This window comes from Mesorhizobium sp. M1B.F.Ca.ET.045.04.1.1 (assembly GCF_003952465.1).
Taxonomy (GTDB): Bacteria; Pseudomonadota; Alphaproteobacteria; order Rhizobiales; family Rhizobiaceae; genus Mesorhizobium; species Mesorhizobium shonense.
The window spans coordinates 7,433,365-7,491,035 of sequence record NZ_CP034448.1 but is presented as its reverse complement, the minus strand read 5'-3'; the positions used below and the strand labels follow the sequence as shown (position 1 = coordinate 7,491,035).

General features: G+C 60.5%; 37 protein-coding genes and 1 pseudogene. 24 read left to right on the top strand and 14 right to left on the bottom strand.

Annotated features, from left to right (window positions below; all coding sequences use genetic code 11):
- Positions 1-19: 19 nt before the first annotated feature.
- Positions 20-193 (top strand): hypothetical protein, encoded by a 174-nt coding sequence (locus EJ071_RS38930; protein ID WP_189521363.1) that lies wholly within the window; start codon positions 20-22, stop codon positions 191-193.
- 67 nt (positions 194-260) lie between these two features.
- On the opposite strand, the gene EJ071_RS38925 is transcribed toward EJ071_RS38930, so the two are convergent.
- Positions 261-476, bottom strand: coding sequence for a hypothetical protein (locus tag EJ071_RS38925; RefSeq protein ID WP_189521362.1), 216 nt, complete (start codon positions 474-476; stop codon positions 261-263).
- 1,459 nt (positions 477-1,935) lie between these two features.
- Here EJ071_RS38925 and EJ071_RS36805 point away from each other — a divergent pair.
- The 4 genes from EJ071_RS36805 to EJ071_RS36790 are packed head-to-tail and all read left to right on the top strand — an operon-like array spanning position 1,936 to position 5,481.
- A complete protein-coding gene (locus tag EJ071_RS36805) occupies positions 1,936-2,697 on the top strand; it encodes a ParA family protein (RefSeq protein ID WP_126102215.1) in 762 nt (253 codons plus the stop codon).
- Positions 2,681-3,103 (top strand): hypothetical protein, encoded by a 423-nt coding sequence (locus EJ071_RS36800; RefSeq protein ID WP_126102214.1) that lies wholly within the window; start codon positions 2,681-2,683, stop codon positions 3,101-3,103. Before EJ071_RS36805 ends, EJ071_RS36800 begins: the two co-directional genes overlap by 17 nt.
- A 4-nt stretch (positions 3,104-3,107) precedes the next feature.
- Entirely contained in the window at positions 3,108-3,503 is a 396-nt protein-coding gene (locus EJ071_RS36795) for a hypothetical protein (protein ID WP_126102213.1), read from the top strand.
- Positions 3,469-5,481: a hypothetical protein gene (locus EJ071_RS36790; RefSeq protein ID WP_126102212.1), complete on the top strand. Its 2,013-nt coding sequence runs from the start codon at positions 3,469-3,471 to the stop codon at positions 5,479-5,481. Before EJ071_RS36795 ends, EJ071_RS36790 begins: the two co-directional genes overlap by 35 nt.
- A gap of 1,099 nt (positions 5,482-6,580) precedes the next feature.
- Here EJ071_RS36790 and EJ071_RS36785 read toward each other — a convergent pair.
- Positions 6,581-7,201: pseudogene (locus EJ071_RS36785) on the bottom strand (plasmid pRiA4b ORF-3 family protein); the annotation flags it as partial.
- A gap of 287 nt (positions 7,202-7,488) precedes the next feature.
- Between EJ071_RS36785 and EJ071_RS36780 the strand changes: the two are divergent.
- Complete coding sequence (locus EJ071_RS36780; protein ID WP_126102211.1) at positions 7,489-7,692, top strand: hypothetical protein; 204 nt, start codon at positions 7,489-7,491, stop codon at positions 7,690-7,692.
- Between the two features lie 497 nt (positions 7,693-8,189).
- Positions 8,190-8,651, top strand: coding sequence for a phasin (locus EJ071_RS36775; protein ID WP_126102210.1), 462 nt, complete (start codon positions 8,190-8,192; stop codon positions 8,649-8,651).
- A gap of 466 nt (positions 8,652-9,117) precedes the next feature.
- Here the strand turns inward: EJ071_RS36775 and EJ071_RS40165 are convergent, their stop codons facing one another.
- Both EJ071_RS40165 and EJ071_RS40160 read right to left on the bottom strand, forming a co-directional pair.
- Positions 9,118-9,606 (bottom strand): CHAD domain-containing protein, encoded by a 489-nt coding sequence (locus tag EJ071_RS40165; protein WP_281058889.1) that lies wholly within the window; start codon positions 9,604-9,606, stop codon positions 9,118-9,120.
- A gap of 131 nt (positions 9,607-9,737) precedes the next feature.
- Complete coding sequence (locus tag EJ071_RS40160) at positions 9,738-10,589, bottom strand: CYTH domain-containing protein (RefSeq protein ID WP_281058888.1); 852 nt, start codon at positions 10,587-10,589, stop codon at positions 9,738-9,740.
- A 401-nt stretch (positions 10,590-10,990) separates the two neighbouring features.
- Here EJ071_RS40160 and EJ071_RS36765 point away from each other — a divergent pair, with 401 nt between their 5' ends.
- The 4 genes from EJ071_RS36765 to EJ071_RS36750 are packed head-to-tail and all read left to right on the top strand — an operon-like array spanning position 10,991 to position 14,227.
- Positions 10,991-11,278 carry a gamma-butyrobetaine hydroxylase-like domain-containing protein gene (locus EJ071_RS36765; RefSeq protein WP_126102209.1) on the top strand — a complete coding sequence of 96 codons (288 nt, stop codon included), beginning with the start codon at positions 10,991-10,993 and terminating at the stop codon, positions 11,276-11,278.
- A gap of 8 nt (positions 11,279-11,286) precedes the next feature.
- The gene (locus EJ071_RS36760; protein WP_126102208.1) at positions 11,287-13,023 is read left to right on the top strand and encodes a fumarate reductase/succinate dehydrogenase flavoprotein subunit; all 1,737 of its coding nucleotides are present in this window, start codon (positions 11,287-11,289) and stop codon (positions 13,021-13,023) included.
- A 12-nt stretch (positions 13,024-13,035) separates the two neighbouring features.
- Positions 13,036-13,269 carry a ferredoxin family protein gene (locus EJ071_RS36755; protein WP_126102207.1) on the top strand — a complete coding sequence of 78 codons (234 nt, stop codon included), beginning with the start codon at positions 13,036-13,038 and terminating at the stop codon, positions 13,267-13,269.
- A 1-nt stretch (position 13,270) separates the two neighbouring features.
- The gene (locus EJ071_RS36750; RefSeq protein ID WP_126102206.1) at positions 13,271-14,227 is read left to right on the top strand and encodes a HEAT repeat domain-containing protein; all 957 of its coding nucleotides are present in this window, start codon (positions 13,271-13,273) and stop codon (positions 14,225-14,227) included.
- On the opposite strand, the gene EJ071_RS36745 is transcribed toward EJ071_RS36750, so the two are convergent.
- On the bottom strand, positions 14,141-15,043 hold the full coding sequence (locus tag EJ071_RS36745; RefSeq protein WP_126102878.1) for a Crp/Fnr family transcriptional regulator: 903 nt from the start codon (positions 15,041-15,043) through the stop codon (positions 14,141-14,143). The two genes, EJ071_RS36750 and EJ071_RS36745, sit on opposite strands and share 87 nt — an antisense overlap.
- Positions 15,044-15,404: 361 nt before the next feature.
- Here EJ071_RS36745 and EJ071_RS36740 point away from each other — a divergent pair, with 361 nt between their 5' ends.
- Genes EJ071_RS36740 through EJ071_RS36730 form a run of 3 tightly spaced genes read left to right on the top strand, consistent with a single transcriptional unit; the run spans position 15,405 to position 18,435 of the window.
- On the top strand, positions 15,405-16,829 hold the full coding sequence (locus tag EJ071_RS36740; protein WP_126102205.1) for an ABC transporter substrate-binding protein: 1,425 nt from the start codon (positions 15,405-15,407) through the stop codon (positions 16,827-16,829).
- Positions 16,826-17,611 (top strand): ABC transporter permease, encoded by a 786-nt coding sequence (locus EJ071_RS36735; protein ID WP_126102204.1) that lies wholly within the window; start codon positions 16,826-16,828, stop codon positions 17,609-17,611. Before EJ071_RS36740 ends, EJ071_RS36735 begins: the two co-directional genes overlap by 4 nt.
- Complete coding sequence (locus EJ071_RS36730) at positions 17,608-18,435, top strand: ABC transporter ATP-binding protein (RefSeq protein ID WP_126102203.1); 828 nt, start codon at positions 17,608-17,610, stop codon at positions 18,433-18,435. The genes EJ071_RS36735 and EJ071_RS36730 overlap by 4 nt, the downstream gene beginning before the upstream one ends.
- A gap of 306 nt (positions 18,436-18,741) precedes the next feature.
- On the opposite strand, the gene EJ071_RS36725 is transcribed toward EJ071_RS36730, so the two are convergent.
- The 6 genes from EJ071_RS36725 to msuE all read right to left on the bottom strand — a co-directional run bounded on the left by EJ071_RS36725 (position 18,742) and on the right by msuE (position 24,621).
- Complete coding sequence (locus tag EJ071_RS36725; RefSeq protein ID WP_126102202.1) at positions 18,742-19,809, bottom strand: LLM class flavin-dependent oxidoreductase; 1,068 nt, start codon at positions 19,807-19,809, stop codon at positions 18,742-18,744.
- 99 nt (positions 19,810-19,908) lie between these two features.
- Positions 19,909-21,285 carry an LLM class flavin-dependent oxidoreductase gene (locus tag EJ071_RS36720; RefSeq protein WP_126102201.1) on the bottom strand — a complete coding sequence of 459 codons (1,377 nt, stop codon included), beginning with the start codon at positions 21,283-21,285 and terminating at the stop codon, positions 19,909-19,911.
- Positions 21,282-22,052: an ABC transporter ATP-binding protein gene (locus EJ071_RS36715; protein ID WP_126102200.1), complete on the bottom strand. Its 771-nt coding sequence runs from the start codon at positions 22,050-22,052 to the stop codon at positions 21,282-21,284. Before EJ071_RS36715 ends, EJ071_RS36720 begins: the two co-directional genes overlap by 4 nt.
- Positions 22,028-22,915 (bottom strand): ABC transporter permease, encoded by an 888-nt coding sequence (locus tag EJ071_RS36710; protein ID WP_126102199.1) that lies wholly within the window; start codon positions 22,913-22,915, stop codon positions 22,028-22,030. Before EJ071_RS36710 ends, EJ071_RS36715 begins: the two co-directional genes overlap by 25 nt.
- Positions 22,916-22,938: 23 nt before the next feature.
- Positions 22,939-23,964 carry an ABC transporter substrate-binding protein gene (locus EJ071_RS36705; RefSeq protein WP_126102198.1) on the bottom strand — a complete coding sequence of 342 codons (1,026 nt, stop codon included), beginning with the start codon at positions 23,962-23,964 and terminating at the stop codon, positions 22,939-22,941.
- Between the two features lie 93 nt (positions 23,965-24,057).
- On the bottom strand, positions 24,058-24,621 hold the full coding sequence (gene msuE, locus EJ071_RS36700; RefSeq protein ID WP_126102197.1) for an FMN reductase: 564 nt from the start codon (positions 24,619-24,621) through the stop codon (positions 24,058-24,060).
- A 1,392-nt stretch (positions 24,622-26,013) separates the two neighbouring features.
- Here msuE and EJ071_RS36695 point away from each other — a divergent pair.
- The 3 genes from EJ071_RS36695 (at position 26,014) to EJ071_RS36685 (ending at position 28,481) form a co-directional block, all read left to right on the top strand.
- Positions 26,014-26,466 (top strand): DUF4440 domain-containing protein, encoded by a 453-nt coding sequence (locus EJ071_RS36695; RefSeq protein WP_126102196.1) that lies wholly within the window; start codon positions 26,014-26,016, stop codon positions 26,464-26,466.
- Between the two features lie 164 nt (positions 26,467-26,630).
- On the top strand, positions 26,631-27,248 hold the full coding sequence (locus EJ071_RS36690) for a DsbA family protein (protein WP_126102195.1): 618 nt from the start codon (positions 26,631-26,633) through the stop codon (positions 27,246-27,248).
- A 174-nt stretch (positions 27,249-27,422) separates the two neighbouring features.
- On the top strand, positions 27,423-28,481 hold the full coding sequence (locus EJ071_RS36685; protein ID WP_348628169.1) for an MFS transporter: 1,059 nt from the start codon (positions 27,423-27,425) through the stop codon (positions 28,479-28,481).
- A gap of 104 nt (positions 28,482-28,585) precedes the next feature.
- Here the strand turns inward: EJ071_RS36685 and EJ071_RS36680 are convergent, their stop codons facing one another.
- Positions 28,586-30,499: an ABC transporter ATP-binding protein gene (locus tag EJ071_RS36680; protein WP_126102194.1), complete on the bottom strand. Its 1,914-nt coding sequence runs from the start codon at positions 30,497-30,499 to the stop codon at positions 28,586-28,588.
- A complete protein-coding gene (locus EJ071_RS36675) occupies positions 30,499-32,358 on the bottom strand; it encodes an ABC transporter ATP-binding protein (RefSeq protein WP_126102193.1) in 1,860 nt (619 codons plus the stop codon). Before EJ071_RS36675 ends, EJ071_RS36680 begins: the two co-directional genes overlap by 1 nt.
- Before the next feature lie 642 nt (positions 32,359-33,000).
- Here EJ071_RS36675 and EJ071_RS36670 point away from each other — a divergent pair.
- Positions 33,001-34,098, top strand: a complete 1,098-nt coding sequence (locus EJ071_RS36670; protein WP_126102192.1) for a helix-turn-helix transcriptional regulator — start codon at positions 33,001-33,003, stop codon at positions 34,096-34,098.
- A 408-nt stretch (positions 34,099-34,506) separates the two neighbouring features.
- On the opposite strand, the gene EJ071_RS36665 is transcribed toward EJ071_RS36670, so the two are convergent.
- Positions 34,507-35,619, bottom strand: coding sequence for a helix-turn-helix transcriptional regulator (locus tag EJ071_RS36665; protein ID WP_126102191.1), 1,113 nt, complete (start codon positions 35,617-35,619; stop codon positions 34,507-34,509).
- A 473-nt stretch (positions 35,620-36,092) separates the two neighbouring features.
- Between EJ071_RS36665 and EJ071_RS36660 the strand changes: the two genes are divergently transcribed.
- The 6 genes from EJ071_RS36660 to EJ071_RS36635 all read left to right on the top strand — a co-directional run bounded on the left by EJ071_RS36660 (position 36,093) and on the right by EJ071_RS36635 (position 57,238).
- Complete coding sequence (locus EJ071_RS36660; protein ID WP_189521360.1) at positions 36,093-50,831, top strand: VCBS domain-containing protein; 14,739 nt, start codon at positions 36,093-36,095, stop codon at positions 50,829-50,831.
- Positions 50,777-51,805 (top strand): hypothetical protein, encoded by a 1,029-nt coding sequence (locus tag EJ071_RS36655; RefSeq protein WP_126102189.1) that lies wholly within the window; start codon positions 50,777-50,779, stop codon positions 51,803-51,805. The genes EJ071_RS36660 and EJ071_RS36655 overlap by 55 nt, the downstream gene beginning before the upstream one ends.
- Positions 51,806-51,954: 149 nt before the next feature.
- Positions 51,955-52,941 carry a hypothetical protein gene (locus EJ071_RS36650; RefSeq protein WP_126102188.1) on the top strand — a complete coding sequence of 329 codons (987 nt, stop codon included), beginning with the start codon at positions 51,955-51,957 and terminating at the stop codon, positions 52,939-52,941.
- Positions 52,887-53,669 (top strand): hypothetical protein, encoded by a 783-nt coding sequence (locus EJ071_RS36645; protein WP_126102187.1) that lies wholly within the window; start codon positions 52,887-52,889, stop codon positions 53,667-53,669. Before EJ071_RS36650 ends, EJ071_RS36645 begins: the two co-directional genes overlap by 55 nt.
- Positions 53,670-53,697: 28 nt before the next feature.
- Complete coding sequence (locus EJ071_RS36640) at positions 53,698-55,845, top strand: type I secretion system permease/ATPase (RefSeq protein WP_126102186.1); 2,148 nt, start codon at positions 53,698-53,700, stop codon at positions 55,843-55,845.
- Entirely contained in the window at positions 55,832-57,238 is a 1,407-nt protein-coding gene (locus tag EJ071_RS36635) for an HlyD family type I secretion periplasmic adaptor subunit (RefSeq protein WP_126102185.1), read from the top strand. Before EJ071_RS36640 ends, EJ071_RS36635 begins: the two co-directional genes overlap by 14 nt.
- Positions 57,239-57,671: the final 433 nt, after the last annotated feature.

Here is a 57,671-nt window from a genome sequence, read left to right as displayed (position 1 = left end):
TCAAAAGGAGACGATCAACATGACCACTCTCGATCAAATTAACGAATTGCGTGCCGAGCTTCAAAGCTGCTTCTTCACCAAAGCCGAACGTGCCAGTGCTGAAGCCGAGCTTGCCAGCCTCCTCGCACAGGCCCAATCCGAGAAAGAGCAGTTCGAGCGACACCTCGGAGAAATCCTTGCCGATCTAGAATGAGGTCGGCGATGAACAGAGAGGGTTAACCCTCTCTGTTCTCTCATTTTGGCGAGTTTTCGGTTGACTGTCAGGATAACGGGCGGAGCTTCGGAGCTGCTATTTCACCAAGGAAGAACGCGCCGCGGCCGAAGCCGCGCAGGCGGCCCTGATTGCGCAGGAGCAAGCTGCGGCCGAGCAGTTCGCGCGTGACATCCAAGCCTTCGCCGCTGATCTCGAATGAGGTCGGCGACGAATCGAGAGGGCTTAGCCCTCTCGATTTTCCGCCCACTGAGCGACTTTTCATTTGACTGTCAGGATAACGCGTGAGCTTGCCGGCTGCATCCTCTCGCCCAGCGAACGCGAGGCAGCTCAAGCCGAGCTCGCAAAGCTTGTCGCAGAGCAGGCCGCGATTGATCGCCAGTTCGACTCAGTGATCGCCGAAGGAGCCGCCCGAATGAGGGCCGCTTAATTCTCTCAGCAGGACACTTGACTAAGACCTAAGAGCCGGCTTTCAGCACGGAGCCAGGGGTGCTGATCCGGGAACTGGAGCGTCGAAGCGAGATCGCTCGAAGTTCCCAGACGTACATCGCCTGTGGGATGCTCTGGCCGAAGCCAGGCAAGCCGGCTTGGCCAATCCTATGGCCATCGCATCCTGAAAGCGCGACAACGCGATCCTCGCAAATCGGACATCGTCAAGAAAGAGGGTGCTGGCTGACTTGTTGCCTGCCCCGGTTTTTGACGAGCTGGCCGATTGCCTCGGGGCATCGAGCCTCTCGGCGCTCGTGGGGGAAGAGACTTCCGCCTCCCCCCCACGCCCCTCTCTCCCAGTTGCCGGCTTTCGCCGCCGGCCTTTCGGGCCGGTAGAAGGACGCTGCCGCGACTTCGAAAACGAAACGGAGAGCGAGCCGAGTCTTCACTCCGTTCTCATCCTTCGGACTGCGTTTCGACAGCTCTTGCTCTCCTGCGGTGTGCTCGCCGTCTCATCCTTCGCGCATTCTCGTGTCTCTTCCCTCCGGTCCGAGATACATCGCATGCACTCAGGAAGACGCCTCTAGCCTATCCTGCCATCTTTTGGACCACGCGATACGACCACCGTGCTGATCCTGCGCCCCGGATCACATTCAATGTGATCGCTCTTGCTGCGTCGAGACTTGCAACAGCATCGGGAGCTTGGGCACGTTATCCGTATCGCGTGGTCCAAAAGATGGCAGGATAGGCTAGAGGTATACCCCTAGCCGTTTCGCCCGAGGGGCGATCGCCGCTTCGCTCAACGTAGGGTAGTGGTGAAAGGTCTTTTGCCCCCCGGCAGATGGGGCCTCCGGCCTCTCCGCGTCGCTCGCTCGCGCTTCGCTATGTGGAAAGCTCCGCGCCAGCGCCCGTCGAGCGCCAGCGGCTTCTTGCACAGCGCATGCTTGCCAGCTTCACCCCCAGAAGGGCGCAACTCACGCTGCAAACTTCAAAATTGGGCAAGGTCAAGATAGACGTTTGGGCGCTTCGCACGCGACATCAATGGCGGAAGCTGGGCACCGGTTCTGCGTTAATACGCGGATGAGCGAATCGGCGACTAGGTAGATCAAAAAGTCACCGAAACGCACAAATGATGACGAAACACTGAAACCCCGAATTTAGGCGCAAAGGCGACTGAGCGAACTCCGATTTCAGCGAATGAGTGTTTTGGGAATTGCTTGGTTGGCCGAATAACCTATTATATAAATAGGCAAATGGGTGGGCCGCTCGATCGTTTTGACCGAAGGAACCAAATCATGGCTGCCAAACCGCTCTCTCTCGCAATATCAACTTTCAAGGGCGGCGCCGGGAAATCCACTCTTAACGTCAATCTCGCAGCGGAATTTGCGCAACAGGGCCATAAGACGCTCATCATAGACTGCGACGAACAGGAATCGTCGACCCGCTGGTACGAGGTATCGAAGGCGAGGGGACTTCTTCCCGCGGATGGAAGCTTGCTGCATCTCCGGATCAGTCCAGACGATTCCTTTCGAGAGAGCCTAGACAAGGCTCCGGATGCCGACATCCGCATCTATGATGTAGGGGGCTACATTCATAAGCGGGCAGTCCAGGTCTATCAGGAGTGCGATGCCATCCTGATCCCAATCGTCGCTGAGCCGACGGCCGCGACATCGGCCATCAAGGTTGCAGCGATCCTGCAAGAAATTTCGAAACAGCGTGGGACCCCAATTCCTTATGCCGCCTTCTGGAATAACATCGACATGATCGCCCTGCGGCACAATCGATCATTGCCCGAGGTTCACGCGATTCTGACCAAGGGCAAAATTCCTATCGTCGACACACTTGTGAAGAAGAGCAATCACTTCAGCGATGTCGGCGCGGGCTTCGGCTCTCTCTATTCGAAGCTGCAAACGATAGAAGCCAATTCATCGCTTCGTCCATCAGCTCGCCGTCGCGCGGCCGATAGTGTCTTGGATGCGATCGACTCGATTAAAAAGCTCAACAATGAGTTTATCGGCCTGCTATCGAGAGAGGTGAAGAATGAGCAAGTCGCCTAAACAGATCACCCCTATTGCGGGCAACATCGTTAGCATCGCCCGCTCGAAGGAAGAGCAGGCCAAGGCGGTCGCCGAATCCGCTACCTCCTACATGCCGACGAATATCAATGTCGACAGGCTGATGGCCCCATCACAGCCGGAAAAGGATGCGCATACTGTCGAAACGGCAACTGTTAGGACCGAGCCAAAGAGTGCGGGCCCCCGCAAAGGACAGCGCAAACCGGATCAGGCCGAAAAGGGTGCAAACAGAGACAGCGTTCCTGCCGCCACCCGCAAGCGCGTATCGCTCTATCTTGAGGATGACGTCCTTTTTAAAATTTTCAAGGTGTCGATGGAGAGGCACGAACAGTTGTCATCCGCTACGCATAGGCTCATCCTCGAGGCGCTTGAGGCCAGGGGGCTTTAAGCCGATGCGGGAACCAGCCGTCATGTTTCGGCTCCCTGGGCACGTGTTGGCGAACGTCGAGACATTGGCGAGCCGACTGAATCTGTCCGTCAACCTCATTGCAAAACTGATCGTGATCAGGGAGATCATGAATATCCCGGCCATGCTTGAGGAGCATGACAAGCAATTGGCTAATATGCACCACTTCCTTCGTGAAATGGCTTTTCACAATGATGACTTTCTGAATGAGAACGAAGAACGCCGCGATGAAGCTGCCGAGGCCGTAATGGCGAAACTTAAGGAAGTCATGCATGCAATTGACTCTATTCGTGATGCCGCTTTTGTGAGACCATCGACCTATATCGAGGATTTAATTCGGCAGCACGATGAACGACCTGTCCAAGAGTCGCTCGGGGTCTAAACCGGAAGGGCGGCGGCTACCGACATATTTCGATCTGATCAATGACGAGTTCCGACGTCGCGGTGGCGGAGGAGGGGGTAATGCGCGCCGCGCTCCGAAAACTCGCAAAGCCCCAAACGTGCAAAGCGGGGCCGCAACAGCCTTCAGCCGGGCATCCGGCAACAATGCCGTCGTCGTCAAAGTCCTGTCCTACGGGGCAGGCGCAGGCTCTGCGCGGAACGTGCTTGCCTATCAGAGCAAGGAAGAACACGCGCACGATCAGGACGGTCGGGAGGTGGCTGACCTCAACAAAGCTGTCAGGGAGTGGGAGCGGGAGTTCGCGAACCGGAAAGGCAGCAAGGATATCGTCCGCCTCAGCTACGAGCTCGAGAATACCGATCGGGGACGTATCGCGCGAGCGTTGCAATCGCTCGCAGCGAAAGGAATTCGCGCAGCTGGCGACACTGATCGAACCTATGCCTTCAGTGTCAGTACCGGTGTCAACGGCCAGACCCGCCTCCACCTGGCAATAGTCATCGCTCATGAAAAGAAGAGTCGAGCGGACCGGAGCAGCGACAATCGAGTACCGGCCGCACTCGATGACATTTACGCGATCGACGCCCGAGTGGACGGCGCCTTGCGCGAGGAAGGCATCAACCCAATTTCCCGTTATCCTATCGAATTCGTGTCCGGCCCAAAGGGTCTTACTGCGACTTTGCACGCTATGCAGCGTGACGGCGCAGAAGTCACACTCTCGACAAAATCCCATATCCGGCAACGTCCCGGAAGGAGCGGGCTCTATGAGCGGTTCGACGAGCGGCGCGAAATCACGACCAAAGATCACAAGGAGATCACGACCGAGGGCAAAACGGTCGCTGCACTCATGCAAACGCGCCAGCCTCGTGATTTCATGCACCTGTTGTTATCTGGTCCCGCCAATGTCGATCGGGACCAATTCATCCTGGCTGGCCGGGATTTCCTGAAGGAGCAGTTCGCCGGTCACCGCTATGCCTATGCCGTCCATAACCGGCACGACATGGAAAAACATCCGCACCTCCATGTTATCGTCTCCTTACGCAATGCAGGCGGAAAGACGCTGAACCCAAACATTCGCGACTTTACGGAGTGGCGGCTGCGTTTCGCTGACAAGGCTCGCGAACGCGGCATTGCGATCGACAGACAAAAACGCGTTGAGAGGGCAGGGCCACCTCCCGTAAAGAGATGGGAATGGGAAATGTTCCGTCGCATGGGAGCGACAGCGCCGACCAATGTTATCGACAAAGTGATGTCGAAAGTTCGCGATAAGCCGACTGCACCGAAGCTGGAGATCGCGCGAGAAAAGTTCGACCAGACTAAAAGATCTATCGACCGTGTCATTGATATGCTGGAAGGACTTGCAAAGGACAAAACAGCACCAAGTACAGCGCGGGAGTTGAGCCACGATCTGTCCCTTGGACTTCGACGGGAGTATAACCGGCTCGAAGCTGCAATTCGCGAGGGCAGGGACCCTGCACGAGAGAAAGGCCAAGATCATATGTTGCGATCCACACCTATCAGCACCGGACAGGCTAAGGCCGCCAAGGAAGCACTGGCTCAAACGGCCATCAGCGTTGCCTCAAAAATTGCGAATCCCACCGACCGGCTAATCTTCGAGCAGGCGACCAAGGTCATTGGGAAGGTTGTGGGCCTGCAGCTCGACGCGCGGGCAGCGAAAACAAAGGATCGCAGCCAGGACAATCGGAAATCGACAACGCTCGAAACAAAGTCGGCCGCCGGGCGCGATCACGTCGCAGAGCAGGGTGCTCTCAATAAAACGTCCAACAATCGGACTATCGATGCGGCGCGCATCGCCGGCGCTAATGCCGGTCGGGATTCACTCGATAACGAACGCGAGGAACGTGGCCGCGATCGGTCCGAAGAGCAGCAGCGAGATCGTGAGATTCCAAAGACCTTCAAGCTGCGACCACCCCCGGAAAAAGATAGGGACAGGAGCCGTTGAGGGCGCCGGCGGAGAACGCGCGGATTGTGTGCGGGAAAGCGAGGAGCCGGGTGCACAACATCTCGGCTGTCGCGCGACGTTAGGGGGATCGGTCAGCCTCTTTAGGTCTGGCTACGGCAAGTGAGGGCAGGCAGGGGCCGGCATCATCTTCGTAGCCGCTTTCGATGCGCGCGCCTTCTTTCGGTGTAAGTTCTCCACAAACGAATGCCCGAGCGGACGATCGGCTGACCGGGCCGCGAAGCGATCTCACTTGCCTGAGCCAACAAGAGCGTTGGCGCGCAGGGAAGAGCTAACCATGCACCAGCTCCTGCAAGCCTGCACTTGCCGGTGGTTTTGTCCGAAGGTGCGGCTTTCGAAGCGAACGTTTGCCTGGTTAATTGTCTCCGCAACCACACGCTATTCGCTTTGGAATGCCGCTGTTACCGCGGCCAAGGCAGGCTCGGCTTCGGCGGTAGCAGCGGCTGATTTGAGACTATTTTGATGGGCACCAGAGGCGCGTAGCTGCCGATGCACAACGAGCGGCTGATGAGGGCGGCGTCGGCGGCCTGTCGGGATCGATGTGTCGCCGACAATCGCCGACACGTCACCTTCGATGCGCCATGGCAGGATGTCAGTGCACGTGCGCGTAGGGCCGAAGACGAAACCAATCGGCATCAGGCGCCCTCGAATTCCACTTGACGCGTGCCCCTGGCGCCAAAAAGAATATTCTGACTATCGCTTAATTTTTGGAAATGTCTTCGTCGAAACAGATGGAGAATTAAGTCAGAACGAGCATGTTCAGTGGTTTCCTCCCAAGCTTCTGGACTGTTCCCTCTGAAGGTTTGAGCCTTCTTTTCGCCGGGCCGTATTCGGGCCCGGCGATTTTCTTTTAGGAGCCGGGGGCGTGGATGACCGCCGCGAGCCCGACCGCGATCAGAGGTTGAACTTGCGGGAACCGAAAGGTCGCCCCGTCACAAACTTATGACCAAGATACACAGAGGCTCGATTTTCGGAATCCCGGAATTGGCGGCGGAACAGCGTGAGAAACGAAAACGCGGAAGGCGTTGGAATGGTTGGAAAACGATCTCATCCGGCGCCGTGAGGAGACCCTTGCCGGTACTCTTGATACGCGAAAGGCCTTGGCGATGGCCTTGTTGATGTCGTCAGGGTTCCAGCGTTCCGGCTCGAATTTTCGGCCGGCCGAGCGATGCATGGCTTTGTGTTCCTCGTGGTCGGCGTCGAGCCAGGCTTCGGGGAACTCGGCGTGTCCTGAAGGTCCACCGACATCCTCAGGGGGCCCCGACCGAGCAGCGGCGATGCAGCGGGGATTGACCCTTCCTCGCGCGGGACACGCTCCAGGCGGAGCAGATGACGCCAACAATCGCCAAAATCGTACTCGTAGAGGATCGTGACTGGGCTCTCACCGGGATCGTAGGGGAAGACGAAGTCGAGCATTCGGACTTCGGTGGCCTCGAAAGTCCGGTTGTCGAAGAGGCCGTCTTCGTCGAAACTCCGGTGCGCCGTAGATGATGCCGCCTATGTTGAACCGGTGCAGATGGCTGTCGGTTCAGCCAAAGGCGGCCTGGAGCACCTCGTGGAGCTGCGCGAGGTCGAGCGACATTGGCAGTTCAAGGGTGCGACTGACCTTGGGCTCGATCCCGACAAAGGCCTCTGCGCGCACGATGAAGCTGTCGGGGCTGAAGGGATCAAGCATGCGATCGATATGCCGAGAGATTGACATGGTCAACGGGGTGTTGGCGACAAAAGCCTTTACGCATCGGCCATCGTAGATGACGCCCGTGCAGGGATTGATGCCGTCCAGACCGCAGCGGCCTGTAGCACCCGGTACGAGACTTTTTTGCGCGGACCCGCAGGTGTCACGTGCCGGACTTTGCACCAGAGTCAATTGAAGACGGGCGACAATTTAGGGCAATAAGGTGACGTTCGCAGACAAGAAACGGCGCCTGTCTAACCATAAATTCAAGCTCGCGCGTGTTTGCCGGAAGCCGCCTAATGACGCGAGTAACCATGAGACGTGTGGAAAAGGCTCGGCCTTTCGTGCCGACCGAAATCCATATCGGCACGGTCACGGACGAGAAGGGCACCCTCGGCATTCTCTCGATCCAGACGACTGAAGGTCTCCTCGATATCGCGCTGGACCGGCAAGCCGCCGACACCATCATGAAGGCGATCGGGAAGATCCGGACAAAACTGGGAACCATTGAAAGCTAAAAATATGCCCGGCCGGAAGCCGGGCTGAGACGTTTGGGGACACCCGACGATATCCCATCGCGGGGCGATCTAATTTGCGACATCATGATGACGGCCGGATGCGGGCCATACTTGCCTGTCGCCAAGCATCAAGCGTAGCCGTCGTCCAAGCAGCCTAAGACCGTTAATGCCTCTGCAGCCGAATAGAAGATCGCAATCTTGCTACGCAACCATTGTCAATGCGCTCAAGGCGGTAGGCGTCGCGCCGCGGACGCGAGAGGGCGGGAGAGCCCGCGACGCCTGTTCTCCTACTTGATTTCCCTGCAGCGATTTTGATTGTCTACAAGCCGGCCATCGGCGGCGATCGCCCTTTTGGCCTCCCCTCTGCCATCTGCCTACCAGTAGCGGATCAAGAACGAGATCAGATCGTTGGTACAGCTTCATAAATCCGTTGCGACGGTCGTACATGAAGGACGTGGCTTTGTTTTGATGCCGCTCCTGGAAAAGGATGGAAAAAAATGTCCAAGATCCCCGGCAAGACTGAAACGATCGAAAACGCGGAATCCGCTACCTTCGAGCCGTCCAAGGCTCCCGAGCAGGTTCGCGCCCTCGCCGAACAGGGCGTCGAGCAGGCGAAGGAAGCTTTTTCCAAATTGCAATCGGATGCCGAAACCACTCAAAAGGCTTTTGTGTCGTCCTTTGAAGTGGCCAAGACAACTCGCAACGAGGTGTCCCTGAAGACGATTGCCGCTCTGCGAGCCAATGCGGAAGCCGGCTTCAAGCACCTCGAAGCACTGGTTGCGGTGAAGTCGCCCTCCGAGTTCATCGAGCTGCAGGCTGCTTTCGTGAACAAACAGATTGACGCTTCCATCGAGCAGGCCAAGACCCTGCAGGCGGAGATGTTGAGAGCAAGCGAGGACGTATCCAGGCCAATCAAGGATGCCTGGGAGAAGGCCCTGAATGGATTCAAGGCCGCTTGATTGCTCAGCCAATCCGAGACCGGGGATCGGTACCCCGTCGGATCGCAACGATATGGAAAGACCGGTCCTCGCGCCGGTCTTCCTCCGTTCGGTCGGGTTTGCCTGCCCATCGCGTCGGAGTGAGATCGCCTTCACGGTTTCCAGGGCTGAAGCGCTGCCTTGACCTCAGCTCCCGCACGGCCCTAAGCGTTCGCACCAGGTTGTTTTGCCAACCGTGTCGTTGCTGGGTCAAAAAAGCACTGCGCTATCGTTTGGGCAAGGTCCGCTTCGCGCCTTGAAGCGGGCATTGGATTTGGTCTCGGCATAGCCGGCGGCACCATTCCTCCAATGTGGCTTGCGACAACATGCGATCCCGATGGGCCAGGTCGAGTTCAGCAGCTATCAGGAGATCAGAGTTGATCGTAGCTGATGTCCATGCCAGTTGCCAGGACATCCCGATGGAGCTTCGTCGCTGCTTCTGCATGTCTCAGCGCCAGAAGCGCCTTGCGTCGACAGGGGCGTCGTGTGCCTTCGCGGCGTCTTTGAGAAGCTTGGACTTGTCCTCGGTGCTGTAGAGATCCTTCGCGCCAGCCACGTCCGAAAGCTCCAGCGCCGCCAGCATATCATGGGCGGTGGCCAGATCGTTGAGACTGCCGAGCTGATCCTGCAGGATCTCCATCATCTTCATGAACCGTCGATGGCGTTTGGCTTCCGCCTTGCTGTTGTAAAGCGGCTCGAAGAACTCCGCCGCATAGCGCAGTTTCTTGGCGGCGATACGTAATTTATGGCGGGTCTCGTCATCGGCATCGACGAGATTTTTGCCGCCCTTCGCTACCTTTTTCCAAAACTTATCAAATACACCGGAGGCGAAATCCCTTGCCGGCTGATCGGCCAACGTTTCGTCCGATTGGTCGGTGCGCCAGTCCCTGATGGAGACCCATTCTGTGGCCTCGATCATGAAGGAGCGGGCTCGCACCGAGGAAAGCGATGCTTCGACCGCCGCATAGGCGTCGTCGCGCGCGTTTTGAGACGGCTAGAAAGAGCCTCACTCGAAGCCCGTCCGATCATCTCGTCGATATTGCGCGCATCGCCAAATTCCGAGGCGAGTCATTTCAATTCTTCTCGCAGGTGGTCGAAACGGCTATCATGGAACAGCGACTTGCAGATCGAGCAAAGCGAGCGCAGCCGTCGCAGCGACACGCGAGCCTGATGCAGAGCCTCGGCATCGCGGTACCAGCCCAGCACCGTTTCATTGCGACGAAACTGGCTGAGACAGGCCACCGCGATGTACGCGAAAGCCGTTGTCGCGCTCATCTCGGACGTGAGCGGGGTCGAAGCAGCTTTAACAGCACCAGGTGCCGAGCCAAGCAGATGATAGCCCCGTTCAGCTTTGCTCAGCACTCCGACATGCGTCGGTGTGATCAGGTCGACTTTCCGGGCGAGCGCGAACAGCGCTCTCGGTGAGCCCGCCTTCTTTTCAAACTCGATCTCGCAGAGCGGCGCCTCCCGATCGGCTGCGACGACCTTGCCAAGATCCAGTGCGACTTCGATCCTGGCGTCGGCATCCAACACATTCCAGGAATGCCGTTTGACATGAACCTCGAACAAGGGCGCGAGCTTTGAGCGATCCTCTGCCAGCAGATCTCGGATCTGCGGATCATCCAGTATCGGCGTGTCGCCGGCGACTGGCTGCTCCCATTCCTCGCGTGTGAACGATCCGGCCGCGGCGGCATCCCCGGCTTTGACGGTCTGTATGCGCTCATTTCCCGATTGTCGGATGCGAAGCGACAGGCCGCGCTTGGACAGATCCCATCCGGGGGTGTCGAAATAGATGGATATCTGCTGGAGAATGGTAGGCTCGGAGCCGAACGGGTTTTCTTCAGGAGCGACCGCGCACCCGATTGCGAAAGCTCGAGCTTCAGTTCCGTTTCCTGCATGACGCTCTCGGCGTCGCTTCACGGAAGCGACCCACGCGCATCGTGCGTCATAAGGCTGTCACAAACAATCGCCCGCCTTGACCTACAGGGGACGGACCTCAAGCCGGAACACGACAATGCACGAGCCGGTACCACACATCTTAGTCTTCGTTCATCCGCTCGCCGCCTTCAACGCCTTCCATTAAGAAGTCTGATATTGCCGATTGGCGAGCCGATGCAGTTTGCCGTCGTGAGGAACAGGTCGACCCGGTCACGCGGCGGTGCCGCGATGATTTGTCGGTGGCTCTGGTGGTCATGGCTGTAGCCTTTGCCGGCCTACCGGGAGTTCCGTCGTCCTGCAATTCGACTAACGAAAGGCAGGCAATTTATTGCGTGTCCAATCGAGACTCGCTCGTACAATGGCGTCGAACCATCGGGAATGCCATGAAACCTTTAGAAATCCGGATCGGCGCCGACCGCCGATCCTTAGCCATCACGTGGGACGACGGCAGTCGAGCTGGTGTCCAGGCATCACAATTGCGCAAACTCAGCCGAGCGGCCCATCAGATCCGGTCCGCCCTCGAAGGAAAGGAGCATTCCTTCGACGACGTTACAATCGTTAGTGCCGAGGCTATCGGGTCCTACGCCATGCGTCTGGTTTTTTCCGATGGTCACGACCGCGGCATCTATCCCTGGCGCTATCTGCGCGAAATCAGTCACACTCAGCGGTGAGCAGTGCAATGGACCACCTTGTCGATGGGCTAGCCGAAGTCGCTTGCGATGTTCTGGTAATTGGTGGCGGCACAGCTGGCCCGATGGCCGCGTTGAAGGCCAAGCAGCGCGGCCAGGACCTGAAGGTCATTCTGCTCGAGAAGGCAAATGTTAAGCGATCGGGCGCGATCTCGATGGGCATGGATGGGCTAAACAATGCCGTTGTGCCTGGCTACTCCACACCCGAGCAGTACACCAAGGAGATCACGATCGCCAATGACGGGATCGTCGACCAGGCGCCCGTTGTCAAATATGCTTCGCGTTGTCATGAAATCATCGAGGAACTGGATCGCTTCGGCATACGCTTCCAAAAGACCGCCAACGGCGATTTCGACCTGAAGAAGGTTCATCATCTCGGAACCTACGTCCTGCCGATGCCGAATGGCGACACGGTAAAAAAGGCACTTTATCGCCAGCTCAGACGCGAGCGGATTCTGATCTCCAATCGCTACATGGCTACCCGCCTGTTGACCGCGAAGAATGGGCGGATCGCGGGAGCGATCGCGGTAAATACACGCTCCGCCGAGTTTCTCGTGGTTCGCGCCAAGACCGTGATCTTATGCATGGGCGCGGCGGGCCGGCTCGGCTTGCCGCATTCAGGCTACCTGTTTGGAACCTATGAGAACCCCACCAATTCGGGGGACGGGTATGCAATGGCTTATCACGCAGGCGCCGCGCTTGCCAATCTCGAGTGTTACCAGATCAACCCGCTGATCAAGGATTATAATGGTCCCGCCTGCGCCTATGTTGCGGGGCCATTCGGCGCATACACTGCCAACAACGAGGGCAGGCGCTTCATCGAGAGCGACTATTGGTCGGGACAGATGATGCAGGAGTTCTATAACGAGCTCAAGTCCGGCAAGGGGCCGGTTTTCCTGAAGCTCAATCACCTGCATTCCGACACGGTCAGCGAGATCGAAACGATCTTGCACAAGGTCGAGCGTCCCTCACGCGGAAGATTTCATAAAGGGCGCGGGACCGATTACCGCAACAAGATGATCGAGATGCATATCTCTGAGATCGGCTTCTGTTCAGGCCATAGCGCATCTGGGGTGTTTGTCGATGAATATGCTCGCACGACCGTCGCCGGCCTTTACGCAGCGGGCGACATGGCCAGCGTCCCGCATAACTATATGCTCGGCGCATTCACCAATGGCGCGATAGCTGGAGAACACGCGGCCGAAATCGCGGGTGAGGTTGACCTGCCGGAATTCGACAGCGATCTGCTCGGGCGGGAGCGGGAGCGGGTGCTGGCGCCTACCCGGCGCGCCGACGGCATTCCGCCAAACCAGTTGGAATACAAGACCCGGCGCCTCGTCAACGACTATCTGCAGCCGCCAAAGGTCACTGCCAAGATGAAGATCGGGCAGGACAGGCTTGCCGAGGTGCGAGGCGATCTGGAGACCGCACTTGTCGCCCGCGACGCTCATGAGCTCATGCGTTGCCTAGAGGTCTCATCGATCCTCGATTGCGCAGAAATGGCAGCCCATGCTTCGCTCTTTCGCACCGAAAGCCGCTGGGGCCTCTATCATAATCGTGTTGATTATCCCGAGAAGGACGACGCGAACTGGTTCTGCCACACCCTGCTGCGCAAGATTGACGGCCGAATGGTTTCCGAGAAGCGAGCCGTCCAGCCCTACCTCGTCCCTATCGAGGACGAAGAGCGGACAGCCTACGATCGTCTGCGTGTTTCCAAAAATGCTTGACTAGGACAATATATGCCACTCGCGCTTTCGCCTACCAGTATCCCCGTCGTTGTCGAAGACGCAAAATGTATCGCAGAAAAGGGCTGCACCGTCTGTGTTGACGTATGCCCGCTCGACGTACTGCGCATCAGCGATTTGACTGGCAAAGCCTACATGAAATTCGACGAATGCTGGTATTGCATGCCGTGCGAGACGGATTGCCCAACAGGTGCAGTCACCGTGAACATCCCCTACTTGTTGCGATGACATGAGCACCTTCGAACCCTTTGAAGAGTTCGGCGACATCGATGAAGCAGTCGAACGCCTCAATGACACAGACAGCAGAGTGCGCCAGTTGGCGGTGATTGATCTTGGCGCAACCGGGCGGCCCGAAGTGCTCCCTCATCTTCTGGCCGCGATCGACGATCCAAGTGAGGTCGTGCGATTGCAGGTTGCGCTTGCCTTTGCCGAATTTGATTCGAAAGAAGCGGCGAGGGGGCTCGTCAAGTTGGTAACGGACGAAAACGAGCCCGTGGCAAAGGCGGCGGCCGACGGTCTTGCCGAAATCAAGGATCCGGCAGCAGCGGAACTGATAGGGCCGTTGGTCGAACACGAGAGCGCTTTCGTCCGAGCGGCCGCCCTTCGCGGCTTGAGGGCGCTGCGATCTCCAACATCGCTCGCTCCGGCGCTTGCGGCAATGCGCGACGAGAATCCCGACGTACGAGCTCAAGCGCTTGGCGTTGTCGCCTACCTCAAACTGGAGGAGACATTGCAAGCACTCATTGGCGCGACACTTGACCCGGATGCTGGCGTCAGGGCAGTTGCTGCAAGTGCGCTTTCCTTCTCCAGCCAGCCGGCGGCCGCAGCGGCGGTCGCGGCCGCCCTTGGCGACCATAACTGGCAAGTGCGCGCGGTCGCCGCCGATTCGCTTGGCCAGCTCGGCCAAGCCTCGGTGGCCCATGTACTGACGGCGGCCTTGGACGATGAGTACTGGCAGGTCCAACTCAGATGCCTGAACGCGCTTGGCAAGCTCAAGGCCCATGCGGCAGTTCCGGCAATTTCAGAGTTGCTTCGAAGCGAGATTCCAGCAGTGCGCAAGGAGGTGGCCGCCGCGCTTGGCGAAATCGCGGCCCCCGCCTCACGCGACGCGTTGATGAATCACATCTGCGATGCCGACCCCGACGTCCGCAAGACGGTGCGCTGGGCCTTGGAACGGCTCGGCTAGAACTGTCGAAGGGCGATGGCTGGCGCCATCCTTCGACACCATGGTCACTAGCTTGTTCGGGCGCTCAATGCGAATTTGTCGCGGCGTGACCGTAACCAGCCCATCTTTCTGGAAGCGTTTCATCATCATCGTTACCCACTGACGCGTCGACCCCACCATCGCGGCAATCTGATCGTGCGTCACCTTGGCGTTTATGATCACGGCGTGCCCGTCACGCACCCCGTGGAGTTCTGCTAGATTCATAAGAAATTGGGCCAGGCGCTCGATCACTGACCGCGTCCCGAGCATCTGCGCCATCGCCGAATAGCATCTGCCCTTTGCCGCCAGCCCTTGCACAAGACAAAGAGCGAAGCCCGGAAGCTCGGCTACAAGCCGCTTGAGCGCGGAGGCGGGCAGGAAGAGGATCTCGCAGTCGCTAAGCGCCTCGCCGGACCAGATGTGAGCGCCTCCACCGGTCATTTCGGGACCGCCGATAAAATGGCCGGCTGTCCAATAGGCGAGCGTAATTTCCCGTCCCGATGGAGCGGTATAGAAGACGCGCACCTGACCGCTTTCGATTATGAAAATGCCTCCATGCCGATCGCCCTGGCTGAAGATCGCCTCACCGGTCGAGAAAGCGAGACGCCGGCCGTGACTGTTGAGCCTTGCCACTTCGTGCGGGTTCAGCGTGTCCAGAAAATGCGCGCCTTCGTCCAGCCCCTCAACGCTTTCGCTCAGGAAGAGTGCGTGGTCACCAGGGAGCAAGACCTGGCCGGGAAGTGCCGGCCGCGGCTCCTGCCTTCGATCATCGGCCTCTCTCGGAGCGTTCCTTCGCAGGGTCATGATCGATCCTCCATAAGTTGGAGGAAAGCTATATAAAATCTATAGACTTTAAAGAAAAATGATTGCGCATTTTGGCCGTGACTGGAACGATTGTCTCGGTTCTGCGACCGATGCCCCGTTGCTGAGCGGCTGAGCGATCGGTAACCCTTTGAAATATCGATCAAAAGCATGCCGGGCTTCAACATTTCGCTCTCCTCAGCGAACAGTCCGCTCGCCTGCTTGGTGGGCAAATAATTGCTTATCCCGCTAGCCAGGGCGCCTCATAAATCAGCGGGACAGCGGTCGGCTTTCGTCCACCGGGTCGCCGAACCAAATAGCCACCGGGCCACCCGGACACGATTAATGGAACAGGACCATGAACTTGCGCACACACTTCGCTGCGATCGCCCTGGCGGCTGCCGTCTTCGTTTCGGCTGCCCAAGCAGAAACCATTCGAGTGGCGATCGGCACACAGGACACGACGATCAATACTGCGACCGGCGGGCTTCTCATCCGCGAATTGAATCTTCTTGAAAAATACCTTCCGCACGACGGCAGGTACCAAGCCGCTACCTACGACATTCAGTGGAAGAATTTCACGAGCGGCGCGCCAATCACCAACGAGCAACTCGCTGGCAAGCTCGATTTTGGGGTGATGGCAGACTTTCCAGGTTCGTTGAACGGGCTTGCGCACCTCAAGGCGGGAAAAAAGAGCCTTTTCATTGCTGTGCTCTCGGGAAGCGTCAATGGCAGCGGCAACGGCATCGTCGTGCCAGCCAATTCACCCATCCAATCCCTGGCGGAGCTAAAGGGCAAGACGATCTCGGTGCCGTTTGCTTCCACTTCACACGGGATGTTATTGCGAGCTGTGAAGGCGCAAGGCTGGGATGCCGAAAACGACGTCAAGATCATTGCCCAGGCTCCCGAGGTCGCCGGCCCATCTCTCAAAGCAGATCAGATTGACGCTCATGCCGACTTCGTTCCGTTTGCAGAGCTCTTCCCGTGGCGCGGGTTTGCCCGCAAGATCTATGATGGTTCGCAGGCAAAGACGCCAACCTTTCACGGCGTCCTGGTTGATGCTTCCTACGCCGAAAAATATCCCGAGGTCGTCGTCGCCTACCTTCGGGCTGTGATCGAGGCAGACCAGCTCGTTGGCAGAGAGCCCGAAAAGTACAGCGAGTTGATCGGAAAGGTCACCGGCGTCGACGCCGAGGTGGACTATCTGTTCCACGGTCCGCTTGGGTTGCAGACCCGCGATCTAACGTGGAAGCCAGAGTATCGACAGGCCGTGGCCACCGCAATTAGGACTCTTAAGCTCCTCAAGAAGGCGGACACCTCTCTTGATGTCGACACCTTCGTCGATGATCGTTTCATTCGAGCGGCGTTCAAGGCGTCAGGCTTGGATTATGAAGCGGCGCTGAACAATTACGAGCAGCTGCCGTTAGAGGCCAACGATGCTTCAACGGGTCAGCAGATCAACGATCCCAAGCGCGTCGCCGAGATCTGGGTCGAAGGCGAACCGCGGGTCCGACATTACGCCTCGCCGGAAAATGCCTTTTTGGCACTCAAGTCAATAGAAGCCGAGGGCAAGTCGGTAAGGGTGTTCTATGCGCAGGACCGCGACAGCGGCATCAAGCTCTTAGGCAACCAGGCCTGGTTCGTGCGCTCCGATAGCGGCGTGGTCAGCGCGTTCCTTCTCAAGGAAAAAGCCGAGAGTTGGGCCAAGGCGAATGGGGGGAAGGTGCTGGATTTTGTCGGGGTCAGAGCTGCCTTGGTGGCAAGCAATCAAGGCGACCAATGATCGGCCTTCAACTCGGCCGCTGGCTACGCCGGGCGTGCTCTCTCGCCATCTGCCTCTCTTTTTGGCAGATGGCCTCCACTCTGAAATTGGACTTCGGCGTCGTTACCTTTTCGAATGTACCGCTTCCGGCAGACGTCGCGTCGGCTGGCCTTGAGTTCTTTCACTCACCGCGGCTCTTTTCTCATGTGGTCAGCAGTCTTGAACGCGTCTTCGCAGGCTATGGAGTCGCCGCTGTGGCGGGCGTCACATTGGGTCTGCTGATCGGTCGATTGCGATTTGCCGGAGACTTCCTACAGGCGCCTCTCGAGCTGTTGCGCCCGATCCCTGCTGTAGCATGGATCCCGCTGGCGGTTCTGATGTTTCCGTCTTCCGAGCTTTCAATGATCTTCATCACTTTCACGGGCGCTCTCTTTCCAATCCTGATCAACACCGTCCACGGTGTCGAAAACATCGATCCTCGGCTGATCGCATCCGCACGCAGCCTGGGCAGCACCCGCTCAGCCATGCTCCTGGAGGTGATCATCCCGGGCGCCGCACCGAGCGTTGTCACCGGACTGGTGATCGGGATGGGCACGTCCTGGTTCTGCCTGGTCACCGCGGAAATGATCTCCGGTCAGTACGGCATCGGCTACTACACCTGGGAATCCTACACGCTGCAGAACTATCCCGAGATCATCGTCGGCATGATCGTCATTGGGCTGCTTGGCATGGCGAGCAGTGCTGCGCTGAAGGCCGTGGGAGCGGCACTCCTCCCGTGGCACAGCAAGGAAGCTAAATCATGAATGTTCAGGAGCGCAAGTTCCAGGCAACGTTAGGCCGCATCGCGGCCGAACGCGTCTCATTAAAGCTGGGCCGGGGCAGCGCGGCCTTTGAGGCGGTGAGCGATGTGAGCTTCGAAATCTCGCCGGGCGAATTCGTGTGTCTTTTGGGCCCGTCGGGCTGCGGGAAGTCTACCCTTCTCGGCGCCTTGGCTGGGCATATTGCGCCGCTTTCAGGCAGGCTCTGCGTCGATGGCCTGCCCGTGCGAGGCCCGCATCCGGAGCGAGGCATCGTCTTCCAGCATCACACACTTTTCCCGTGGAAGAACGCTCGAGACAATGTTGCGTTCGGACCAAAAATGCGCGGCGTCGGGCGCGCCGCACGCAGGCGTGAAGCGGACAGGATCCTGGAGCTCGTCGGCCTCAATGGTTTTGCAGACCGCTACCCCGGCGAGCTTTCCGGCGGCATGCAACAGCGCGTGGAGATCGCCCGCGTGCTCATCAATCAGCCCAGACTACTTTTGATGGACGAACCCTTCGCAGCGCTGGATGCGCTCACCAGGCTCAGGATGCAGGAACTGCTGCTGGAGGTTTGGGACCAATTCAGAACCACGATTGTCTTCGTCACCCACGATATCGACGAAGCTGTGCTGCTTTCGGATCGCATCATCGTCATGAAGGCGCAGCCGGGCCGCATCCATGAGGAGATCATTGTGGGTTTCGACAGGCCGAGAACGGCAGAAATGATCGCGTCCATTGAGTTTCTGCGTTTGAAGCAGCATTGTCTGAAGCTGCTTCGCAGCGACAGCCAGCCGGATACTTTGGCACGGCTTTCGCCGCTGGGTTGAAGTCGACTTTTGCAAGCCCCGTCGGGCCATTATCCGAGATTAAGCCAAGGACGTCATTTCAAGGTCCCTTCAGGCCCCAAAGCGGCTTGGGACTACTTGAACGAGTTACCGAGCGAACGAAACCTTTGAACCCCTCTTCTGGGGACCAGCTTGGATGCCGAGTTACGGAAACGTAGTCTCTGCTGAGTTGCGCGACTGACGCCACTTCAGCTTGTCGGAAACGCTGCCCACGATATCATGCGATCCGTGCCAAGGATTCGTGACGATCTCGCGACCAGCGCGGATGATCCGATGATTTAATCCGCTTCATTTAAGCAGGGGAAGCAACTGTTGCCCCTGCCGCTCGATCTCTGGCAGATACGGTGTGTCGGACAGCACGAAATGACGTATCCCGAGATCCTGGTATTTGCGCAGTGAATTGGCAACGTCGGCAGCCGAACCGACCAGCCAGGTGGTGCCGGCGCCGCCGCCGCCGAATTTGCCTGGGGCGGTATAAAGGTTGTCGTCGAGCACCTCGCCACGCGCCTGCAGGTCGAGCAGCCGTTTTTGGCCAACTGCAACGGACCGATGGGGATCGCTAAAGGAGACGCCTTCGCGCCTCGCGATTTCGGCAACCTTCGCCTCGGCGTCGGTCCAAGCCTGGCCGGCGGTATCGCGGACCAGCGTGGTAACGCGTAACCCGAATTCCAGTGGGGGAAGGTCGCGATCCAACTTCTTGCTGAGGACCTTAAGGCGCTCGATCCGCTCTGCTATGTCATCGAGCGGTTCACCCCAGAAGAGCTGGACATCCGCTTCGGTGGCCGATACCCGCTCGGCCGCCGCTGACGCACCGCCGAAATAGAGTTTTGGATGCCGACGGTCACCGCGCACCTCGATGCGTGGCACGACGGTCGATTGGGTCACCTGGAAATGTTCGCCGATATAGGTGACGTTCTCCTCGGTCCAAAGTTTTCGGACAAGCCGCAAGAATTCCTTGGTACGGGCGTAACGGTGCGGCTGGTCCCCCTCGCTGTCGCCGTATGCGGCAAGGTTGTCCAGTCCCGACACGATGTTGATCCGCACGCGTCCGCCCGTCAGATGGTCAAGCGTGGCTGCTGCCGACGCAAGGTTCGCCGGCCGCCAGTAGCCCGGTCGGATAGCGATGAGCGGTTCGAAGGAGGTCGTCTGCGCTGCAAGGGCAGCGGCAAGCGTGAAAGTGTCAGGACGGCCCCAACCCGTTCCGATCAAGGCGCCCTTCCAGCCATTGTCCTCAATTGCTTTCGCATGGCCCGTCAGGGTCTGGAGGCTGTTGTGATTTTCGACGACGGCATCGCCCCGATGCCCGCCTTTGATCTCGTTGGGGATGTACCAAAGAAACTCGGATTTGCTGCTCATGCGACCTGGTCTGCAATTTTGAGTGTGAGAAGACCGCTGTGTCGTGGGCCCGGAACATCTGAAGGGAGTCGACGACGGTTCTGTGCCGCTATGACTATGTCATCCCGCTATCCGCGCTTCAGGCACGCGCTGAGCCTGAAGGACAAAGCTGTTGGGCGGACGCCGTAGCCCCAGGTTCTCCCTCAGCGTCCTGCCTTCGTAATCGTGTCGGAACAGGCCACGTTTGCGCAGAATTGGGACGACCTGATCCACGAAGTCGGTCAAGCCCGTCGGCAGTATGGGCGGCATGATGTTGAAGGCATCGGCCGCGCCGTTCTCGAACCATTCCTGCATCGAGTCGGCAATCTGTTCAGGCGTGCCTACCACTGTGCGGTGTCCACGCGCGGTGGCGACCGCGAGATAGAACTCACGCAGCGTTAAATTGTTACGCTCCACCAGATCGGAGACGAGCTTCAGGCGGCTTTTGTTGAGCTCGGTATCCTGCGGCAGGGGCGGGGCTGGATCGTCGAGCGAATAGCCGGAGAGATCGAGCCCCTGGTAATGGTGGGCGAGGATGTTCCAGGCGATGGAAGGATGAACGAGGGACTGGAGGTAGTCGTAGTTCGCCCGGGCCTCAGCCTCGGTTCCTCCCAGAACAGGAAATATGCCGGGACTGATCAGTAGCTCGTCGGGTCCGCGGCTGTAGCGCACGAGCCGTCCCTTGACATCTGAATAGAATTCTTGCGCGTCGTCGAGCGTCTGGTTGGCGGTGAATATCATCTCGGCCGTCCGGGCCGCGAGTTCACGGCCGGGCTCCGAGGCACCGGCCTGCACGATCACAGGGTAGCCCTGAACGGGCCGGCCGACATTGAGAGGGCCGGCTACCGAAAAGAACTGCCCCTTGTGATTGACATGATGCACCTTCTCGAGATCGAGGTAGACGCCGCTTTCCTTGTCGCGAATGAAGGCAGCGTCCTCGTAGGAGTCCCACAATCCCTTGACCAGATCGACGAATTCCTCGGCGCGCGCATATCGGTCAGCGTGAGCGGGATGGCCGGGGATCGAGAAGTTCGCCGAAACGTCTGCTCCGGTGGTGACGACGTTCCAGGCCGCACGTCCTTTTGAAATATAGTCGAGGGAAGCGAACTTGCGGGCGAGAAGATACGGATCCTCATAGGTTGTCGAGGCGGTGGCAACGAAGCCGATGCGGCTCGTGGCCTGCGACAGCGCCGCCCACAGTGTTATCGGCTCGAAATGCGCGTGCTGAGCAGTGCGGCGGACCGCTTCTGGATCCTTGGCGCGCTCCCACACGGCCGGACTATCGGCCACGAAAACCAGATCGAATTTGCCGCGTTCGGCGGTCTGGGCAAGCGCCCGGTAATGATCGATGTTCATGCCGGCATCGGCCTGTGCGTCCGGATGGCGCCAGGCCGCGGCGTGATGGCCTGTCGCCATGATGAACGCTCCGAGTCGCATTTGTCTCTTCTGTGTGCTCATTGGCTTACCTCCAAGACCTTCGGAAGTTTGCGGCCAGGCACGTCAACTCCCAACCGGCTGAGCAGCCGGGCTCGATACTGGGCAAAGCGTGCGTCGCCATGATCGCGCCGCGTCGGAAAATCGATCCGGAGATCCTCGATGAAGCGGCCTTCTTCGAGAACCAGTACCCGGTCCGCCAATGAAATTGCTTCGTCGACGTCATGGGTGACGAGCAGCACTGCAGGGCGGTGCCTTGCGCAGAGTTCTCGCAACAGGTCGTGCATCTTCAGGCGGGTAAGCGCATCGAGCGCCCCGAACGGTTCGTCGGCGAGAAGCAAGGCCGGTTCACGCACCAGCGAACGAGCAAGAGCAACTCTTTGCTGTTCCCCGCCGGAAAGCTCGTTCGGCCAAGCACTCTCCCGCCCCTTCAGTCCGACCTCCGCCAGGGCCCGTTTTCCACGGTCCTGCGCGGGCGTGCCCGGCAGGCCAAGCGTGACGTTCTGAATGACGGTTCGCCAAGGCAACAGGCGCGCGTCCTGGAAAACGACCGACAAGTCCTCCGGCACGCCGAGGATACCGGTTCCCTCGACCTCGCGGTCCAGGCCGGCAAGAGCCCTGAGGAACGTGCTCTTGCCGGAGCCGCTCTTGCCGAGCAGAGCGACGAACTCGCCCTCTGCGACATCAAGATCCACGCCGTCCAGGATGGTTTTTGTTCCAAACCGCCGCACAAGGCCGCGTATATGGACGGCCTGGATTCCAGGCTTCAGTTGGCCAGGGTGCGGCGCCATGACAGGACCCTCCGTTCTAGCAGGCGCACAAGACCGTCGGAAACCAGGCCCAGCAGCACATAGACCGTCAGGCCGACCAGGATGACGTCGGTCTGCCCGTAATTGCGGGCGAGGTCGATCATGTAGCCAAGCCCGCTTGTGGCGTTGATTTGTTCGACCACAACAAGCGAAACCCAGCAAAGCGTCACGGCAAACCGCAGGCCTAGGAGAAATCCAGGCAGCGCGCCGGGCAGGATGACCTCGAAGATGAAATCCTTTCGGGACATGCGCAGGGTTTCGGCCAATTCGACATAGCGGCTGTCGATGCTGCGCAGTGCGTTGTGCGTGTGGATGTAGACCGGAACGATGACGGCAAGCACGATGGTGGTGACCTTCATGCCTTCACCGATACCGAACCAAAGGATCAGGAGCGGGATCAGCGCCAAGGTCGGGATAGCGCGCTTGATCTGAACCGGGCCGTCGATCAGGGCCTCGCCAATACGGGAAAGGCCAGCGATGACCGCCAGGATCGTGCCGATGACGAGACCAATGCCGAGCCCAACGAGAGCACGTGTCGCCGATGTCGCGAAGTTATCCTGCAGGCGGCCCTGCTCGATGAGCCTTGCGAAGGCCTCAATGACCGTCCAGGGCGCGGACAGGACGCGCGGATCGATCCAGCCGAGGGCTGAGCCGATGACCCACACCAGCACAAGTATCGCTGGCCCGAGCTGCAGGCCGAAGGGTATCGCGGGGCCTGGTCCCAATCTGCGGCGCAGACGTGGACGCCCGCTCGCACGTGTCGCGTCCGCGTGCGCATAAGGAGCGATGCTATGCCTGTACGTTCGGGCCGACTTCCCTTGATCCAAATCCCAGGTCGTTGACATGATCAATATCCTTTCCGGATGGCTCATTGGCTCTTGGCCAGAGCAGCGGCGGCCAGCTTTTCGAAGCGGTTGTCAAAGATCTGTTCCACGCTGTAGGGCTCGTATCCCAACTCCTGCGCCAGGAGATTGATCGTCTCCTGATGACGCTTCTTCACCTCGGTCCAGTCGGCAGGCACGATTTGCTCGCCTTCCAAATGGACGAGATACTCGCCATCTTCGCGGCTGAGACCCTGCTGGCCGACATAGTATTCCTTGATCCAGATTTCCGGGTTTTGGTTGACCCATTCGATTGCTCTGGCCCACAGGCCGACATATTCAGCGAGCGCCGCAGCCTTCGCGGGATCATCCAGAACCCATTGCGGCGCATAGAGATGGGCTGGGTCGTCACGCAGGCCGTGCTCCAGAAGGCTTGCCCCCTCCGGTCCATATTGATTGATGTAACGGCGAATATTAACGCCGCCGAGCGGCGCGATGTCGACCTGCCTGCTTGCCAGGGCCTTCGGGTAGACATCGCTGGTGCTCGGCAGTTCGATCAGGGTGACATCGCTTTTTTGCAGGCCGGCAGCACGGAGCGCCCTCAAGACCAGCGTTCCCTGAGCCTGACCCGGGCTGAAGGCGATGCGCTTGCCGCGGAAGTCCGCAAGCGACTTGGCATTGACGCCTGGGGCAATGCCAAAGCGATAAATCGGATTGGCAATTGGATATCGGTGTTCACTGTATGCGATGTTGCGGACGGGCAGGTTGTTCCAGTTCGCGAAGATCGACGGGATTTCCGCGACCGCTCCTACATCAAGCGCCTTGGCGCGGAATGCCTCCGAAGTCTGGGGGCCTCCGCTGATATTGGCCCAATTGACCTTGAAGGTCAGTTCCTTGTCGAGCCCCGACAACTCCAAGGCTTTCTGTGTCTCCGGATCACCGATGGTCAGGACCGTTCCTGGCGGAACTTTCGAAAGAAGGGGAGCGTCGGCCTGGGCGTTCGCCGTGCCGCTGACCGCTCCAAGCGCAAGCAGACTGAACAGTGCGGCCTTCAAGGTGCTTTTGAATGTCATCGTTGTTTCCTCTTCGGGGTTCTGGCCGGGAAAACAGCTCGGGGCCGCTCTCCAGCCGTGCTCGCTCGGGCGGTGCGAGGCTCTCCTGAGCGCCTACTCGGCTGCGATCGCGGTTGGTGCGCTCGCCGCGCCTAAAAAGAGAGCCAGCTCCGCGACTGCCTGCTGTGCTCGCTGTCGGATCGGCTCGGCGGTGAGCCGATAGTCGGCGAAGTCCCGCTCGGCCGCGTAGACTGCCGTCGGCAAAGCGTGCGCCTGAAAGAAGCTGAACAGCGGCCGAAGCTGATGCTCGACGATCAGCGCATGGCGATCACCGCCGCCGGTGGCAGTGAGGACCACCGGCTTGCCCAATAGCGCGCCAGGATCGATCAGGTCGATCGCGTGCTTGAACAGCCCGGTGTAGCTGCCTTTGTAGGTTGGTGTGCCGACGACCAGGACGTCGGCTTCCATGATTTCGCGAAGGATGGCCTGCGCCTTCGGATCGAGGTCGGCAAATCGGCGCGCATTGCCAAGCGAGCTTCCAAGATTGCTAATGTCGTAGATGCTTGCCGCCAGGCTGTAGTGCTCGATGGCAAGGTTAGCCACCAACTCGACTAGCGTGCGGGAGCGGGACGGGCGGTTGAAGCTGCCGGTAAAGCCGACCAATTTGCGTTGCGTCATGTTGGACCCTCTTTAAATTAGCCGTTATCAAAATAACGAAATGGCCGGATCAGCTAATATCTACTATATTTGTAGAAATAGGTTAGAATAGGCGCGCTTTTTCTGAAACTGTCCGAGCGGGCGGAAAATCGTCCTTCCCGGATGCTGTTCTTGGGAAACGGGGGCGAGAAATCTGCCGATGCGGCGTCATGGGATTGCACACGGCAAGGCGTGTATTTACGTGGCAGCATGTCGGCGGTCTCAGCTGATAGGCAGACCGATGGAGGAACCAAATCGAATGTCAGAGTGTCGTTTGGTGCCGCAAAGCACCAAACGCGATGCTCGTTGTCTTGGACGTGCAAATCTCGACGGCTTGTCCTGACCGCGAGAGCAGTGGGTGCGGAAATTCTCGAGTAATCGATCTTAACCAGCAGGACTGAAGCCAAGATCGGCAAACAGCTTGGCGGCGATTCTTTTTGCATCCCCATCGCGGATATTGTGACGATAGCCCCTTCACTTGGAGCCCACTGGCGCGCTGTGGTTCTGGGGTTGATCCATTTCGGATCCGATCTGGCTCAGGGCGGAAATTCCCGGAGCGGCGGGGCATTGGATCAGCAGCCTCCCTAGCGTGTCACGGTAGTTCTCGTTTGAGCGCTGCCTGTTAGGAGAGCCGGCCCAGGAAGGCCGATGGGGTCGCCACGGTCGATCAAAGCCGTCCCGTCCCCCAGCACAACGGCAGCGATCCCACTGCTAGGATCAAGTGCTTGCAAGACTTGCGCCGAGGGAATGACAGGAGCAATTCATTTCTGATCATGACCCAATCGGATGATGAACGGTTCAGGAATGGTCTATTCTTCTGCTGGGGCATGCTGTGGGCCGGGCGCCGAAATGATCGGCAGCATCCGCTAGATTCGGCAATCGCGTCCGCTTGCGAGTTCGTCCATGAAACGTGAGCATGTCGTGTCGCTGTTATGGCTTGCGCTGGTCGGCCAGTCGGATGCCCACGGCTGGTACGCCGACAAGACGGACCCTGTCCTTCATTACAAGTGTTGTGGCAACGAAGAGTGCCATCCGCTTGTTCCGGACGACGTCCGGCCGGCTCAGGACGGCGGCTACTTCGTCAAGCAGCCAGCGCCGGTGACCGGTACCACATCTGCGAGCCTTTGGTCCCGACCAATCGAGTCGGTAGGCTCAAGCGCAGATGGACCTGCTTCTTCGCGCCGATGAGCACAAGCTCCGTGAGGCGAATCGAGCAAGCTCAGGGAGGGCAGGAGCTGACGGATCGGCAGCGAGCATCTGTATGGCATATTAGCAAGACTTAAAATGATATAGGATGCTGCTCACGACCATTCGGACGAATGTCACTCCACTTGGGGGAACTGGTAACCAGGATCGGGAACACAGGAGGATGAAATGACCTTCAAGCATTGTCTGCTGGCCCTCGCTTTCACGTCGCTTTGTATTGGGTCTGCCCAGGCCCAGTCTGCGAAAGAAGCCATCGCAGCCGCTAATGCCGAGTTCGTGAAGGCATACAACAGCAAGGATGCGGCCGGGGTCGCGTCGAAGTACGCGGATGATGCGGCCGCTTTCCCACCGGACATGGCGCGGGTCGACGGCCGCCAGAATATCCAGAAGCTGTGGCAGGGGGAGATGGATATGGGAATATCGGAGCTCAGGCTCACAACGCTTGAGGTTCAGGAAAGCGGGGATTTTGCGTTCGAGTCCGGGAGTTTCTCCCTCAAGGCGCCGGGCAAGGATTCGAAGCTGGTGGATGCCGCCGGGAAGTATGTCGTGGTCTGGAAGAAGGATCAGAACGGCGGCTGGAAGCTCTACCGGGACATATGGAACTCCGATCCGGGGAAATGAAGGCAACTGAGACGCTATCAAAGTTAGCGTCATTCTCTTCCCGCGTTGGGCGTGACGCAGCCATGGGGGGATCGTTTCGGCCTGACCGCCCCTGGGCTTGGGTCTTGCCTGGCTCGCAAGTTCTCTGAGGATCGGGGTGCAACCAATGCAGGGAGGCGGTGGAAATGAAGCAACTCGATTTCTTCTATTTCTTTGGGAGCGGCTACGCCTATCTGTCGGTGATGCGCATCGACGCAATGGCGAAACAGTCGCGCGTTGCCGTCCGATGGCGCCCCTTCAATGTCCGCACCGTGATGGCCGAGAACAACATCGCCCTCCGTACCCAGGCGGCAAAGGTGAGGTATATGTGGCGCGACATAGAGCGACGCGCGGCAACGCACGGCTTGCCGTATGTCAGGGCACCCATCTGGCCGACCGATCCGGAACTTCTGGCCAACCGGGTCGGCATGGTGGCGGCCGAAGAGGGGTGGTGCGAGGGCTATACCGTGGCAAGCTTCAAGACGTGGTACCTGGAAGGCATGGAACTGGGCAGCCGTGCCCATCTGGAGCATGTGTTGGCTCCCCTCGGCCAGGATGTCGACGACGTGATTGCCAAGGCCGACAGTCCCCGCGCCCATGAGCGGCTCAAGGCTGAAACCGATGCTGCCCGCAGCTATGGCATTTTCGGTTCCCCGGCCTTCGTCGTGTATGGTGAAACGTTTTGGGGGGACGACCGGCTCGAAGAGGCGCTTGCCTGGGCTGCTGGCCGACATGAACTGCAAACGCATGACGGAGAGGACTAAGTACCGCGCTTGGGTGAAAACCATGCGCCGATCGTCAGTCCCAGGGGAGGATTGAAATGCCAAGCCGCTGGACCATTCTTGCAGTCCTGTTCGTCGCTCGTGCCGCTTTCGCCTTCCAGTTTGGCAGTGTAGGGGCGGTAGCGCCGCAGCTTAGCCAAAGCCTCGGGTGCGAACCTGGCCGACATCGGCATCCTTATCGGAATCTACTTTGCGCCGGGCGTCCTGCTCGCCTTCCCCGGCGGCGCCATGGGGCGCCGCTACGGCGACAAGGCGACGGTCCTTGCCGCAATCCTGGCGATGCTGGCAGGCGAATTGCTGATGGCCTCGTCGTCAGCCTGGACCGTGCAGATCGCAGGCCGGCTTATCGCCGGCACTGGCGGCATTCTCCTGAGCGTCCTGATGACCAAGATGGTGGCCGACTGGTTCACCGGCCGCGAAATCGCAACCGCGATGGCCATTTTCGTCAACTCGTGGCCGGTGGGCATCGCAATCTCGCTCATGCTCCTGCCATGGATCGCAACGAGGTACGGGCTTCCTCTCGTCAACCTTGCCGTCGGAGCATGGATCCTGATCGGCCTTGGCCTGATGGCTTTTTTCTATCGCGCGCCGGAGGCGGCCGTCTCCCTTGAAGGCGAGCGAGGCAGTGTGACCTCGGAAACGGTCTATGCAGTGATTGCCGCCAGTTCGATCTGGTGTCTCTACAATCTCGGCTTGGTGATGATCTTCAGTTTCGGCCCAACGATGCTCGTCGAGCGAGGTTGGTCCATGGCTGCAGCAGGATCGACGATCAGCATCGTCCTCTGGCTCACGGCGATCTCGGTTCCCATCGGAGGCTTCCTCGCTGATCTGACCAAGCGCGGCGAAGCTATCATTGTCGCAGGGTGCATCGGCTTTGCGCTGCTGACGCTTCTCCTGTCGCGAAGCGGCCAGGTGCTTCCTGCCGTCATTGCCGTCGGGGCCGTTTGCGGCCTGCCCGCCGGGGCCATCATGAGCCTTCCCGCGCGCGTGCTCGAGCCGAGGACGCGGGCGATCGGAATGGGAATATTCTATACGGTTTTCTATGCCGGAAGCCCGGTTGGGTCGGCGATCGGCGGAAGGCTTTCCACCCCGCTCGGCTCGGCGAGCGCCGCGCTCGACTTCGGCGCCGTTCTACTTCTGGCTTGCCCAGCCATTCTGTGGCTGTTCCGCCGTATCGTGGCTGGCCAGAACCGGGCCGCCCTTCCATCGACGTGAACCGCGCCAGCGAAACTTAGGGAGGTGACGTCTCGGTACGTGCGCCTTCCGGCTCTTAGAGATCCTGGGTGAATCGGTTGTTGATTGAGCGTCCGGGCCAGGTTTCAGGTTTGCGAATCGTTCTGCGCCGAAGCTGCGAGTTTCTCGTCGAGAATATCGTCGAAAGAGGCATAGTTCAGGTTGTAGAGCTTGGAGTAAAGCCCACCCGCTTCCATCAGCTGGCTGTGGTTTCCAGTTTCGACTATCTGCCCCGACTGGAGCACGATGATGCGGTCTGCTCCGCGGATCGTGGCCAGCCGATGGGCGATGACAAGGCCTGTGCGCCCTTCGAGCAGCCTGATCAGCGCCTTCTGGATCAGCATCTCGGTGTAGCTATCGATGTTGGCGGTCGCCTCATCGAGGACGAGGATCTTGGCATCGGCTACAAGGGCACGGGCAAAGCTGATCAGCTGCCGCTGTCCGAGGGAAAGGTTGCCGCCGCGCTCGCCGAGTTGGGCTTCATAACCGCCACACAGCCTCATGATGAAGTCATGAGCCCCGACAGCCTTGGCGGCTTCGGTAACTTCTTCGCGTGAGGCTTCGGTCTTGCGATAGCGGATGTTCTCGAACACCGTCCCGGTAAAGAGAAAAGGCTCCTGCAGCACCATGGCCACTTGGCGGCCGAGCGATTCCTGGGTCAAGTCCCGCACGTCGCGCCCGCCGACCAGCACCTGGCCTTCCTGCACGTCATAGAAGCGGTGGACGAGCGCCATGGCGGACGACTTTCCCGAGCCCGTCGGGCCTACCAGCGCCACCGTCTCGCCGGGATTGACCCGGAAGGAGACGTTCTTCAGTACCGGATGTTTCGGGTTGTAGCCGAAGGTGACGTTCCTGAACTCCACCGAGCCATCTGTGCCGGGCGAGAGAGCGATGGCATTCGGCTTGTCCTTGACGTCGATCCGGACATCGAGCACGTCAGTGAGCCGCTTTCCCGAAGCCATGGCGCGTTGCATGACGGAATACTGCAAGGTGAGCGAGCGGATCGGGTCGAAGAAGCGCTGGATGTAGAACAGGAAGGCGACCATCACGCCAACGTCGAGCCGCTCGCTCATCACCATTGAGCCCCCGACGACGATGACGACGGCCATGGCGACACCCGTCAGGCTGTCGACGATCGGCACCATCACCTGAGCATATTTGGCAGCCGTTAGATGCGTCTTCAGGTTCGCTTGCGCCTTGTCGTCGTAAAGCGTGAAGTTGACCCATTGGCGGTCCATGGACTGCACCGCCCGCACCCCGTGAATGGCTTCTGCCAGCGCGCCATTCGCCACCGAATTCGTTTCGTGCGCAGCCATGAAGGCGTCACGGGCGCGCGGCAGCCAGAAGATCCGGACGATCAACAGCACCGGGAGTACCGCGAGCGTCAGGAGACCCAAGCGGAGATCGAGCCAGACCATAACGAGGACGATACCGAAGAGCAGCGCAATATCGCCGATTGAAAGCACGCAGGTCTCGAGGAATTCCTGCATGGAATTGACGTCGCCCTGGAGGCGCGACATCAGCCGGCCCACTTCGGTCTTGTCCATGAAGGAGAGCGAAACCTTCTGCAGGTGGCCGAACATGGCGCGGCGTATGTCGGAGAGCACGTCCTCGGCTAACCAGCCGACCACCGTCTCCTGAGTATAGCTCGCCGCGTAGTTGATGAGGATCGCCGCCGCAAACGCCGCGGCCGCCCACGCTAACGCGGAACTGTCCACGCCGCCGGGGTGCATGCCATGGTCGATCGCATAGCGAATAATTAGTGGGATCGCCAACTGGGTGCCCGTGAAGATCAGTACCGCGGCGACCGAGACCACCACCTTCTGACGGTAAGGCCGAACGAACGCCCAGATCCGCTTGAGGATGTTCTTGTCGAAAGCGCGGCCGAACATCTCCTCTTCGATCCGGGCGGAGCCGACGACGGCACGGGGCGGACGGCGCCCATCGTCGCGCACGTCGTTGCGCTCGGCCTCGATCTCGCCTGTGTGCCCCTGGACCATCAACCGGCGTCCTTCAACATCTCGTCGCCCGGCCGAACCTGAAGATCATAAAGCGCCTTGTAACGGCCACCCCTGGCGAGAAGCTCGTCATGCGAGCCCCGTTCGAGGATCTCGCCGTTCTCGACGAAAAGGATCTGATCCGCGTGCATCAAAGAGCTCAGCCGATGGGCGATGACGATCGTCACGCGGTCCTTGGCGAAGCGCCGCATGGCCGAGCGGATACGCTGCTCAGTGGCGGCGTCGATCGCTGCGGTGGAATCATCGAAGACAATCACCGAGGGCTTTAGCATCATGGTGCGCGCGATGGTAAGCCGCTGGCGCTGTCCGCCGGAAAGCGAAACGCCACGCTCGCCGACCACAGTTTTGTACCCGGTAGGCAGGCCGAGCACATAATTGTGGAGTTGTGCCGACTCGCTTGCCCGCTCGATCCGCTGTTCCTTGGCCCAGGGGTCGCCATAGGCGATGTTGTTCTCGATCGTCGTGGTGAATAGGAAAGCATCCTGCTGCACCACAGCCACGTGGCTGCGCAGGGAGGTAAGCGTCGCCTTGCGGATGTCCTGGCCGTCGAGGGTGATCCGGCCGCATGCGACGTCGTAGAAGCGCGGTATGAGATGTGCGATGGTCGACTTGCCCGAGCCGGGCGGCCCGACAATGCCGATGGTCTCGCCCTTGCGCGCCTCGAAGCTTACATTCTTCAAAATCGGCCGGCTGCCGGCGGCCGGGTAGGCGAAAGAGACGTTCTCAAAACGTAGCGTGCCATCCGTGACCGTCAGGGGCCGGGCATCGGGCGCGTCCTTGATGGCGATGTCGAGATCAAGCAAACCGAAGAGACGCGAGCCACAGGTGGAGGCGCGCGCGAACGCATTGACCATCAGGCCGATCTGGCGGACCGGCATCTGCAGGATGGTCATGAACGTCAAAAAGGTAGTCAGCTGGCCGACACTCATCTCATCGGCGATGACCTTGGCTCCGCCCACGAGCAGCACAAGCCCCATAGAGACAAAGAAGGAGAAGGTCATGACCGATGTGTTGCGCACGCGAATGCCCACGCGGCTGTGGGCGAGCTCCAGCGCATTCCTGGAGGCGCGGTCGAACTTCAGCATTTCATAAGCCTGGCTGGCAAATGCACGCACGACGCGGATGCCGCCGAGATTTTCCTCCATCACGCGGGAGAGCACTGACAACCGCTCCTGCAGTTCCAGCCAGGTGGCGCGCAACCGAAGTTGGGTGACGGAGGAGCGCCAGCCGACGAAGGGCACAAAGCTCAGCGCCAAGAGGCCGAGTACGACGTCGGTCGAGATCAGCATATAGGCGCCGATGCCGATCAGCATCGTGAGCAGCACGGCACGCACCAGGGCCGTCGAGAAGTACATCCGCACGCCCTCGAGATCGAGCATGCCGATGGTGATCAAGTCGCCCGAATGCATCTGGTCGTGAAAGGAGAAGCTGAGGCGCTGAATTTTTTCGTAGCATGCGAGGCGCAACTCATATGCGACATGATGGCCGACGGCCTCGGCGAAATAGTTCTGCGTCATGGTGAAGAGGCCGCGCAACACGCTCACGGCAAGCAGGAGCAGGGCAGACATCCAGAGCGCTTCGCCTGCGGCCGCGCCGGCGGCACCGCCGCCGAGGGTGGCTTGTGACTGATCGACTGCGTTGCCGAGCAGTCGAGGGATGAACAGCTGCAGCGTTGCCGCAATAATGGTCGATCCTATGGCCACAGAAACCTGCCACGGATGTCGCAAATTCATGCGGGTGACGCGGACCAGAATGTTGAGCCCGCGGCCCCAACCGGCTGCCGTTACGTGTGCAAACGAATTCTCAAGCTTCGTCGCGCCGCCTATAGCATCGCTGCTCAAGGGTATGTTCCAGCCAGAATTTTTTTGGGCCTTCAGCCAGGCGCAAGTCGGACGACCCACGGTAGACCCTCGCTGAGGGTGCAATTAGCGCCATGGTTGCAATGGTTTCAAGTGCTTTGATCGGCGCGCGTGTTCGAATTTTCACTCTGGCCCAACGATTTCCTGATCGCTCGCAGCCAGCTTGGCTTTGGGCCGGACCCTTTCTAAGGCGGCGGCAGTCTGGAACGAGGCGCGACACAGGAGCTAAGACGATGCGGTCGGCGAACCGGCCTATACGGGACGCTCTACGTCCTGACTGACGGCGATGGCGATCGGCTATGCTCGGCGAGCGGTGATGATCGGCGCCGGCGGGCTCGGCCTGGTGCCGCGCATGTGGGGACATGTGATCATGTGGGAGATGTCGGACCTATTTGGGAGAGGTTGTCGGACTATCTCAGGGACCGAGCTCGTCATTAGTATAAACGCCAGGACAAGAGGCTTCGGGCCGGTCCTCCGTCAAACAGAGCTGAACAGCGAAATCGTATATCGGAGCCGGGCATATCCCGTCGCCGGAGACCACGGGAGTCGGCATGCTGAAAGGCATTGAATTCCTTTTAATATTAGTGTTCATCACTGCGAGTATTTTTCTGGATCTCTGCACAGATGAGCGAGCTTGACGGCAGTGTTTTGGATGCGATCTTTGAGGCGGCCGTTCTGCCCGAGCTGTGGCCGGCCGTATTGGACAGGTTGGCCAGCCGCGTTGGAGCAGTCGGTGGCGTCCTGTTCGCCGTCGACAATCTGAAGAAGGGTCGGTGGACAGCCTCAAAACGATTGTTTGACGTTATGCAACGTGTCGCAGAGAGTTTTGCTGAACGAAACACCCGCCCCCAGCGTGCACTGTCCAAAGGTTATGCTGGCTTCATGGCCGACCTGGACTTTTTGACGCCTGAGGAAAAAGAAGAAGATCCACTCTTTGCGGAACTTTTGAAGCCGAACGGTCTAGCTTGGGCTTGTGGCTCGGTCATTCCGGTTCCCAATGGTGATCTGCTGGTCTTCGACTTCGAGCGAGCCACCGAGGCAGGCAGCTTCGATCGTCCTTCCTTGCATCTTCTAGACGGCTACCGCCCTCATCTGGCAAGAGCGGGAGTGATGGCATCGCGCCTGCAAGTCGAGCGCGCGCAGAACGCAGCCGCGGTAATGCAGGCACTCGGCTTGCCGGGCGCTGTGCTCGGGAATAGCGGCCAGGTTCTCGCGATGAATCCGCTGATGGAACAATTGGAGCCACAGATATACGCGAGGGCCCGCGATCGACTTACATTGGCGCATCCACGGTCGAACGAAATACTCAATATGGCGCTGGCGGAGATCGAAGCCGACAATGCTGCCGTTCGCTCCATAGCTGTTCCTGCGGTTGAGGGCAAATCGAGCCTAGTTGGTCACATTATTCCGATACGGCGGCAGGCTCATGACATCTTCTCCCGTGCTACGACTCTTTTCGTTGCAACACCTCTAGCTGCTCCCTCCGCACCTCGTCCCGGCCTGCTTTGTGGCCTGTTCGACCTCACCCCGGCGGAGGATCGAGTCGCGAGGACGATCGCTGAGGGACACAGTGTCGAAAGCGGCGCCGCCGCTCTCTCGGTTTCGACGGAAACTGTCCGTTCCCAGTTGAAGAGTGTAATGGCGAAGACGGGTACGTCGAGACAGGCGGAACTGGTTCAGTTGCTAGCCGGCACGACCACGTTTTCCCTTCCGCGCGGATAAAGAACCGGCTTTCACCCATCCGGGTGATGCGTCCTTCTTGATGCGCCCTAAAGTTTAATCGGGCGGGGCGATGACTTTCCTGAGACAGGTGACCGACGCGGTAGCAACCGCGGTCGATCCAACGATCGAGGCAAGGAGTCGATGGCCGACGGAGCAAAAGCATCCGTCGGCCAACCGTGCGGTGGCTGTTGCACAGACTTGCGAGGAACTGCTGGCGATCGAAACTGCGGTATGAGTTGTTCATTGCACGGGACGCAACCTTTCTGGCAAAGCGCCTTGGCTGCAATGTGGGGAGGTCAGGCATTGCTCTGTCTGGGCGCAAGAGGCTGTCCCCTTTTTGAACCGCTGCGATGGGTGATAATCGGCAGCTTTCTTGTCGCCGCACGTGCGATGCTGCACTGCCGATGGCTATTTCACGGACGTGTGCCGACTGACCGGAGCAAGACGGGAAAACAGAGCGACAAGTTCAGCTTGCCGATGAGTGCCTGTCTTAGCGAAGATGGCCTTGAGCCGGGCGCGCGCGGTCTCGTAGCACACTCCCAATCGATCAGCTGCTCTTGCCAGCTCCTCGCCCGACGAGAGCTCGCGCGCAAGTCTTGCTTCCGCAGGAGTAAGCCCGAAGCACACTCGGAAGGCCAGTTCCGGTGGTCGAGGAGACAAGTCAGGATCCACGACGAGGACGATCACCTGACAAGGGGCGAGCGCATTGCATGACACGCCCGAAAGACGCAGCGCATAGGCAAACAACGGACGTCCCTTGGTGCGTGGCAACCGGACCGGAGGCATCACCACGGACTGAGATGCCTGCCATAACAATGCTCGAAGGGTGCGGTCCAACTCGTCCGTCGCATTCCTGTCTCTCGAGGCGATACGCCTGCCCCTGACCTGAATGTCCCTTCCCATCAACTGCTCTGCAGCATTATTAACCCCCAAGACCTCGCCGCGACGGTCGAGCATCAAAGCGGCGGTTCCGCTGGAGTTGAACGCTTCCAGCGCGCCTTCAGCCCGCGCAAATCCCAGTGCCCGAGCAAGGGCGGACACCGAGCCTAAGTTCTTTGAGAGCTCACCCAGCTCTTGAATCTCCTGTGGCAGGAACGGACCTTGCTCAATCGTCCGCTGCAGCGACAGTGACCAGAACTGGTCTCCGGCAGCGATCTTGACGAGTGCGCACCATCGAAGGCCCAAAGGCGCAAGGAATTCCTGGTAGTATGGATGCTTTACGATAGCGTCAGGCGTCCGAAGATCGAGATCGGAGCTGACCCCGTTCCGCGCGAGGAACGGCACGAGACGATACCGCTCATCGCGGTGGATCCACTCATCGCGCACGTAAACGTCGAACGAAGACTCCATCGAATTGCTGCGCGGAATAGTGGGTAGATGCCCCTTTATGTCAAAGAGCAATGCGCCAGCGCTTCCTGTGGCTTTTTGAGCCACGTCCATCGCGGAATTCCAACGCGTCGGATCAACGGCTGCCTCAGAAAAAGCCGCGCCGATCGCAGCAAAATCGATTTGCGCGCCCACACCCATCCCCAACATTGAACGAAAGCAGCGAAACGAATTTATCTAAGCACAACGATGGAAAAAATACGAGATTATTCTTAATAAGAATTGTTCTCCACAACACTCCTTTTGGTCGGAAATTTCAACCGATTGAACAGGGAGGCTTTCAACTTTTTAGGCGTGGAAGTGGGCTAGTAGATACAGGCCCTTCTACGTCAATCGATGCACTAACATTTGTCTGCTCGCTCGTTGATGGCATAGCTGCAGCGGCAGTGTATGGGCTGTACCGTCGACGGTCGGCTCGCAAATCGGTAACTTCTCGCACATTTTGAAGCGAAACATTGAAAGGAGTGCCGCATAACCCATTTGGGTGCTGCGGGCCGATTTTGCGCAGCGTATCTTGGGGTTAGATGCGGCCTTGGTACCCGGCGCCAATTGGAAGGTTGGTGCTTTCGCGGCGTTTGGAACCCGCGTGGCCCATCAGGGGGACGACGATGCTTGGGAATGGGATACTCTCGGTCCAGGGTGCTGGGTCGACTTACACGACGGGTCAAACAGGCCAGATATCCGAGGGACAGACGCTAACGGTGACGGGCATCACCGATCCGGATGGCGCGCCGAAGAAGGTGAGCTATCAATGGTACGTCTCTTACGATGGAGGGGCGACGTGGCAAGCAATCTCGGGCGCTACCGCCACCAGCTATGCCATACCCTATTCCTCGTCCACATCATCGACAACTGCACTGTACAAGGTCGTCGCGAGCTATCCGGAAGGCAGCGGCAAGAATGCGGTTACGGACAGTGCAACCAGCGCAATCTTTTCAGTCAATGACGTAAACCAGACCGGTTCGGTCGCGATCAGCGGCACCACAGCCACCGGGCAGACACTGACGGCCACAGTCACCGACGCGGATGGCGTGCCGGCAAACGGCATCGTCTATTCGTGGCAGGTCCTGACGAACGGAACTTGGGTGACAGTCCAGTCGAGCAGTTCCAACCAGTACACGCTCGCCTACGCCGACGGGGGCAAGCAGGTTCGAGTACTGGCTTCGTACACGGACACCCAAGGACACGTCGAGACCGGGATCACGAGCGCGCCGACGGCGCTGGTGACGATTGTCAATCAGCCTGGGTCCGTCGCGATCAACGGTGTGCAGGCCGAAGGCCAAGTCCTGACGGCGGTCATCAGCGATCCCGACGGCGCGCCAACTGGCGGCGCCACCTATCAATGGCAGGTGCTGAGTGGTGGAAAATGGCAGAATGTTGCCGGCGCAACCAGTCAGATCTACGCGCTACCCTACGATGCGAGCGGCAAGCAGTTCCGGGTGCTGGTCACCTACGTGGACGGCCACGGCAATTCGGAGAGTCTCGCGAGCATCGCCACGAATGCGATCACCGACGTCGATCGGGTCGGTGCCGTCACGATGACGTCGTCGACCGGCCAGTTCCTCGCGGGCGCGGTTTTGACAGCCCAGCTCAGCGATGCCGATGGGCTGCCAAAGGTCACCAAGATCACCTACCGATGGCAGGTTTCGGTCGACGGCGTGAGCTGGACCACGGTCCAGTCGAGCACCTCGAGCCAATATACGATTAACAGCAGCGACACTGGCAAAGAGGTCCGGGTCGTTGCCTCCTATACCGATCTTCAGGGTCACTCCGAGATCGTCACGGCCGACCCGGTGATTGTGGCGCCGCCCGCTATCAACCACCCACCAGTCGTGCAGAACGTTCTGCTTTTGGCGACCGAGGACGGGCTGGCTGTGACGGGCGCCTTTGCCGGCGATGACCCCGATGCCGACGACGATCCATCGACGCTCCACTACACGATCACCTCGCAGCCGACGGAAGGCAGCGTCAGCAACAACAATGACGGCACCTTCAGCTTCAACCCCGGCTCAGGCTTCCAGGACCTAGCCGCAGGCGCGACGCGCCAGGTGGCGTTCACCTACACCGCGACCGACAGTCACGGTGCGGTCTCCAACACCGGCACGGTCTCGGTGACGGTCACCGGCGTCAACGATGCCCCGGTGATCACGTCGGCCGCCCAGAGCGGCTCGGTGTCCGAAGGCGACGACGGCGCGTCCAGGACGGCGACAGGCCAGGTTATCTTCAGCGATGTCGATGTTGGCGACACGCATGCCTTCTCGGTGAGCGCCGCAGCGGCCTACGGCATGGCAACGGTCGATGCCGACGGCACCTGGCACTACACGGTGAATGACACCGGCGCGGTCGATGCACTGGCCCAGGGCGAGAGCCTATCTGACAGCTTCACGGTCCGGGTGAGCGACAACCATAACGGCTTTGCCGAGCAGTCGGTGGCAGTCACCATCCACGGCGTCAACGACGCGCCGGTGATCACCTCCGGCCCGCAGTCGAGTAGCGTCTCGGAAGGCGACGGCCAGCCGGCCTCGGCCAAGAGTGCGACCGGTCAGGTCACCTTCACCGACGTCGACAGCAGCGACAGCCATACCTTGTCGGTGAGCGTTGCCGCCGCCCATGGCACGGCGAGCATCGATCCTGACGGCACCTGGCATTATACTGTGAGTGACAGCGGCGCGGTCGATGCACTTGCCGCCGGCGAACATCTCGCCGACAGCTTCACGGTGCGGGTCGACGACCACAATGGCGGTATCGCCGCCCAGACGGTGTCGATCGACATCACCGGCACCAACGACGCGGCGGTGATCTCCGGTACCTCGACCGGCTCGGTCGTGGAAGCCGGCGGCGTCGCCAACGCCGACGCCGGGACGCCGATGGCGAGCGGCACCTTGACCGACACCGACGTCGACAATCCTGCCAACACCTTCACGGCGGTCACCGCCGGTGCGGCCACCGACCATGGCTACGGCACCTTCGGAATGACGGCGGCGGGCCTGTGGACCTACACGCTCGACAACGCCAACGCCGCCGTCCAGGCGCTCAATGCCGGCGACACGCTCACCGACACCTTCACGGTGACGACTGTCGATGGCACCCAGCAGCAGATCAGCGTCACCATCCACGGCACCAACGACGTGCCGGTGATCGGCGGCGTCGCCGCCAGCAACGTGACCGAGGACGTGGCGGTCGATGCGGGCAACCGCCTGAACACCTCCGGCGCGCTGACCATCGCCGATGTCGACCAGGGCCAGTCGAGCTTCGCGGCGCAGGCCGGCGTTGCCGGCAGCAATGGCTTGGGCACCTTCACGCTCGCCGCCGACGGCAACTGGACCTACAGCGCCGACGACACGCAGGCGGCGATCCAGCAGCTCGGCGCCGGGCAAACGATCACCGACAGCTTCACCGCGGTCTCCTCCGACGGCACCGCCAGCCAGGTGGTCACCGTCACCATCCACGGCACCAACGACGCGCCGGTGATCGTTCCATCATCCCAATCCACGTCCCGGATAGATTTCGAAGACCTCGATCCGATGGGCGGATACCTGCGTACGCCGAGCTACAGTCATAACGGCTTCGCATTCGCCGCTACACAACCCACGCCAACAAATTATCTGATCTTTTATGCTTGGGCGTCCGGCACAGCCTTGTCGCCATCCTCGCCTGGGGAGGCGATACACATCTATCGACCAGACGGAAAGACGTTCGGAATCAGTTCAATTGATCTCGATGCTCAATACGCCGCGCCATATTCAGCAACTTTCATCGGGACTTTGGCCGACGACCGACAGATTACCCAGACGTTCGTCACCGACTCTGCACATGTCGACTTTCAGACATTCCATTTCGACCCGAGTTTTTCCGCTGGCTTGGTCGACCTGCAATTTGCGCCGATGGACTATCCGTACTACGTGGCGGACAACATCGTGCTTACGACTGGATCGGGATCCGATCTGGTCGGATCGATCGTCGAGCGGCCATCGACGGTTGGCTCGTCGAGCCAGGATCAAACATCAGGAACGATCATCTTTACGGATGCGGACCTTAGCGACACGCACACCGTCGCTGCAGGTGCAGCAAGCTTTATTTGGTCGGGCGGGAACCTGACGGCAGGCCAGCAAAGCACATTGGCGGCCACCGGAAGCATTGCGTTCAACGACAGCGACAGCACGGGAACCGGCATCGGAGCGATCGACTGGGCGTATCACATCACCGATAGCGCCATTGATTTCCTCGCCAGCGGCGAAACCCTCACGGTGCGCTATGACGTCACGGTAACCGACAATCACGGAGCGACTTCAACGCAACCGATTACCATTACGATCACCGGCACCAACGATGCGCCGCTCGCCGTCGATGACCAGATCGCCGGTAGCGAGGACACATCGTTCACCGTTTTGGCGCCCCAGCTTCTTGCCAACGACACCGATCCTGACACCAACGACGTGCTCTCGGTGACCGGCGTCAGCAATGCGACGAACGGCACGGCCGTCCTGAACGGCAGCGCGATCGATTTCACGCCTGCCGCAAACTTCTCCGGCATCGCGAGCTTTGACTATACGATCGACGACGGCCACGGCGGAACGGCGACGGCGACGGCCCCTATCGACGTTGCACCAGTGGCCGATACGCCGACGCTGGTCATCGGCGCATCGCCAACGAACCTCACGCCGCAACCCGTAGGTGGCGAGTTTCGGGTCAATAGTTATACGGCGAACGACCAGTCCTTGCCCTCGGTTGCGGCCCTTGCGGACGGCGGCTTCGTCGTCACGTGGATGTCCGATGGCCAGGAGGCCGGACCCTACGGCGTTTTCTACGGCGTCTATGGCCAGCGCTACGGCGCTGATGGGGCTCCAATCGGCGGTGAGTTCCACATCAATACCTATATTTCCGACTGGCAGGCCTACCCCTCGGTGGCGGCACTGGCGGGCGGCGGCTTCGTCGTGACGTGGAGTTCGTTCCTCCAGGACGGCTCGGGGTGGGGGGTGTACGGCCAGCGCTACGGCGCTGATGGCGCCCCGTTGGGTAGCGAGTTCCGCGTCAACACCTATACGCTTTATGAGCAATGGGCCCCCTCAGTGGCCTCTCTGACGAACGGCGGCTTCGTCGTGACGTGGCAGTCCAACCTCCAGGACGGCTCAGGTCTCGGTATCTACGGACAGCGCTACGGGGCAGACGGCAGTCCGCTAGGCAGTGAGTTCAGGGTCAACACCTATACAGCGAATGACCAGTGGGCACCCTCAGTGGCTGCGCTGGCGGACGGTGGCTTTGTCGTGACATGGAGGTCCGTGGGGCAGGACGGGTCCGGTGAAGGCGTGTACGGCCAGCGATACGGCGCCGACGGCGCGCCTTTAGGTGGCGAGTTCCGTGTCAACACTTATACGGCCGGTGACCAAGTGGCTCCAACGGTAGCGGCGCTGGCGAGCGGCGGCTTTGTCGTGACCTGGATGTCCAATGGACAGGACGGCTCAGGTTGGGGCGTTTATGGCCAGCGCTACGACGCCGACGGCACAGCTTCCGGCGGCGAGTTCCGCGTCAACACCTACACCGCCGGTGACCAGCAGTCTCCCTCCGTAGCAGCGCTTGCGGATGGCGGGTTCGTCGTGACCTGGATCTCCTATGGCCAGGATGGGTCTGGTTGGGGTCTCTACGGCCAGCGCTACGATGCATCAGGCACTGCGGTCGGGCAGGAGTTTCAGCTCAACGAGACCACCGCTGGCAACCAGGTCAGTTTTGGCGGACACTCTATTCCGCTGGCAGTACTTTCGGATGGTCGACTGGTTCAAACCTGGTACGGTGATCCTTCGGTAAGTGCCGCTGAGGTTTATGCGCGGCTGTTGACGGTGCCTGCCGAGGCCCCCCAGGACCAGCCCCTGACGCTGCCGACGATCACGGCCGCGCCCACCGACACCGACGGCTCCGAGAAACTCGTGCTACGGCTCTCGGGCTTCCCTGCCGGCGCAACGTTCTCGGTTGGTGCACTCGATCCAGCGACAGGCGATTGGGTTGTCAGCGATCCCGCCGACATCGCGTCTCTTGCGACAACGCCGCTGGTCATGACGCCGCCCTCAGGCTGGAGCGGCAGCTTTACGCTCTCCGTGACCGCCGTCGTCACCGACACCGCGCTCCTGTCTACTGGACTTGCCAGCGACACAACCTCTATCACCCAAACGCTTGCGGTCACCATCGCGCCAACGCCGGTCAACCACGCGCCGATCGTAAAGAACGTTCTGCTTTTGGCGACCGAGGACGGGCTGGCTGTGACGGGCGCCTTTGCCGGCGATGACCCCGATGCCGACGACGATCCATCGACGCTCCACTACACGATCACCTCGCAGCCGACGGAAGGCAGCGTCAGCAACAACAATGACGGCACCTTCAGCTTCAACCCCGGCTCAGGCTTCCAGGACCTAGCCGCAGGCGCGACGCGCCAGGTGGCGTTCACCTACACCGCGACCGACAGTCACGGTGCGGTCTCCAACACCGGCACGGTCTCGGTGACGGTCACCGGCGTCAACGATGCCCCGGTGATCACGTCGGCCGCCCAGAGCGGCTCGGTGTCCGAAGGCGACGACGGCGCGTCCAGGACGGCGACAGGCCAGGTTATCTTCAGCGATGTCGATGTTGGCGACACGCATGCCTTCTCGGTGAGCGCCGCAGCGGCCTACGGCATGGCAACGGTCGATGCCGACGGCACCTGGCACTACACGGTGAATGACACCGGCGCGGTCGATGCACTGGCCCAGGGCGAGAGCCTATCTGACAGCTTCACGGTCCGGGTGAGCGACAACCATAACGGCTATGCCGAGCAGACGGTGGCCGTCACCATCCTTGGCACCAACGACGCGCCAGCCGATCTGACGCTTTCAAATGATTCCGTGCCCGCAAATCTGGCCGGGGCCATTGTCGGCACGCTCTCGGCCATCGATCGTGACCAGAGTGACACCCTCACCTACAGCATCCTGCCGGGGCTCGATGGTTCCCAGTTCACGATTTCTGGCAATCAGCTCCGGGTCGGCAGCACCGGGTTCGACTATCAGCAGGCCAGCAGCCATCCGGTGACGGTCAGGGCGACTGACCAGTCTGGTGCCTATGTCGACCAAACCTTCACGGTCGAGGTGCTGCCGCGCAACCAGATCGCCCTCACCACCGGAAACGACACCGTTGGTCCGCAGACCCAGGACACGCAGGTGACCGGCAATGCGGTCACATTCAACGCGGGCGACAGCCTCACGGGCGGCAGCGAGACCGACTCGCTCGTTCTTTACGGTTCCGGCACGTTCGACCTGAACAGCCTGGCGCAGTTCACGGGTTTTGAGGAGGTCGATCTCGTCAACTACTCGAACTCTGCCAGCGCGCTTTACCTCAAGCCCGGCCAGGACATCACCGTCAATGGCAGCGGATCCGGTCAAGAGGCCATTTACCTTTCCACCGGCGCGGCCACCGTGCACGCCGGAGATGGCAATGACGCCATTTATGTCACCAGCAGCACAAACTGGAACACTTCCAACGTGCTCGACGGCGGAAGCGGCTATGATGTCCTCTATTTCTATGGCGCTTCCAATACCAGCTTCGACCTGACCACCGCCAGCATCAGCAACATCGAATCTCTCTATCTTTGGGATAGCAACACAACCCTCGAGGTCGATACCGCCAGCCTGTCCGGCTTTCAGTATATCTATGGTGTTAATAATGGCGGCCGGCTCGATACCGCCGACAGCAGCCTCGATCTCTCCGGCGAGCAGGTCTCCGGCCTGACGGTGACGAGCTCAAACGCCTCGGGCACCACCTTTACCGTCACCAATATTGGCACTGCCTACCAGGTCTATGGCGGCGGCGGTAACGACACCGTCGTCGCCAACGGCTTCAACTTCACCGCCGAGCAGCGCGATGCCCTGTTCGCCACGTCCTCCATCGAAACCATCGTCGACGCCAGCGGGACGTATAGCGCCCCTCCGGACAACGGCAATGTGATCAAACTAACCACCGGAGCCGATACCGTCGTCGCCGACCCGGCCGGCACGACGGTCAACGGCTCGGCCGCGACCTTCAACAGCACGGACAGCCTGACGGGAGGTTCAGGTCATGACACCCTCGTTCTTTACGGCTCCGGCACGTTTGACCTGAACAGCCTGGCGCAGTTCACGGGTTTCGAGGAGGTCGATCTCGTCAACTACTCGAACTCTGCCAGCGCGCTTTACCTCAAGCCCGGCCAGGACATCACCGTCAATGGCAGCGGATCCGGTCAAGAGGCCATTTACCTTTCCACCGGCGCGGCCACCGTGCACGCCGGAGATGGCAATGACGCCATTTATGTCACCAGCAGCACAAACTGGAACACTTCCAACGTGCTCGACGGCGGAAGCGGCTATGATGTCCTCTATTTCTATGGCGCTTCCAATACCAGCTTCGACCTGACCACCGCCAGCATCAGCAACATCGAATCTCTCTATCTTTGGGATAGCAACACAACCCTCGAGGTCGATACCGCCAGCCTGTCCGGCTTTCAGTATATCTATGGTGTTAATAATGGCGGCCGGCTCGATACCGCCGACAGCAGCCTCGATCTCTCCGGCGAGCAGGTCTCCGGCCTGACGGTGACGAGCTCAAACGCCTCGGGCACCACCTTTACCGTCACCAATATTGGCACTGCCTACCAGGTCTATGGCGGCGGCGGTAACGACACCGTCGTCGCCAACGGCTTCAACTTCACCGCCGAGCAGCGCGATGCCCTGTTCGCCACGTCCTCCATCGAAACCATCGTCGACGCCAGCGGGACGTATAGCGCCCCTCCGGACAACGGCAATGTGATCAAACTAACCACCGGAGCCGATACCGTCGTCGCCGACCCGGCCGGCACGACGGTCAACGGCTCGGCCGCGACCTTCAACAGCACGGACAGCCTGACGGGAGGTTCAGGTCATGACACCCTCGTTCTTTACGGCTCCGGCACGTTTGACCTGAACAGCCTGGCGCAGTTCACGGGTTTCGAGGAGGTCGATCTCGTCAACTACTCGAACTCTGCCAGCGCGCTTTACCTCAAGCCCGGCCAGGACATCACCGTCAATGGCAGCGGATCCGGTCAAGAGGCCATTTACCTTTCCACCGGCGCGGCCACCGTGCACGCCGGAGATGGCAATGACGCCATTTATGTCACCAGCAGCACAAACTGGAACACTTCCAACGTGCTCGACGGCGGAAGCGGCTATGATGTCCTCTATTTCTATGGCGCTTCCAATACCAGCTTCGACCTGACCACCGCCAGCATCAGCAACATCGAATCTCTCTATCTTTGGGATAGCAACACAACCCTCGAGGTCGATACCGCCAGCCTGTCCGGCTTTCAGTATATCTATGGTGTTAATAATGGCGGCCGGCTCGATACCGCCGACAGCAGCCTCGATCTCTCCGGCGAGCAGGTCTCCGGCCTGACGGTGACGAGCTCAAACGCCTCGGGCACCACCTTTACCGTCACCAATATTGGCACTGCCTACCAGGTCTATGGCGGCGGCGGTAACGACACCGTCGTCGCCAACGGCTTCAACTTCACCGCCGAGCAGCGCGATGCCCTGTTCGCCACGTCCTCCATCGAAACCATCGTCGACGCCAGCGGGACGTATAGCGCCCCTCCGGACAACGGCAATGTGATCAAACTAACCACCGGAGCCGATACCGTCGTCGCCGACCCGGCCGGCACGACGGTCAACGGCTCGGCCGCGACCTTCAACAGCACGGACAGCCTGACGGGAGGTTCAGGTCATGACACCCTCGTTCTTTACGGCTCCGGCACGTTTGACCTGAACAGCCTGGCGCAGTTCACGGGTTTCGAGGAGGTCGATCTCGTCAACTACTCGAACTCTGCCAGCGCGCTTTACCTCAAGCCCGGCCAGGACATCACCGTCAATGGCAGCGGATCCGGTCAAGAGGCCATTTACCTTTCCACCGGCGCGGCCACCGTGCACGCCGGAGATGGCAATGACGCCATTTATGTCACCAGCAGCACAAACTGGAACACTTCCAACGTGCTCGACGGCGGAAGCGGCTATGATGTCCTCTATTTCTATGGCGCTTCCAATACCAGCTTCGACCTGACCACCGCCAGCATCAGCAACATCGAATCTCTCTATCTTTGGGATAGCAACACAACCCTCGAGGTCGATACCGCCAGCCTGTCCGGCTTTCAGTATATCTATGGTGTTAATAATGGCGGCCGGCTCGATACCGCCGACAGCAGCCTCGATCTCTCCGGCGAGCAGGTCTCCGGCCTGACGGTGACGAGCTCAAACGCCTCGGGCACCACCTTTACCGTCACCAATATTGGCACTGCCTACCAGGTCTATGGCGGCGGCGGTAACGACACCGTCGTCGCCAACGGCTTCAACTTCACCGCCGAGCAGCGCGATGCCCTGTTCGCCACGTCCTCCATCGAAACCATCGTCGACGCCAGCGGGACGTATAGCGTCCTGCCGCCTGCAGTAAATCACCCACCCGTGGTTCAGAACGTGCTTCTTTCGGCAACCGAGGATGGATTGACGGTGACAGGCGCCTTCGCCGGCGACGACTCGGATGCAGACGACAACCCGACGACGCTGCACTACACAATCACCTCGCAGCCCATCGAAGGCAGCGTCGTCAACAACAACGACGGCACCTTCAGCTTCAGTCCCGTCTCAGGCTTCCAGGACCTCGCCGAGGGCGCAATGCGCCAGGTGGCGTTCACCTACACCGCGACCGACAGCCATGGTGCGGTCTCCAACACCGGCACGGTCTCGGTGACGGTCACCGGCGTCAACGACGCGCCGGTGATCACCTCCGGCCCGCAGTCGAGTAGCGTCTCGGAAGGCGACGGCCAGCCGGCCTCGGCCAAGAGTGCGACCGGTCAGGTCACCTTCACCGACGTCGACAGCAGCGACAGCCATACCTTGTCGGTGAGCGTTGCCGCCGCCCATGGCACGGCGAGCATCGATCCTGACGGCACCTGGCATTATACTGTGAGTGACAGCGGCGCGGTCGATGCACTTGCCGCCGGCGAACATCTCGCCGACAGCTTCACGGTGCGGGTCGACGACCACAATGGCGGTATCGCCGCCCAGACGGTGTCGATCGACATCACCGGCACCAACGACGCGGCGGTGATCTCCGGTACCTCGACCGGCTCGGTCGTGGAAGCCGGCGGCGTCGCCAACGCCGACGCCGGGACGCCGATGGCGAGCGGCACCTTGACCGACACCGACGTCGACAATCCTGCCAACACCTTCACGGCGGTCACCGCCGGTGCGGCCACCGACCATGGCTACGGCACCTTCGGAATGACGGCGGCGGGCCTGTGGACCTACACGCTCGACAACGCCAACGCCGCCGTCCAGGCGCTCAATGCCGGCGACACGCTCACCGACACCTTCACGGTGACGACTGTCGATGGCACCCAGCAGCAGATCAGCGTCACCATCCACGGCACCAACGACGTGCCGGTGATCGGCGGCGTCGCCGCCAGCAACGTGACCGAGGACGTGGCGGTCGATGCGGGCAACCGCCTGAACACCTCCGGCGCGCTGACCATCGCCGATGTCGACCAGGGCCAGTCGAGCTTCGCGGCGCAGGCCGGCGTTGCCGGCAGCAATGGCTTGGGCACCTTCACGCTCGCCGCCGACGGCAACTGGACCTACAGCGCCGACGACACGCAGGCGGCGATCCAGCAGCTCGGCGCCGGGCAAACGATCACCGACAGCTTCACCGCGGTCTCCTCCGACGGCACCGCCAGCCAGGTGGTCACCGTCACCATCCACGGCACCAACGACGCGCCGACGCTTGCCATTCCTGGTGCGCAGTCCACGACAACCGATAGCGGGATCGGAATCACAGGCATTATCGTCACCGATCCGGATGCAGGCGACACCTTCACGGTGACGCTCGCGACTACGGGAGGTTTGGGGGCTTATCTGACTGCCTTGGGCAAGTCGTTCGGCAGTCAGTACGGCCAGGTGGTCGGCTCCGGCACACCCGAGGTCGTGGTCACGGGTACGCTGGCGGAAGTGAACGCCTCGCTTCAGACACTCGGCTACGGCCCCTACCAAGCAATCCCTGGCAACGATGTCATTTCAATCACCGTGACTGATGCGGCCGGCGCCAGCGCCAGCGGGCAAATTCCGGTCACAATCACTCCCGCAGCAAACACTGCGCCCGTGGTTCAGAACGTTCTGCTTTTGGCGACCGAGGACGGGCTGGCTGTGACGGGCGCCTTTGCCGGCGATGACCCCGATGCCGACGACGATCCATCGACGCTCCACTACACGATCACCTCGCAGCCGACGGAAGGCAGCGTCAGCAACAACAATGACGGCACCTTCAGCTTCAACCCCGGCTCAGGCTTCCAGGACCTAGCCGCAGGCGCGACGCGCCAGGTGGCGTTCACCTACACCGCGACCGACAGTCACGGTGCGGTCTCCAACACCGGCACGGTCTCGGTGACGGTCACCGGCGTCAACGATGCCCCGGTGATCACGTCGGCCGCCCAGAGCGGCTCGGTGTCCGAAGGCGACGACGGCGCGTCCAGGACGGCGACAGGCCAGGTTATCTTCAGCGATGTCGATGTTGGCGACACGCATGCCTTCTCGGTGAGCGCCGCAGCGGCCTACGGCATGGCAACGGTCGATGCCGACGGCACCTGGCACTACACGGTGAATGACATCGGCGCGGTCGATGCACTGGCCCAGGGCGAGAGCCTATCTGACAGCTTCACGGTCCGGGTGAGCGACAACCATAACGGCTTTGCCGAGCAGTCGGTGGCAGTCACCATCCACGGCGTCAACGACGCGCCGGTGATCACCTCCGGCCCGCAGTCGAGTAGCGTCTCGGAAGGCGACGGCCAGCCGGCCTCGGCCAAGAGTGCGACCGGTCAGGTCACCTTCACCGACGTCGACAGCAGCGACAGCCATACCTTGTCGGTGAGCGTTGCCGCCGCCCATGGCACGGCGAGCATCGATCCTGACGGCACCTGGCATTATACTGTGAGTGACAGCGGCGCGGTCGATGCACTTGCCGCCGGCGAACATCTCGCCGACAGCTTCACGGTGCGGGTCGACGACCACAATGGCGGTATCGCCGCCCAGACGGTGTCGATCGACATCACCGGCACCAACGACGCGGCGGTGATCTCCGGTACCTCGACCGGCTCGGTCGTGGAAGCCGGCGGCGTCGCCAACGCCGACGCCGGGACGCCGATGGCGAGCGGCACCTTGACCGACACCGACGTCGACAATCCTGCCAACACCTTCACGGCGGTCACCGCCGGTGCGGCCACCGACCATGGCTACGGCACCTTCGGAATGACGGCGGCGGGCCTGTGGACCTACACGCTCGACAACGCCAACGCCGCCGTCCAGGCGCTCAATGCCGGCGACACGCTCACCGACACCTTCACGGTGACGACTGTCGATGGCACCCAGCAGCAGATCAGCGTCACCATCCACGGCACCAACGACGTGCCGGTGATCGGCGGCGTCGCCGCCAGCAACGTGACCGAGGACGTGGCGGTCGATGCGGGCAACCGCCTGAACACCTCCGGCGCGCTGACCATCGCCGATGTCGACCAGGGCCAGTCGAGCTTCGCGGCGCAGGCCGGCGTTGCCGGCAGCAATGGCTTGGGCACCTTCACGCTCGCCGCCGACGGCAACTGGACCTACAGCGCCGACGACACGCAGGCGGCGATCCAGCAGCTCGGCGCCGGGCAAACGATCACCGACAGCTTCACCGCGGTCTCCTCCGACGGCACCGCCAGCCAGGTGGTCACCGTCACCATCCACGGCACCAACGACGCGCCGACGGTATCTGCCGCAGTCACCTCGACCGCCTCGAAGGTCGATCCTGCCTACACGATCGACCTGCTCGATCACGCTTCGGACGTCGACCATGGGGCTGTGCTTTCCATCGCCAATCTGACCGCCCCGCTGCCAGCGGGGCTTAGCCTCGATGCCGATGGCCACACGCTGCACATCGATCCGAGTGCCTACAATGCGCTCGCCGAGGGCCAGAGCGCGGTGCTGAGCTTAAGCTACGACGTGGTCGACGAGCACGGGGCCGCAGTCGCGCAAACCGCCACCATCACCATAGAGGGGAGCGGAACTACAGTCGGATTCTCGATCCAGTGGATCAGCCCGCAGAACGGTAACTGGTTCGACGGCGCGAACTGGAGTACGGGCGCGGTCCCGACGGCCGCGGACACGGCGCTGATCGACAGGCCCGAAGATATCGCTGTCACGATCTCCGGGGCGGACGGCTTCGCCGCCAGCCTGGTCAGCACGGAGCAGCTCCTGATTTCTTCCGGTTCGCTGCACGTCACCGGCTCCGCCGACCTTGCTTCGCTCGACGTGAGCGGAGGAACAGCGCAGTTAGACGGCAACACGAGCGCCCAATCCCTGTCAGTCATCTCCGGCACTGTGACCTTCGGTGCCGCGACAACGACTGCTGCGTTCAGCCAGTCGGGCGGCGAGCTGAACGGCTCCGGCCTGCTGACGGTGACGGGCCTTGCGACCCTTTCGGGAGGCACTGAGAGCGGGCCCGGCACGACGCTGGCGCAAGGCGGAGCCGCGTTCAATGGCTCCTTCGGTCTCGACGGCGGGCGGGTGCTGCAGTTGGGCGGCAGCAGCACCGCCACAGGGTACATCTATCTCGATCTGAATGCGGCGAATTCGAACACAGGCACCAGCGATCTTGGCGCTGGAACCCTGGCAATCGGCAGCGGCACGATCTTCGACGACCAGAGCGATGGTGGACTGTATATCTATGCCAACAATTGGGGGCCTGGCGACGACGGCTCGGCCGCCGCGGTCAACAACGCCGGCACCTTCGTCAAGTCGGGTGCGGCAACCACCGCGACCATCGCCACGCGCTTCAACAACACCGGCTTGGTAGACGTTGAGAGCGGCACGCTGAGCCTGTCGGGCGGCGGCATCGACGTAGGCGCGACCTACCAAGGTGCCGGCACTGTGAACTTCAGTGGCGGCACACGGACGCTCGATGCCGCGTCGAGCATCACCGGGAATGCAACGTTCAGCGGCGGAACCACAACGGTCGACGGCACGGTCAGCGCCCAATTCCTGTCAGTCATCTCCGGCACTGTGACCTTCGGTGCCGCGACAACGACTGCTGCGTTCAGCCAGTCGGGCGGCGAGCTGAACGGCTCCGGCCTGCTGACGGTGACAGGCCTTGCGACGCTCTCGGGGGTAGCGAAGGCGGGTCCGGCACGACGCTGGCGCAGGGCGGAGCCGCGTTCAATGGCTCCTTCGGTCTCGACGGCGGGCGAGTGCTGCAGTTGGGCGGCAGCAGCACCGCAGCAGGGTACATCTATCTCGATCTGAATGCGTCGGACCCGAACACGGGCGTCAGTGACGCAGGTTCCGGCGCGCTGACAATCAGCAGCGGCGCTACCTTCGACGACCAGAGCGATGGTGGACTGTATATCTATGCCAACAATTGGGGGCCTGGCGACGACGGCTCGGCCGCAGCGGTCAACAACGCCGGCACCTTCGTCAAGTCGGGCTTGGCAACCACCTCGACCATCGCCACGCGCTTCAACAACACCGGCACGGTCGAGGTTGAGAGCGGCACGCTGAGCCTGTCGGCCGGCGGCATCGACGTAGGCGCGACCTACCAAGGTGCCGGCACTGTGAACTTCAGCGGCGGCACGCGGATGCTCGATGCTGCGTCAATCATCACCGCCAATGCCACCTTCAGCGGCGGAGCCACAACGGTCAATGGGAGCTACAACGTATCCGGTACTACGACGGTGAGCGGCGGGTCCGCCATTCTTGCCGGCTCTCTTGCGGCCTTGGGGAGCAGCCTGAACATCAGCGCTGGCAGTCTGCAAATCAGCGGTTCAAATGCGTCCGTCGATGCGTTCACGCAGTCAGGTGGCCTTCTGGAGGGAAGCGGAACACTAACCGTGTCGGGTGCCGCGACCCTTTCGGGGGGTAGCGAAGGCGGGTCCGGCACGACGCTGGCGCAAGGCGGAGCCGCGTTCAATGGCTCCTTCGGTCTCGACGGCGGGCGGGTGCTGCAGTTGGGCGGCAGCAGCACCGCCACAGGGTACATCTATCTCGATCTGAATGCGGCGATCCGAACACAGGCACCAGCGATCTTGGCGCTGGAACCCTGCAATCGCAGCGGCACGATCTTCGACGACCAGAGCGATGGTGGACTGTATATCTATGCCAACAATTGGGGCCTGGCGACGACGGCTCGGCCGCCGCGGTCAACAACGCCGGCACCTTCGTCAAGTCGGGTCGGCAACCACCCGACCATCGCCACGCGCTTCAACAACACCGGCTGGTAGGTTGAGAGCGGCACGCTGAGCCTGTCGGGCGGCGGCATCGACGTAGGCGCGACCTACCAAGGTGCCGGCACTGTGAACTTCAGGGCGGCACGCGGAGCTCGATGCGCGTCACATCACCGAATGCACTTCAGCGGCGGACCACAACGGTCATGGCACGTACCGTCCACGTCCGGTCCGCATCTCCGGCCTCTTGCGCTTGGGAGCAGCCTGAACATCAGCGCTGGCAGTCTGCAAATCAGCGGTTCAATGCGTCCGTCGATGCGTTCACGCATCAGGCCTTCGGAGGAGCGGCTAACCGTGCGGGCCGCGACCCTTTCGGGGGTAGCGAAGGCGGGTCCGGCACGACGCTGGCGCAAGGCGGAGCCGCGTTCAATGGCTCCTTCGGTCTCGACGGCGGGCGGGTGCTGCAGTTGGGCGGCAGCAGCACCGCCACAGGGTACATCTATCTCGATCTGAATGCGGCGAATCCGAACACAGGCACCAGCGATCTTGGCGCTGGAACCCTGGCAATCGGCAGCGGCACGATCTTCGACGACCAGAGCGATGGTGGACTGTATATCTATGCCAACAATTGGGGGCCTGGCGACGACGGCTCGGCCGCCGCGGTCAACAACGCCGGCACCTTCGTCAAGTCGGGTGCGGCAACCACCGCGACCATCGCCACGCGCTTCAACAACACCGGCTTGGTAGACGTTGAGAGCGGCACGCTGAGCCTGTCGGGCGGCGGCATCGACGTAGGCGCGACCTACCAAGGTGCCGGCACTGTGAACTTCAGTGGCGGCACACGGACGCTCGATGCCGCGTCGAGCATCACCGGGAATGCAACGTTCAGCGGCGGAACCACAACGGTCGACGGCACGGTCAGCGCCCAATTCCTGTCAGTCATCTCCGGCACTGTGACCTTCGGTGCCGCGACAACGACTGCTGCGTTCAGCCAGTCGGGCGGCGAGCTGAACGGCTCCGGCCTGCTGACGGTGACAGGCCTTGCGACGCTCTCGGGGGTAGCGAAGGCGGGTCCGGCACGACGCTGGCGCAGGGCGGAGCCGCGTTCAATGGCTCCTTCGGTCTCGACGGCGGGCGAGTGCTGCAGTTGGGCGGCAGCAGCACCGCAGCAGGGTACATCTATCTCGATCTGAATGCGTCGGACCCGAACACGGGCGTCAGTGACGCAGGTTCCGGCGCGCTGACAATCAGCAGCGGCGCTACCTTCGACGACCAGAGCGATGGTGGACTGTATATCTATGCCAACAATTGGGGGCCTGGCGACGACGGCTCGGCCGCAGCGGTCAACAACGCCGGCACCTTCGTCAAGTCGGGCTTGGCAACCACCTCGACCATCGCCACGCGCTTCAACAACACCGGCTTGGTAGACGTTGAGAGCGGCACGCTGACCTTCAACGGCGAGTTCCAGAACAATGGAATAATCCAGGCGGACGGTGGCGACATCGTTATCAACTCAGCCGTGAACGATAGCGGCTCGGCAATCATTCTCAATGCGTCAAAACTCGAATATGCTGCTGCTTCCAACGAGAATGTGACGTTCGCCGCCGGCTCCGCAGGTACACTTCGGCTGGACGACTCCCAGGACTATACGGGAACGGTCAGCAATCTGGCCGCAGGCAATTTCCTCGACCTTTCCGACATAATGTTTGGAGATAGCACTAGCCTCGGATACGCGGCAAATCAGACCGATACAGGCGGAACTCTCACCATCACCGATGGCAATCATACCGCGCAGGTCGCGCTGCTGGGGCAATATCTGGCCACGAGCTTCACGCAAGTTAGCGACGGGCATGGGGGCACACTCATCAGCATTCCACCGACTGATACGGCGACGTTGCTCAGTCAGCCACAGAACGCGTGAGAATTGATCTGGTTGGGGTGCAGGGCTGATGGACGTGGTGAGGCAAAGTGAAAACGCAAGCTCCGGCGACCCCGGGCTCGCCGCGTTGGTGATGTTGCTGCGTTTTCACGGTGTGGCGGCTGATCCGGAGCAGATCCGCCACCGCTTCCCCGCGGCATCGATCGGCATTACGGAGATGCTCCGCTGCGCCAGGGAACTGGGCCTTAAGGCGCGAGCGCGGCGCACAAATTGGGATCGGCTTGCGCGAACGCCATTACCCGGAATCGTCTCGCTGAGCGAAGGCGGCTTCCTGCTTGTGGGCAAAGTCGGCGACGACAAGGCGCTTGTGCAGCCGCCACTTTCGCCGATTCCAAAGCTAATGACGCGCATAGAATTCGAAGGGGTTTGGGACGGGCAGCTGGTGCTGATGACGCGCCGGGCTGGCCTAACCGACCTAGCCCGACGGTTCGACATTGGCTGGTTCATGGGCGCCATCCACAAGTATCGCCAGCTTCTGGGCGAGGTGCTGGTTGCCTCGTTCTTTCTGCAAGCCTTGGCGCTAGTTTCGCCCCTCTTCTTTCAGGTCGTGATCGATAAGGTGCTTGTGCACCAGAGTTTGAGCACGCTCGATGTATTGGCCATTGGCTTGGTTGCAATTGCCATATTTGAGGCAGTGCTCGGCGTCTTGCGCACATATCTCTTTGCACACACGACCAACCGCATCGACGTGGAACTTGGGGCCCGTCTATTCAGGCATTTGTTGGCATTGCCGATCGCCTATTTCCAGGCGCGGAGGGTAGGTGACTCCGTCGCCCGGGTTCGGGAACTCGAAAATATTCGCAATTTTCTCACCAGCTCGGCTCTGACGCTCGTGATCGACCTTTTTTTCACGTTCCTGTTCGTCGGAGTTATGCTCGTCTATTCGCTGGAATTGACGGGCATCGTTCTCAGCTCGTTTCCATTCTATATATTGATTTCGGCAGGCGCGACTCCGCTGTTTCGGCGGCGTCTCGACGAAAAGTTCGCGCGGGGCGCGGAGAACCAGGCCTTCCTCGTCGAGAGCGTCACCGGCGTCGAAACCCTCAAAGCTCTGGCCATCGAGCCGCAGATGCAGCGGCGTTGGGAAGAGCAGCTTGCCGGGTATGTGGCGGCAAGTTTCAGGGTGCTCAGTCTCGGCAACACCGCTAGTCAATCCGTTCAGATGATCAGCAAGCTGGTGACGGCCGCAGTACTCTATTTCGGGGCGAAGATGGTTATCGCTGGTCAGCTCACTGTCGGCGAGCTCGTCGCTTTCAACATGTTGGCCGGACGGGTGAGCGCGCCGGTGCTGCGGCTCGCGCAGATCTGGCAGGACTTCCACCAGGCACGGCTGTCGGTGGCTCGCCTGGGTGACATCCTCAACACTCCGCCCGAGCCGAGCTTTAATCCCGGCCGCGCAGCTCTACCGGCCATGCGCGGCGATGTAACCTTTGAGCATGTTGGCTTCCGATATCGCCTCGACGGGCCCGAGATCTTGCAGGATATTCATTTTTCAGTGCCGGCCGGCCAGGTCGTGGGCATTGTCGGTCCCTCTGGCTCGGGCAAGAGCACCCTTACGAAACTGATCCAGCGTCTCTATGTGCCCGAGAGCGGCAGGGTGCTTGTGGATGGTGTTGACCTGACCATGGTCGATACCACCTGGCTGCGCCGACAGATAGGCGTGGTGCTGCAGGAAAACGTTCTCTTCAACCGCACGATCCGCGACAACATCGCACTCGCCGATCCGACCATAGGAATGGATCAGATCATGGCGGCGGCCACCACGGCCGGAGCGCAAGAGTTCATCTTGGAACTTCCGGAGGGGTATGACACCATAATCGGTGAACGCGGCACCAACCTATCCGGCGGCCAGCGTCAGCGTATCGCCATCGCCCGCGCACTAGTCACGAATCCGCGCGTCCTCATCTTCGACGAGGCGACTAGCGCGCTGGACTACGACAGCGAGCGCACCATTCAGCAGAACATGACTGAGATCGCCAAGGGGCGCACAGTGTTTATCATCGCCCACCGGCTATCCACAGTCCGCCGAGCGGACCGCATTCTCTCGATCGAGCGCGGCCGGCTGGTTGAGGACGGAACGCACGATGACCTGATCAACAGCGGCGGCTGCTATGCCTCGCTACACCGACTGCAGGCGGGAATCCATGAAGTCCGGTAGCAATGTCGTTCCGCTTCGGACCAGTCCTGCTCAGCCAAGTCGATACGAGTTGGCGTTTCTGCCGGCTGCCCTGGAGATTGTGGAAACTCCGCCGTCGCCTGTCGGCCGTGCGATTGCGATTGTCATAGGGGCCTTATTCTGTGCCGCGATCGCCTGGGCCTCGTTTACCAACGTCGACATCATCGCCTCTGCTCCGGGCAAGATAGTTCCCGGCGGTCGGACAAAGCTCATCCAGCCATTCGAGGCCGGTGTCGTTCGAGCGATCCATGTTCAGGATGGCCAGGTTGTTAAGGCGGGCGACGTGCTGATCGAACTCGATCCTACGATTAACGCAGCGGATCGCGATCATTTGCGCAGCGATCTAACTGCGGCCCAGCTGGAGGTCGCCCGGCTGCGTGCTGCTCTGAGTACGAGTCCCGATCCTGTCGGCGACTTCAAGCCCCCCTCGGGTGTTTCGGCTGAGCTCGTCTCGATGCAGCGCCAGCTCTTACGTATGCAAGTGGAGGAGCATCAGGCAAAGCTTGCATCCCTCGACCGTCAACAAGAGCAAAAGCGAGCCGAGAGGGACACGATTAGCGCATTGATCGAGAAGCTGAATGAGACGATCCCGGTAGTCGAGCAGCGCACGTCGATCTACAAGACCCTCGTTGAACGGCAACTCAGTTCGAAGCTGACATATCTCGAAACGCTCCAGCAGTTGATCGATCAGCAGCATGATCTCTCAGTTAATAAGAGCCGATACAATGAAGCTGAAGCGGCACTCGCAGCCATCACCGAGAGCCTACGCGAGGTCGATGCGGACTATCGCCGGGACCTTTTGGAGAAATTGGCGGATGCGGAACGGAAAGCGGCGGGCCTCAGCAGCGACCTGACAAAGGCGGAGAAGCTAACCAAACTACAGGTTCTGACTGCACCGATTGACGGCTACGTCCAGCAACTCGCGGTTCATACTGTTGGGGGCGTCGTGACGCCGGCACAACCACTGCTCGTGCTGGTGCCGACCGACAGCCAACTCGAAATTGAAGCTCAGGTCTCGAACTCTGACATAGGCTTCATCAGGCCTGGCCAACCAGCCGCGATAAAGGTCGAGACGTTCAATTTCACTCGCTACGGCCTCCTGCAGGGGAAAGTGATCACCGTTTCCCACGATTCAATGCAACGAGAAAAGCCGACCTCGGAGGACGCGGCCGGCGCTGAGCCGAGGGGTCAGAATTTCGTGTATACGGCTCGGATTTCGCTCGACCGAACAAAGATGCGAATCGATGAAAATATGGTCGATCTCTCACCAGGAATGGCTGTTGTGGTCGAAATAAAGACCGGGTCTCGGACGCTGATGAACTATCTCCTCTCGCCATTGATGCGCTACGAGCATGACAGTTTGCATGAACGCTGACGGCCAGTCGGCGGGCGCTTGCCGGTAGGAGGTAGAAACGTGATTGATCCGTCCAATGCGGCTTCGCCGCGGGCCGAGCGCTGCCCTGGACCATCGGGTGGGAACGCCCGCGACCTCCATGGTTCTTCCACTATGCTCGCCGCAAATCCTCGGCCCGTTTGAAGATCAAGATTCTGATGGCCAGTAAGCAATATCGGTGGCGAGCGGAAGCCACCATCCGAGGAGGTGGCTCACATAGCGGGGCGGCAAGAAGGGTATTGAGGGACCGAGCTCCACCACGGTTCGCTCGACCTGAAACCAATCGACTTAGACACCAAGCCGATAGTGCAGTTTGTGCAAAGGCCCCCAAGAAGACGCATTGTCATTAACTGTTCACAGAATTGGCAGTTGACGCTTCAGGGGGAGAGTTAATAGTATCTTAATATAAGGGGTA

Coding starts and splice junctions, on each gene's coding strand:
- EJ071_RS36720 (WP_126102201.1), bottom strand. CDS start 21,285: ATGAGCACACAGAAGAGACAAATGCGACTCGGAGCGTTCATCATGGCG.
- EJ071_RS36730 (WP_126102203.1), top strand. CDS start 17,608: ATGAATGTTCAGGAGCGCAAGTTCCAGGCAACGTTAGGCCGCATCGCG.
- EJ071_RS36680 (WP_126102194.1), bottom strand. CDS start 30,499: ATGGTCCAGGGGCACACAGGCGAGATCGAGGCCGAGCGCAACGACGTG.
- EJ071_RS38925 (WP_189521362.1), bottom strand. CDS start 476: ATGAAAAGTCGCTCAGTGGGCGGAAAATCGAGAGGGCTAAGCCCTCTC.
- EJ071_RS36690 (WP_126102195.1), top strand. CDS start 26,631: ATGAAGCAACTCGATTTCTTCTATTTCTTTGGGAGCGGCTACGCCTAT.
- msuE (WP_126102197.1), bottom strand. CDS start 24,621: ATGACGCAACGCAAATTGGTCGGCTTTACCGGCAGCTTCAACCGCCCG.
- EJ071_RS38930 (WP_189521363.1), top strand. CDS start 20: ATGACCACTCTCGATCAAATTAACGAATTGCGTGCCGAGCTTCAAAGC.
- EJ071_RS36735 (WP_126102204.1), top strand. CDS start 16,826: ATGATCGGCCTTCAACTCGGCCGCTGGCTACGCCGGGCGTGCTCTCTC.
- EJ071_RS36790 (WP_126102212.1), top strand. CDS start 3,469: ATGAACGACCTGTCCAAGAGTCGCTCGGGGTCTAAACCGGAAGGGCGG.
- EJ071_RS36635 (WP_126102185.1), top strand. CDS start 55,832: ATGAAGTCCGGTAGCAATGTCGTTCCGCTTCGGACCAGTCCTGCTCAG.
- EJ071_RS36800 (WP_126102214.1), top strand. CDS start 2,681: ATGAGCAAGTCGCCTAAACAGATCACCCCTATTGCGGGCAACATCGTT.
- EJ071_RS36660 (WP_189521360.1), top strand. CDS start 36,093: ATGCTTGGGAATGGGATACTCTCGGTCCAGGGTGCTGGGTCGACTTAC.
- EJ071_RS36755 (WP_126102207.1), top strand. CDS start 13,036: ATGCCACTCGCGCTTTCGCCTACCAGTATCCCCGTCGTTGTCGAAGAC.
- EJ071_RS36725 (WP_126102202.1), bottom strand. CDS start 19,809: ATGAGCAGCAAATCCGAGTTTCTTTGGTACATCCCCAACGAGATCAAA.
- EJ071_RS36670 (WP_126102192.1), top strand. CDS start 33,001: ATGAGCGAGCTTGACGGCAGTGTTTTGGATGCGATCTTTGAGGCGGCC.
- EJ071_RS36640 (WP_126102186.1), top strand. CDS start 53,698: ATGGACGTGGTGAGGCAAAGTGAAAACGCAAGCTCCGGCGACCCCGGG.
- EJ071_RS36805 (WP_126102215.1), top strand. CDS start 1,936: ATGGCTGCCAAACCGCTCTCTCTCGCAATATCAACTTTCAAGGGCGGC.
- EJ071_RS36765 (WP_126102209.1), top strand. CDS start 10,991: ATGAAACCTTTAGAAATCCGGATCGGCGCCGACCGCCGATCCTTAGCC.
- EJ071_RS36780 (WP_126102211.1), top strand. CDS start 7,489: ATGAGACGTGTGGAAAAGGCTCGGCCTTTCGTGCCGACCGAAATCCAT.
- EJ071_RS36650 (WP_126102188.1), top strand. CDS start 51,955: ATGGCACGTACCGTCCACGTCCGGTCCGCATCTCCGGCCTCTTGCGCT.
- EJ071_RS36760 (WP_126102208.1), top strand. CDS start 11,287: ATGGACCACCTTGTCGATGGGCTAGCCGAAGTCGCTTGCGATGTTCTG.
- EJ071_RS36795 (WP_126102213.1), top strand. CDS start 3,108: ATGCGGGAACCAGCCGTCATGTTTCGGCTCCCTGGGCACGTGTTGGCG.
- EJ071_RS36695 (WP_126102196.1), top strand. CDS start 26,014: ATGACCTTCAAGCATTGTCTGCTGGCCCTCGCTTTCACGTCGCTTTGT.
- EJ071_RS36715 (WP_126102200.1), bottom strand. CDS start 22,052: ATGGCGCCGCACCCTGGCCAACTGAAGCCTGGAATCCAGGCCGTCCAT.
- EJ071_RS36740 (WP_126102205.1), top strand. CDS start 15,405: ATGAACTTGCGCACACACTTCGCTGCGATCGCCCTGGCGGCTGCCGTC.
- EJ071_RS36775 (WP_126102210.1), top strand. CDS start 8,190: ATGTCCAAGATCCCCGGCAAGACTGAAACGATCGAAAACGCGGAATCC.
- EJ071_RS36705 (WP_126102198.1), bottom strand. CDS start 23,964: ATGACATTCAAAAGCACCTTGAAGGCCGCACTGTTCAGTCTGCTTGCG.
- EJ071_RS36710 (WP_126102199.1), bottom strand. CDS start 22,915: ATGTCAACGACCTGGGATTTGGATCAAGGGAAGTCGGCCCGAACGTAC.
- EJ071_RS36750 (WP_126102206.1), top strand. CDS start 13,271: ATGAGCACCTTCGAACCCTTTGAAGAGTTCGGCGACATCGATGAAGCA.